Below are 57,671 nucleotides of genomic sequence, written 5' to 3'. Positions count from 1 at the left end.
GCCCGACCTGCCAATGGATGAATATGAATCAGAATACAAGCCTGTTTTCGAAAAGTATGGCCTGCACCTGGTGTTTCTTGTGACACCTGAAACCAGTGAGGAACGCATTCGCAAAATAGATAGTGTGAGCAAAGGATTTATATATGCGGTGTCTTCTTCTTCTACAACAGGTACGGATAAAAATATGGGACATCAGCAGGCTTATTTCGAAAGACTGGAATCCCTGAAGCTGAAGAATCCTGTGTTGATCGGGTTTGGTATTAAAGATAAAGCTACCTTTGATGCGGCTACCGCTCACAGCAATGGAGGCGTGATTGGCACAGCCTTTATCCGCGCCCTCGAGCAGGCAACTAACCTGGATTCAGCAATACAGCAGTTTATTGCTGGCGTAAAATAGACAAGAATAGTATATGAAGACGGTTATCATAAAATATAATGCCGGTAACATCCGTTCTGTGCTGTTTGCACTGGACAGACTGGGTGTGGAAGGTGTAGTTACAGACAATCCGGAAGAGATTAAAGCGGCAGATAAAGTGATCTTTCCCGGTGTGGGAGAAGCCAGTTCTGCCATGCGTTATCTGCAGGAGAGAAAACTGGATCAGCTGATCACAGGTTTAAAACAACCAGTGCTGGGTATTTGCCTTGGTATGCAGCTGATGTGTAAGCACTCTGAAGAGAATGATACCAATTGCCTTGGTATTTTTGATGTGGAAGTAAAACGTTTTCAGTCGCCGGTAGACAACCTGTTGAAAATACCGCAGATAGGCTGGAACAACATAACAGGATTGTATTGTACTATGTTCGAGCATGTACCGGAAAACTCCTACATGTACTTTGTACACAGTTATTATGCGGCTTTGAGCCCATATACAGTGGCTACCACCAACTATGTCATTAACTACAGTGCTGCATTACAGAAAGATAATTTCTATGCAGTGCAGTTCCACCCGGAAAAGTCAGCCGGGGAAGGGCAGAAGATCCTGGAGAATTTCCTGAAGTTATAAAATACTATGCAGCCAGTACAGATAAGAAGGATCAATCCGGAAGATACATTACAGCTTCGCAGGGATGTGTTATACCCGGACGCCACATTAGAGGCAATGCGTGTAGATCATGATGAAGACGGTTTACACTTTGGCCTGTTTGAGGATACAAGGTTAAGAGGGATCGTATCATTGTTCGTGCAGAAGGATCTGGCACAGTTCCGCAAACTGGCTGTCCATCCCGACTGCCAGGGCAAAGGATATGGTAGTTTGCTGATGCAGCATGTTGAAGACTTCTGCAGGAAAGAACATATTCCCACTTTATGGTGCAATGCCCGTAATACTGCTGAGGGATTTTATACGAAGCGCGGTTATGAGTTCTGGGGAGATCATTTCACAAAAGATAATATTGTTTTCTGCAAGATGAAATTGCAACTTGATAAGGCAACAGGAAGTGGGTTTACCATTATTCCTGCGATCGACATTATAGATGGTAAATGTGTGCGTCTCACGCAGGGTGATTACGGGCAGAAGAAAGTATACAATGAGCATCCGCTGGAAGTAGCCAAGGCTTTTGAAAGTATTGGCGTACGCCGTTTACACCTGGTAGACCTGGATGGCGCTAAAAAAGGCGCTGTAGTGAACTGGAAAGTACTGGAAGCTATCGCTGGTAAAACGAACCTTGTAATAGATTTCGGTGGAGGTATTAAAACAGAAGATGATCTGCGCATTGTATATGAAAACGGGGCTGCACTGGCAACGATTGGCAGTATAGCGGTGAAAGATCCTGCATTGTTTGCTGCTTGGGTGAAGAAGTATGGTGCAGAAAAGATCTTCCTGGGAGCAGATGTAAAAGAAGAAAAGATCGCTGTGGGCGGATGGCTGGAAACAACAGAACTGTCTGTGTTTGATTTCCTCGAAGAGAATGTGAAACAGGGCGTGAAACATATTTTCTGTACAGACATTGCGAAGGATGGACTTTTACAGGGCCCTTCCATTGCTTTGTATGAAAAGATCCTGCGACGCTTTTCGCAGATCGATTTTGTGGCCAGTGGTGGCGTGAGCACAATGGCAGATGTACATGCGCTGGCAGAAGCAGGTTGTAGTGGTGTGATTGTAGGAAAAGCAATTTATGAGGAAAGGATCAGCATGCAGGAACTGAGTGAATTCCTGAAATTGAATCCCTGATCCCAATCTTAATTCCAAATTTTTTTATCATGTTAACGAAACGTATCATTCCCTGTCTCGATATCAAAGATGGCCGCACAGTAAAGGGTGTGAACTTTGAAAATATACGCGATGCCGGCGATCCTATTGAACTGGGCGCTTTATATGCAGCGCAGGGAGCGGATGAACTGGTGTTCCTGGATATTACCGCCACCAATGAGCGCAGGAAGACTTTGTCTGAACTGGTAACGCGCATTGCGAAACATGTGAATATCCCGTTCACTGTGGGCGGTGGCATTTCTTCCGTAGAAGATGTGAATGTATTATTGCAATCAGGTGCAGACAAAATATCCGTTAATACTTCCGCCTTTAAACGTCCGGAGCTGGTAGATGAACTGGCCCGTGAGTTTGGCAGTCAATGTGTGGTACTGGCTATTGATACGCGCTTTGAAGATGGCGACTGGTATGTATACCTGAATGGTGGCCGGGTGAAAACGGAGGTGAAGGCATATGACTGGGCAAAGGAAGCTGTAGGCCGTGGCGCCGGAGAGATCCTGCTGACCTCTATGAACAATGACGGCACGAAACAGGGATTTGCACTGGACATCACCGGGAAATTGTCCCAGAACCTGAATGTACCCGTGATCGCCTCTGGAGGAGCAGGTACGATGGATCATTTTATGGATGTGTTTGAAACCGCCCAGGCAGATGCTGCACTGGCCGCCAGCATTTTCCACTATAAGGAAATTGAGATCCCGGCATTAAAAACATACCTGTACCAGAGAGGCTTAAATATCAGGTTCTGAGAAAACTACTAATTTTGCCAGCTGGACGGTATATCTTACTTTAAAATGTGACTACTGCATGTATAATAACAAACAGATAAATTTTGACAAATGTGCGGATGGTCTGGTGCCTGCCATTGTACAGGATTCAGCAACCCTGAAAGTGCTGATGCTGGGGTATATGAACCAGGACGCACTGGACAAGACCTTGCAGGAAGGTAAAGTGACTTTTTTCAGCCGTTCCAGGCAGCGCTTGTGGACCAAAGGTGAGGAAAGCGGTAATTTCCTGACGCTCCAGGAAATCAGGGTGGATTGTGATAGCGATACTTTATTGATCAAGGCCATCCCTACCGGCGTGGTATGTCATACCGGGGCAGACACCTGCTGGGAGGAAGAAAATGTCAGCAATGACTTCCTGTCAAAACTGGAGAGCATCATTACTGACAGGAAAAACAATCCTTCAGAGAATTCTTATACTTCTAAGCTATTTTCAAAAGGAATTAACAAAATTGCCCAGAAAGTAGGGGAAGAGGCGGTGGAAGTCGTTATAGAAGCTAAAGACGATAATGAGGAGCTGTTCCTGAACGAATCAGCGGACCTGCTTTTCCATTATCTCGTGCTGCTCAGTGCGAAAGGATACCGGTTGTCCGACGTATTGTCCGTTCTGAAGAAAAGGCACGATAAATAGCAGTTATTTTTTATATTAGTGGGAATGAAACAATTTGTTACAGGCACCCTCGCGGTGCTTTTCTCGTGTGCAGCCTTTGCCCAACAGGAGGTCTCCGGTACATTGACCGGAGCAGACGGCAAAAAAGTCTATCTGTATTCAGATGAAGATAATAATCCGAAGGATTCAGTATCCCTGAAGGGAGATAAGTTCTCGTTTAAAGTACCTGAAGCAAAAAGTCTGTCTATATATGCGGTCGTGCTGGAGGGTGTACAGAATCCTTTGCTGTTTGTAACAGGCAAGGAACCAGTACATTATGCCCTGAATGCGCAGACTTTTCCTGTGGCTACAGCTGTGAAGGGAAATGAAGAGAACAAAGCGATGCAGGCGTATCAGAAGACGTTTCTGGCCCTGATAGAACGTGCACAGGTCCTGAATGTAGAGGCATCAAAAATTGCCGGAGATGATGAGGCGGCGAAGAATGCTTTCCGCGCCAAGGCATCTCTCTTCAACCAGGATGTGGTGAATGCAGGAAGGGACTTTATAAAAGGCCATCCAAAGCAACTGGCCAGTTTGTGGATATTAGTCAATGAGTTACGTAACCGTCTGGAGCCAGATGAATTTGAGAGCATCTTCAATTCACTGGGGCAGTCGCTGAAAGAAACGAAATATGGATTGGCGGCCACCAAATACCTGCGTAGCGTGAAGGGAGAGACTGAAGGTGGGGGAGTAGCCAGTGATTTTACCCAGGATGATATCAATGGTAAACCGGTGAAGTTATCTTCTTTCCGCGGCAAATATGTACTGGTTGATTTCTGGGCCAGCTGGTGTGGTCCCTGCCGGGCAGAAAATCCGAACGTTGTAAAGGCTTTTGAGCGCTTTAAAGACAAGAATTTCACTATCCTGGGTGTATCCCTGGATCAGGATAAAGATCGCTGGATCGGGGCTGTAAAGAAAGATAATCTGCAATGGACGCAGGTATCTGATCTGAAGGGATGGGGTAATGAAGTCGCGCAATTATATGGTGTAAATGCCATTCCGGCCAACTTCCTGATAGACCCTAATGGGAATATCATTGCCCGTAACCTGCGTGGCAGGGCATTGGAAGCCAAACTGGAACAAATATTAAAATAATGAACTTACCGGCCTCGTACTTACACGAGGCCGCTTTTTTTATATTCTTTTCCTTCGCCGTTTATCACAAACAGGTTGATTTTCCTGCCGGGATATGTGAATTTCGTTAGTCTTAAATAATCTAAATCAATGAAGTCCGTAATGATGGCCGTGGCGCTTCTTGCGCCTATGGTCCTGTTGGCGCAGGAAAAATGGAAGGGTGAACAATCATTTACGATACAGGGAACTGTCACAGCTTTACAGAAACCAGCAAAGGTGTATCTGAATATCAGGCGTTGTGGTGATAACAAACTGGATAGCACGGAGGTAAAAGATGGTAAATTCTCTTTTTCCGGCATGCTGGCAGAGGCGACGCTTGCCAATCTGCTACTCAAAGTGCAGGAACCGCCTGTCCAGAAAGACAACCAGGAGACACCTGAAGTAAAAATGAACGACGTGCTTACCTTGTTCCTCGACAAGGGAGATATTAAGATCACCACTGAAGACTCTATCAGTAAAGCTACCGTAGAAGGATCTGTCGCAAACGATGATTATCTCCGTCTGAACGGACAATTGAAAGATGTGGATGGGCGTCTGGAGGAACTGGAACGTCAGTACCGCCAGTTGTATATGGCGGAAGATGAGGATGGCATGAAAAAGCTGGAACCCCAGTTTGACGAGCTGGCGGCGCTGCAGAAGCAGATTATGAGGGATTTTCTGAAGAATAACTGCAACTCACCTATAGCGCTGTATGTATTGAATAAATACGCCGATTATGAGATCAACCTGGCTGAAATTGAACCCATGTTCAACAAGCTGGGAAAATATATCCGTAATACGCCTGGTGGAAAAGAGTTTGCGGCAGGCCTGGAAGCTGCCAAGAAAACCGCAGTGGGGCAGCCTGCTTTAGATTTTGCGCAGCCGGATGTTGAAGGGAAAAATGTGAACCTGGCTTCCTATAAAGGAAAATATCTGCTGATAGGTTTCTGGGCCAGCTGGTGTGGTCCCTGCCGGGCAGAAAACCCGAATATGCTGAAAGCCTACAGCCGGTTCAGGGATAAAGGGTTTGACGTACTTTCTGTCTCCCTGGATGACAAACGGGAAAAATGGGTAGCAGCCATACAGGCTGACAATCTGCAGTGGACGCAGGTTTCCGATCTGAAAGGCTGGAAAAATGAAGTGGCAGAAAAATATGGCATCAGGGCTATTCCCCAGAACCTGTTGATAGATCCCAAGGGAAATATCATTGCCAAAAACCTGCGCGGCGATGCACTGGAGAAGAAACTGGAAGAGGTTTTCAGCGTAGAAGTTGCCGGAAAATAAGGAGGAGAGAGGATATTGTCGCTCTGGATAGAGCTTTAAAAGTAAGTACAAATCAAGTATAGAGAAGGAAAACATCTGTGAAAAGCAGGTGTTTTCCTTTTTTTATTTGGTAGTTTACGAAAAGTTCGTAGATTTACGAAACAATCGTAGGCGATTGTATTTAAACCATAATGAACATGGAAAAGCTGACACAGCAGGAGGAAATAGCAATGCTGGCCATTTGGAAAACGGGGCCGGGGTTTGTGAAAGACTTTTTAGAAGCGCATACCGCTCCTCAGCCACCGTATACAACACTGGCGTCTACTATTAAGAACCTGGAGAAAAAAGGGTATCTCAGCAGTGAGAAGATGGGGAATGTATACAGGTATACTCCCCTGATAGCGGAAAATGAATACAAGCAAAGGTTTATGAATGGTTTTGTAAAGGATTATTTCGAAGATTCCTACAAGGCCCTGGTCACTTTTTTCGCCAAGGAAAAAAAGATCACTCCGGAAGAACTAAAGGAAATCGTCAAGATGATTGAGAAAAACTGATCGTTATGCTTATTTACCTGCTCAAAGCCAATGTGGCGCTTGTTTTGTTTTACCTGGCCTACTATTTTGGATTAAGGCGGCTCACCTTTTATACGCTTAACCGCTTTTTCCTGCTGGGAGGTATTGTTTGTGCGGCCATTTGTCCATTGATAGACCCTTCATTATTCATACGACAGCATCAACCGCTGAATGCTGTGGCAGAGACATATATACCGGATCTGGCGGCTTTACAAACACGTCAGTCAGTACCCTTTATTAATGTGTTCCTGGAGTACATTTTCTGGGCAGGAGTAGCAGTGATGAGCATTCGTTTAGTGATACAGCTGCTATCTCTGTGGAAGCTGCACCGGCATACTACAACTACATTGTCGCCGGAAGCGCAGCGACTGAGAATAACAGAAAAGCGTGTGAATCCTTTTTCATTCATGCGTAATATTTATATCAATCCTTCCCTGCATAGTCCGGATGAATTTACTTCCATCATCCGGCATGAACAGGTGCACGTGCGTCAGTGGCATACACTGGATGTATTACTGGGAGAGCTGAACAAGATCTTCTACTGGTTCAATCCGGGCGCCTGGTTGATGAGCATTGCCATCCGTGAGAACCTTGAGTTCATCACAGACAGGAGCATATTGCGCCAGGGAATGGATGCAAAAGCTTATCAATACAGTCTGATAAAAGTAAGTGGGATCCCATATGCGACGGCCATCGCAAACAATTTCAATTTCTCACATTTAAAACAAAGGATCATGATGATGAATAAAAAGAGATCATCCCGCTATCATTTGCTGCGTTATGTCGTGCTGGGCGCCATTATGGGGGTTGCGGTATTGTCACTGAACTTTACAAAAGCAATTGCCAGAACTGAGAAAGTAGCAAAAAACATTGCTGCTATTACTTTCTCTAAAGACACGACAAAACCAACAGTGGCGCCTGTGGCACCTGTGCCTCCACCTCCGCCACCACCTCCGCCGGCACCTGTAAAAGGGAAAAAAATGCCACCACCACCTCCGCCTGTACCGGCAGTTCCTGCAGGTACTGCTGTCCCTGCGGCCCCTCCGGTTCCTGCTGTACCGGCAGTTCCTGGCGTGCCAGCTGCTCCCGATGAGCATATTGTTGAACCTGCGAAACAGGGAATTACCTTGAGAAGCCAGATGACTGCACCCCCGTTATATTTTGTAGACGGCGTAAATATGGGCCATCAGGCACCTGCAGATCTGAGACCTGAAGAGATAGAATCAATTTCCGTTTTTAAAGGGGAACATGCCGTACAATACGGTGAAGATGGTAAAAATGGGGTGATATTTATTTATACGAAAGGGTATAATGGTGACACAAAGGTAAAAACCGTCAATACCAGTTTTGATTATAAAACCACTGGTGCTGCACCAACCGTTGCTACGACAACATCAACTCACAGCGGTCAACAGTCTGTAGTGAAGGTAAACACCAATACCAACACGCACGCCAACACTATTACTAAGGTCAATGCCAACGTAAACACCACAGCAACAAACACCAACGCGCCTACTAAAGCTGTAGTTGATACGAAAGTAAATACGGCTACAAAAGTAAATGCCGACATGAAGGTTGATGTAGACACTGCTGACAGTAAATCTGAAAATAAGTAAGCAACAATTTTATTGCTGCACAGAACCAGAAGGGGGCTGACCACAAAGTTGGCCCCTTTTTATTAACAGCAGTGCGAACGTTTATTTGTTCTTCACACATCTGAAACCAAGATTTTCCAGTCCTGATTCCGGTGATGTTTTCATTCTTGCTGTGACCCTATAGCCGGAACAATATTCATCCGTACACATAAAGGAACCGCCTCTGATCGTATGTTTAGGCATGGTGGGATCGTCAGGATCGTAGCCGCTGGCAGGACCTTTCGGATTGTTATTATTATCTGCCTGCTGGTAATAGCGGCTGTCATACCAGTCGGCACACCATTCCCATACATTGCCTGACATATCGTATAAACCATAACCATTGGGCGCAAAACTTTTTACCGGAGCGAGGCCGGTATAACCGTCCCGTTGTGTATTCTGGTAGGGGAAATGCCCGTTCCAGGTATTGGCTTTGATCTTTCCTTCCGTCAGCGCTTCTGAACCCCAGGGATAAGGCTGATCTTTCAAACCTCCGCGGGCGGCGTATTCCCATTCCGCTTCCGTAGGCAGGCGTTTCCCTGCCCATTTTGCATAGGCCTGTGCATCATCCCATGAGATGTGTACTACCGGCAGGTGTTCTTTGCCATCAATGTTAGTGTTTGGTCCGCCGGGATGCTGCCAGCTGGCGCCCAATACAAAAGACCACCATTGAGATACGTCATCCAGCGGTATGGCGTGGGAGGGAGGGGTGAATACCAGGGATCCTGGTTGTAACATACTGCTATCCGGCTCAGGAGATCCCGGCGGTAGTTGCTGCATCAATTCTTCTTTACTGATAGGTTTCTCAGCTGTAGTAATATATCCTGTCGCCTTTACGAAGGCGGTAAATTCTGCATTGGTCACTTCATGTTCATCCATCCAGAAACTGTCCACCGTTACTGTATGACGGGGCTGTTCATCCTTGCGGGCTTCTGCATCGTCAGCACCCATTGTAAACGTGCCACCAGGAACGAGTACCATATGGTTCAGCGTGTCACTTATCGTGATTTGATCTGTGGTGCTGTCCGCGGAGGCTTGCTGATGGCGGTTGCCCTGGCAGGCGTATAACAACAGGCTAGTAATCAATGCCCATGCGGTAGTGTATTTACTAAACATTTGCCTAAGATCGTCATTTTGTATGTTAAATTTCAGGCCTCTTAACAATTAAATAATCAGCTATACAAATAAACTATTGTAAACTGCATCCTTGTTTTAGCTATGGAACTATTTACCGCGCCTTTCAGCCGTCAGGATTTTGGAGAGCACTTCTTGTGGGGAGTGGCCATTTCGGCTTTTCAGAATGAAGGAGCCTGTGATGTTGATGGTAAGGGCAGGTCTATCTGGGATGAATTTACCGCCAAAAAAGGCAAGATCAAGGATGGCTCCCATGCACAGATAGCCAACGACTTCTATAACCGCTACCGGGAGGATATCCGGTTGGCGAAACAACTGGGATTTGATGTATTCCGCTTTTCCATTTCCTGGCCACGTATACTGCCGCAGGGTACAGGAGCCGTTAATCCCGCAGGTATCGCTTTTTATCATCGTGTAATAGACGCCTGCCTGGAAGAGGGAATAACACCCTACATTACACTTTATCACTGGGACCTGCCACATGCCCTGGAATTGAAAGGAGGCTGGTGTCACCGTGGAGTGATCTTTGCATTCGAGGAATATGTGCGGATATGCATGCAGGCATATGGCGACAAAGTAAAGAACTGGGTGGTGATGAATGAGCCATTTGGTTTTACTTCACTGGGATATATGCTGGGAGTACATGCACCCGGAAAATTCGGCTTGTCCTATTTCCTGCCTGCTGTTCATCATGTATTACTGGCACAGGCTGCCGGAGCAAAGGTGATCAGGGAAGCCGTAAAAGGAGCCAATATAGGGACTACATTGTCCTGCTCTTATATTTACCCGTATTCACAGCAGGAGGCCGATATACAGGCTGCAAAGAAGGCTGACGCATTGTTTAACCGCCTGTTCCTCGAGCCGGTGCTTGGAATGGGATATCCGGTGGATGATTTTCCCCTGTTGCGTCGTATTGAAAGGCGGTATGCCCTCTGGCGTGACTGGGATCAGTTATCATTCGATTTTGATTTTATCGGTGTGCAGAACTACTTTCCGCTGGTGATACGCAGAAATGCTTTTATGCCGGTAGTAGGTATTTCGGAAGTCAAGCCTAAAGCCCGCCGCGTACCGACAACAGGTCTGGGGTGGGAGATCAGTGGTGAAGGATTATATGCCATCCTGAAGCAGTTTGCTGCCTACGAAGGTGTTAAGAAGCTGATAGTAACCGAAAGCGGGGCTTCCTTTACGGATGTTATGAACGAAGGGAAAATAGATGATAAGGAGCGTGTCAGCTATTTTGAAGAATACCTGTTGGGCGTATTAAAAGCGAAGCGGGAGGGCATACCTGTAGAAGGGTATTTTGCATGGACACTTACTGATAATTTTGAATGGGCTGAAGGATACAGGGCCCGCTTCGGGTTGGTACATGTGGATCCTGAAACACAACGCAGAACGATAAAAAGGTCAGGATATTGGTTCCGGGAGTTGTTGCATAAGGAACTGGTATCCGGGAAAAAGACATGAAAAAAGCCCATAGCATATGCTATGGGCTTTAACTATTTCGTTATCCGTCAGCTCAGATCAATCGTATGTTCTGCGCAGGAACCAGATATCTCTCAATGAGAAGTGGAACACGCCGTTCACGTAAGTCTCTTTGATAAGTCCGCCGCTGGTAGTACCGCGCTGACCTACTTCAACACCTATATAATAACGGAGCATATTGGATTTAGCCGGGATGGAGATGCCGGCGGTACCTGCCACATCCTTGATCTGGTTATTATTGACGATCAGGTATGATTTATAATAAGAGAAACCTGCCTGTACTACAATACCTTCTGCCTGTTGAGTGCCATACTTACGTTTGAACGCATATTCGAGACCGGTAGAGTAGCGCTCAGAATTGGTAAGCCTGTATTTGGCGTTTACGATGCGGCTGTCGGTCCACATTTGTTTGCGCATGTCGGCTACCCATGTTACGCTACCGTTGGTGAGTGAAATACCACCACCAAACTGCTCAGGTAATGTATATTTTTCCTTTGCCAGATCGTCTTCGAAGAGCGTGGTTTCTGACGCGTTCTGTACGATCAGCTTTTTCTCGTAGCTTAATTTTGTTTTGAAACGGTATGTAGCACCGAGGCCCAGCATCCAGTTCTTACCTATCATACCGGAATACAGGATACCGGTATTGAAATTGGTATTAAATGCGTAACGCTGGATCTTGGTAGATACAGTATCTCCGCCAATGTTCTCTGTTACGTTGTTGGGACCGAACAGGAAGTTGGTGGATACACCGATGGAGAAGTTTTTTGTCAGTCTTACCCCATTGGAGATATACGCTTTATAAACGCCACCAGTACCTTCTGTCGTGGTAGTCTGGGGAGATGTGTCTATAAATGTGGTAGAGATCAGTTTATAGTCAACGTTGCTGAACTGTCCGAAGCCGGCGCTCATACCCCATCTGTTGTTCACCTTGAAACCCATTGCCAGTCGTTTGATGTTTACATCACCCGCCCGGCTGTTCAGACTACCAGCATCTTTGTAACCAATGGTCTGTGCACGCAGGGATACGTCAAACATGAAATTCTGACGTGGTATGGCGGAATAGGAGGCCGGGTTCAGTTCATTGAGATAGAAATCTGAACGGCGGCCGATACCGGTACTGCCGAGACCAAAGTTGCGGGTGTAATCATGCTCCTCCTGGTCGCCGATGGCGTAGGCAGAATAGAGTGAATTGATACCGTGTTGTGCCATAGCCTTTGCGCCCAGTAAAAGCATCAGGCCGCATAAGCCGGTCGTATATTGTAATCGCTTCATGTAGTCAATTCTTGATTGCATTATTTATACCGCAGGTAATAAATCTGAACTGTAATCCTGCTTTTCGTATTCCTGTTGTCGCCCAGGATGGCACGGTCAAATGTACCAAGACCAGCCGATCTCGGAGGCAGCAATGCCAGTCCTCTTCGCGAATTATCAGTACTGTTTAATTGTGCAATGCAATAATTGGTAATATCGTAAGTATAGGCGGTTGTCTGATTATAGATAGGATCAAGTACGAGGTTACCATATTGTACGCCGCCAGTGGTCGGTGAAACAAGTGTATCCTCTATAACATTGCCATCTTTGATAACGCCAAGTACCATTCTGTTAGGAAGAGTGTATGGATATTTGTAGGTCGCTTTTTCCGGTCTTACGGTGAGCGTAGCCCGCATAATCTTTGAAAACTTGCTCAGCTGGTTGAACGTGTGCAGATAAGGGAAGTCGATACGACCGATGATGTTCGTCAGCGGTTGCACAAACAGCCTGTTGTCTGCTTCAGTAGAAGGCAGCAACTTCTTGCTCGGACTCAATGTGGCCAGCGGAGAGCCTGAAGGGCGTTGCACATCAACATGATTGAACTGTACAGATGTATTATAAACAGGGAAGTCAATGTATGCCTGTACAATCTCACCCGGAGTAGTGTGATAGAAAAGGCGCAGGTTCAGGGAATCGTCTGCCCTGAAAGAGTTGATCACCTGGCTGTTGGCGCCTGGCTTCAGTGCAAGGCCTTTAAAGTATTTGTTGAACTGGAGCTGATTGGTAATGGTTTGCGAGTTTTTATCGCAGAGCGCAAAGAACTCTTTTCCCAATACGTCATCCAGTCTTATTTTAAATACGGAGTCACGGTGAGGACGTATCTTCATTTGCCTGCTACCCAGTGGGGTAGGATCTGTGGCGAATGAGGCACGACTATACATGAAAGTGCTGTTTCCGAGCCTTTTGATCTCCTCCTGCACACGGTATACTTCCAGGTGCTGGGTCAGGGTAGTATCACCATAAAAGTCTGTTTTAGGATGCACCAATAATATAAGGGAGTCAAAAATAGCCCTGTCAGGAACAGCAGTACCGCTAAAGGCTTTTAGTTGCCAGTATGAAGTAGTTGAAATTTTTCCGAAGAACGGATCGTCGGCAGTACCACAGAGGGCTACGCCAAGATTTGATGTAGGAACAGAATCCAGGTACGCCGTGCTCATGCTCATGGTAATGGTATCTGTTACCAGAAATTCCGTACCATTCTCATCTGTGATATTATCATATACAAAACCCTCCTTATCACAGGCGGCGGCGCCAGTGATCAATAATGCACAAACCAGGTATTTACAGGCCACTTTGGCGCGGATACTTTTATTCATGGAGCGCAATTTTAGACAGGAACCCAACTTCACGCTGATTTAATATGCGAACAGGCTCTTTTTATCGACGAATAACCTTCGGCACTCTTTGTGCTACTGCTGGGGTAGCAAGGTGCTGTACATGGTAAAAAACCAGTTGGCAGATAAAAAGACCTGATTTGTCTGTCAAAAGTCCCCAAACATCTATTTCGTGATTGAGCTTAAATAAGTGCGGATAATTTTGGCAGCTATTAAAAAAGTAAAAATAACTTATGCGCTATTTAAAAGTATGTTTTCTGGGACTGGCAGTACTTACATTGGCCTCCTGTTCATCAAGCGACGACACGACTAAGCTGGGTAACTGGGTAAGAAGGGCAGATTACCAGGGAGACGCCAGAAGGGAAGCAGTGAGCTTTGTGATCGGTGATACAGCGTATGTAGGAACTGGCACCAGTGGTGTTGATGGTGGTACCTGGTTAAGTTCTTTTTATAAATATGATCCGGTAAAGGATAACTGGACCATAATAGCGACTATGGCGGATAAAAATGATCCTACCAGAGATCTTTCCCGTACCGGTGCCGCAGCTTTCGCCGCAGCTGGTAAAGGTTATGTAACAACCGGTAGCGATTCCGACCTGAAAACACTGAAAGACACCTGGGCATACGATCCTGCTACCAACAGCTGGGAGAGCAGAGCTGATTTTCCTGGCACTGGCCGCTACTACGCAGTAGGTTTCGGTTTAAAAGGTATGGGTTATGTAGGTACCGGCTATGATGGCGGTAACAACATGAGCGATTTCTATAAATATAACCCTTCCAGCAACACCTGGTCACCAGCTAACTCTCTGAAAGATAAAAGAAGACAGGCTGTTGCTTTCGTGATTGGCGATAGCGCATACGTGGTAACCGGTTCCGGTGCAGGTACAACTCCTACCCGTATGTATTCATATGATGCTGACCACGACCAGTGGAATGAGAAAGCTAAGATCGAAAACGCTACAGATGATTCTTTCGATGATGACTATTCTTCCATCGCCCGTTATGGTGCTGTGGCATTTGTGATCAATAACAAAGGTTATCTGACTACCGGTTCAAGCGCTACTACCTGGGAGTATGATCCAATCAACGACCGTTGGACTGAAAAGACTGCTTTCGATGGTGCAAGCCGTACTTCAGCAGTAGGCTTTACTGTTAAAGGAAAAGGTTTCGTAGGTACTGGTTATTCTTCCAGCACTTACCTGGATGATCTGTTCGAATTCTTCCCAGATCAGGAAAATGATACTAATGACTAATTACAAGTCTATTCTTATTGTGAGTATGCCGGTACTGGCAGCCACGCTGTTCTTTACAGCCTGTCAGCAGCCGTCAAAACAAACAGAAAGAACTGAACATATTGAAGAGGCGCCAGCTACCGCAATGCACGACAGCATTGCGGTAGTTACGTTTCAACCCGAAGGGGGAGGATGGGGCTTCAAGATCAATAAAGGGTCTCACAATTACATTGAACAACCTTTCATACCCGTGATTATGGGCAGAACGCCTTTTAAAACAGAGGCCGATGCCAGGAAAGTGGGTGAACTCCTAGCCGCCAAGCTTAGGAAAAATCCCGGAGGACTACCGGACCTAACCAGGCAGGAACTACTTGACATGAAAATAGCCGGTGTAGAGTAGCACTAAAAGCTCCCCGGTAGATATATTGTAACTTATATTAATATTGGCCATAGTACTGTATTTGGCCATAGAGACTTTTTGTTCCCCGGAAATTTTAACATTCCTTTTACTACGCTTAACAAATTTTAACAGCCTCTTTACGGGAATTGAGTGTAAGTTTATCGCGCTTTTGGGCTACATGATAAATTTAAAACAACTCTATAGGAACCGGTTATTCAATATAGGACTACATATTGTGGTTTGGACCTGTTTCCTGTTTTTTCCTTTTTTTATCTACCGGATCAAGATCCAGCATCCCTGGTTCTTCGCCCGGGAAATAGTTGATAACCTCTTCCTCATAGGATTGTTTTATCTCAATTTTTATGTACTGATCCCCCGGTTTTTCACATTAAAGAAAATAGTCTACTATCTGTCTTTTGTTGTATTGACCCTGGTCTTCATCATTATGCAACAGGCAGTTACAGAGTATGTTTTCTGGAAAACGTTCGCCTCGCAGGAAACGGTGATAGCGCCAGACAGGGATAGGGATGCGGGTTTTGCTCCGCCACCTCCCTTTATGCGGTACCATTTACTGGAGGGCCGGCTGCATGCAAAGGCGAGATACCAGGAACGGATAACTCCGGTATATGCAGGTGCTACGCTGAATGACTCGATCAGGAAAAGAGAATTTATCAATGCCCGAAGTGAACTGTCTTTCCTCGACTATATCCTTTTCCCGGAAATATTGCGGAAGTCGGTTTTTGCAGCATTGCTCATGCTTTTTATGAGCGGCTTTATCAAGATCGCACAGGAATGGTTTAAGAGTGAACAGCAAAGGGAGGCGCTGAAAGTGGAGAATCTGAACGCAGAATTAAAATTTTTAAAGTCTCAGATTAATCCTCACTTCCTTTTCAACTGTCTAAACACTATCTATTCCCTGGCGCATAAACATTCCGCGCAGACAGAACACGCCATCGTCAAGCTGTCTACGATCATGCGGTACATGATTTATGACTCTAACGAAGACAAAGTGCAGCTGCAACAGGAGCTGCAATACCTGGAGGATTATATTGATATTCAACGTTTGAGATTACCGGACGATATAGTAGTGGATTATGCGGTGCAGGGAAATCCGGTAGGATTGAAAATAGAGCCCATGTTGCTGGTGCCATTTGTTGAGAATGCCTTTAAACATGGGATCAGTTATGCCGAACCGTCTTTCATTGCCATTGCCCTGGCTATCGAAAGAAACCAGGTGAGGCTGGTAGTAGAAAACAGTCGCTTCAGAAAGCGTGTGGCCGAGAAAGGGGGAATAGGCCTGCAGAATGTGCGTAAACGGTTGGAACTATTGTATACCGGAGACCATGATCTGGAAATCACAGAATCAGAAAACCAATTTATTGTTGATTTAAAAATCGTGTTGAAAAATGATCAGGTGCATAGCGGTGGATGATGAACCACTGGCATTGGAAATAATTACTGACTTCGCCAGGAAAGTTCCTTTCCTGCAGCTGGTCGGCACATTTGAGAATGCAACGGAGGCGCTACGTTTTTTACAGGAAGAGCGGGTGGATCTGCTGTTCCTCGATATTAAGATGCCGGATATTACCGGTATTCAGTTGATGAAATCCCTGAAGTATCCGCCGATGGTGATCTTTACCACTGCATATGGAGAGTATGCGCTGGAAGGATTCGATCTTGAAGTGGTGGATTACCTGTTGAAACCCGTGCCCTTTGAGCGTTTTCTCAGAGCCGCTACCAAGGCCCTGGAACTGAGAAGTATGTCTCAGCAGAAGAACGGGGACAGCAACAACGGGCATGTTAATGACTACATCTTTATCAAGACAGAATACAAGATCATTAAGATCAACCTGGAAGATATTTTATTCATCGAAGCACTGAAAGATTATACGAAAATTTATACACCATTTCAGCCAGTACTTACACTGCGCAGTCTCAAATCATTTGAAACACGTTTACCTGCAGATAAATTCATCAGGGTGCATCGCTCTTATGTTGTGTCGCTGAATAAGATCAATTCTGTAGAGAAAAATACCGTGATGATCGCCAACCAGTCTATTCCTATCAGTGATGGCTATAGGGAGAAGTTCTATGATGTGATCAACCGGAACAGTTAATCAGTCTGCAATATCAATAGCATAAAAAAGAAACGGTAAAGAGCCATCTGCTTTTTACCGTTTTCTTTTTATTAACTATTGGAGTATGATTGTTTAGACAATCTCTTTCAGTCTTGTGATCACTTCATCTATTTCTTCTTTCGTATTGTCTTTAGCGAAAGAGAAGCGTACGGCGATCCTGTTGGGATCACTGTTGATGGCGCGGATAACGTGAGAGCCTGCATCAGCGCCGGAAGTACAGGCACTGCCGCCGGATGCACAGATACCGTTGATGTCCAGGTTGAAAAGGAGCATTTCACTCTTCTCCGTTTTAGGGAAAGACACATTCAATACTGTGTACAGACTGCGACCATAGAGATCGCCATTATGGCTCACACCGGGTATATGTTGTTTCAGCTGATCCATCATATACATGCGCAGATCATTGATGTACTTACTGTGTTCTTCCATGTGCTCAGTAGCCAGTTCCAGCGCTTTGGCGAAACCAACAATACCATATACATTCTCAGTACCGGCACGCATATTACGTTCCTGTGCACCGCCATGAATGAACGGCGTGATCTTTACATTTTCATTGATGTAAAGAATACCTACACCTTTAGGGCCATGGAACTTGTGACCAGAGCCATTGATGAAATGCACAGGCGTATTACGCAGGTCAAAAGCGTAATGTCCTACTGTCTGTACAGTGTCAGAATGGAAGATAGCGTCAAATTCCTTGCAGAGGTTACCCACTGCGTGAAGATCCAGCAGGTTGCCGATTTCGTTGTTGGCATGCATCAGGCTTACCAGGCAGCGTTCAGGAGAATTGGCCAGCAGCTCACGCAGGTGCGCCATATCCACATGACCATCGGGCTGCAGCCTTACATTACTCAGCCTGATCTTGTCTTTTGAATGGGCATGCTCCACGGAGTGGAGGGTAGCATGGTGCTCAATTTCAGAAGAAATGATATGCCTGCAACCCAGGTTGTGGATAGCTGCGTTTACCGCGGTATTGGTACTTTCAGTACCGCCTGAGGTAAAAAAGATCTCTCCCGGATGTGCGTTCAGGATCTTTGCAACGGATTTACGTGCGTTTTCGATGGCCAGCCTTGTTTCACGGCCATACGAATAGATGGAAGAAGGATTTCCAAACTTTTCTGTCAGGTAAGGCAGCATCACATCCAGCACGTCTTTATCCAGCGCCGTGGTGGCTGCATTATCAAAATAAATTCGTTTCAAGGTGGTGGTGGTTTTTGATAAAAAAATGCCGTTGGCGGACACAAATGTCTGATTTTTTTAGAAAATACAATACAAAAAGCAACCGGCGGATACAAATACATGCATCCGCCGGTTAAAATATTCTAAGTTATTGAAGATTAGTGCATAAACTCACGGATGTCCTGCATGATGCGTTTGGCGATGTTATCTGCCGTCGTCTCATTCTGGCTTTCCGCGTAAATACGGATAATAGGCTCTGTATTGGAAGTGCGTAAGTGTACCCAATCCCTGTCGAACTCTATTTTCAGACCGTCTTCTACGTTAATAGGCTGATTCCTGTACTTACCTTTGATCTTATCAAAGATGGTGGCTACATCCACACCCTTATCCAGTTCTATCTTGTTTTTGGAAATAAAGTAGTCAGGATAGCTGTTGCGCAGGGCTTTGAGGTTCTTTTTGCTCTGTGCCACATGGCTCAGGAAGAGACCAATACCGATCAGCGCATCGCGGCCATAGTGCAGGTCTGGTACAATGATACCGCCATTACCTTCACCACCTATCACGGCATTCACTTCCTTCATTTTGCGCACCACATTCACTTCTCCTACTGCGGAAGGATGGTATTCACCTCCGTTTTTCAGGGTCACATCTTTCAGCGCCTGTGTGGAAGAAAGGTTGGAAACGGTGTTCCCTTTGCGGCTTTTCAATATATAATCAGCTACTGCTACCAGGGTATATTCTTCACCGAACATACTGCCATCTTCACATACGAAGCAGAGGCGGTCTACATCAGGATCTACGGCAATACCAAGGTCAGCGCTGGACTTATTTACTTCATTGCTTAACGCAGTAAGGTTTTCTGGTAAAGGCTCGGGATTGTGGCTGAAACGGCCATTTACTTCATCGAACAGCACAGTTACTTCTTCTACTCCTAGTGCTTTCAGCAGGGCGGGAATGAAGATAGCGCCTGTAGAGTTGACAGCGTCTACCACTACCTTGAAGTTGCGGGCTTTAATAGCGGCAACATCTACCAGCGGATAGTTTACCACCATGTCAATGTGTTTCTGCAGGTAGCTGTCGTCTTTCTGGTAGGTGCCCAGTTTGCTGACATCAGCAAAAGAGAAATCTTCGCGTGCGGCGAGATCGAGTACTATGGCTCCGTCTTCGCCAGATATAAATTCGCCTTCACTGTTCAGCAGTTTCAGAGCGTTCCATTCTCTGGGGTTGTGGCTCGCTGTGAGAATGATACCACCAGCTGCCTGTTCTGCCTTTACAGCCACTTCAACCGTAGGAGTGGTAGAAAGGTCAAGATCCACAACATCCAGGCCCAATCCGTTCAGGGTAGCAACTACGAGCTGTTTCACCATTTCACCTGAAATGCGACCGTCCCGCCCTATTACTACTTTTTTATTATCGGATTGTTTAATGAGCCATGTGCCGAATGCAGCTGTGAACTTTACAACATCGAGAGGAGATAGCCCTTCTCCTGGTTTGCCCCCGATAGTTCCGCGAATGCCAGAAATCGATTTGATCAGTGCCACGAATTTCAATTTTTAAAGGAAGGGCAAATATAAAATTACAATCAGCAATAGACAAATGAATTAAATATGTAGGGCTCCTTTCTATTTAAATATTAATTTATACAGATGCGTTATAGTTTTAATGTGGGCTATTTATATAGGGGTTAGGAAACTTTGCCCCGTTTTTCATTAATGCCACAGTTTAGCATACTTTTGCATGTCAAATTAATCAACAGCTACGTTTACATGAAATATTTATGGAAGAGTATACCCCGGTATATTCGATATGTGATTATCCAGGCCTTATTCCTATATCTCTTCATGGTCGTTTTTCGTCTGGTTTTCTTTCTGTTTTTCTTTAAGACCACCGTTACAGACAGCGGGGCTATCCTGAAGGCATGGACACTGGGCCTGCGTTTCGATATGCGTCTTGCCCTGATCCTGTCCGTTCCCTTATTGCTGCTTGCTTTTATTTTCAGAAATAACTTCTTTACAAAACCGGCCATCAGAAAGCCGGTTTTTGTGTATCTCTTCCTGGTGTACCTGGTACTGACATTTGCGTATGTGTTCGACCTGGGTCATTATGCTTACCTGGGCTTACGCATGGATCCTACCATTACCCGCTTTCTGGCTTCAGGAGAACGGGCAGACAATGCCAGGATGTTATGGCAGAGCTACCCGGTGGTGCGTACATTGGTGGGGATCGGTCTGTTCCTGTTCCTGATCACTTACCAGTTCATCCGTACTTATGGGCGACTGGCAAAGGAACCTGCTGTGAAGCTCAGTAACTGGAAATACAGCGGTTGGTTGTTCTCCATGGTGATCCTCTTTGCCGCCGGTATTTATGCGAGTATCGCCTACTTTCCCTTGCGCTGGAGCCAGGCCATGTTCACCAGGGATAACGGGGTGACTAGTCTTGCCCTGAATCCCGTGCTGTATTATGTTTCCAACATGTCTGGCAAAACGGATACCTACGATATAAAAAAGACGAGGGCGCTTTATCCCGTAATAGCGCAGTACCTGGGTGTACAGCAACCAGATGCGGAGAAACTGAACTTCGTACGGGATATTCCCGGTTCCGACAGGAAGAAAATGAACGTGGTACTGGTGATGCTGGAATCGACCGGAGCGGCTATCACCAGTATGTACAACAACCCGATGCAGCCTACGCCTAATATGAAAAGGCTGGCCGACAGCGGGATCCTTTTCCGCAACTTCTACGTGCCTGCTGTCAGTACCGCCAGAACGGTGTACGGTGTGACCGTGGGATTGCCCGACGTCAGTCTGACCAAAACAGCTTCCCGGCATCCGAAGATGATTGATCAGCGGGTGGTACTCGACCAGTTCAAGGGATACGAGAAATATTACATGCTGGGAGGAAATACTAACTGGGCCAATATCAGGGCGGTATTTACGAATAATGTGGACGGCATTAAGATCTATGAAGAAGGTTATTACAAGGCGCCTAAAGCGGACGTATGGGGCGTATCTGACTACGACCTGATTACCGAGTCTGACGAAATATTCAGGGATGCAGCTAAAAGGCAACAGCCTTTTGTGGCTTTCCTGCAGCTGGCAGACAATCATCCTCCCTATACGACTACAAACGGAGCCGGTGATTTTAAGAAATTGACAGAGAAAGATATTGATAAAGAGCAGTTTAAGAAATCGGGATTTGTGTCTATGGATCAGTTTAATGCTATCCGTTATGAGGATTATAACGTAGCGCACCTGATTGATCTGGCGAAAAAGGGAGGGTACCTGGATAATACCATCTTTATCATGTTTGGGGACCATAACTGTACCCTGAATCCTTATCATTTTATGCCTACCCCGGAGTATGAGCTGGTCAGCGGATCAGTGCATGCCACCTGCTTTATTTATGCCCCGGCCCTGATTAAGCCCCAGGTGATCAATTATGCGGTCAGCCTGGTGGATATTTACCCGACAATGGCCAAACTGGTAGGCATACCGGCTAAAAACTATACGCTGGGACAGGATATGCTGGATTCCACACGGACCAGCAGGTATGCTTTCGCCAGCTATGCCAAGAACCTCCAGGGCTATATCTCCATGATTGGGGAGCGTTATATGTATGAGATCAATACGAAGACCGACGCGGCTTACCTGTACGATATGCAGGGGGATCCGCTGAAAAATGTAAGCGCGCAATATCCGGATACAGCGAAAGCATTAGATAATTTAACGCGGGCATTTTACGAAAGCACCCGATATTTGATGTTTAATAATAAAAAATAGAGCTTTGGGGCGTTCATCTGATCATGGAAGTTTTTAATGAATTAGCAGTGGAAATTCAAAAACAATGGTTTAAAGATTGGTTCAATTCTCCTTATTATCACCTGTTGTACAATAACAGGGATAATGCAGAAGCAGCAACTTTTATAGACAAGCTGTTAAACTATCTGCATCCGACTGCTAATGCCACCATGCTGGACGTAGCCTGTGGTACCGGTCGTCATTCCAGTTACCTGGCATCAAAGGGGTATACTGTCACGGGTATCGACCTTTCTATCCGCAGCATCAACATTGCGAAAAAGCTGGAAAATGACCATCTCAGCTTTTACCAGCATGATATGCGCCTGCCCTTCAGAGTGAACTATTTTGATTTTGTATTTAACTTTTTTACCAGCTTTGGTTATTTTGATACGGAAAGGGAGAACGAGAATGCCCTGCGTACTATGCGGAATGCCCTGAAACCGGGAGGATGCCTGGTGCTGGACTACCTGAACAGTCCTTATGTGAAGTCGAACCTGGTGCCCTTTGAGGTGAAAGAGAAAGGAGAGGTGGTGTTCGATATTGCCCGTGAGGTGAATGATGGAAAATTCCAGAAGCAGATCAACATCCTGGACCGTTCCCGCTTATACCGGACCACATTTACCGAGAATGTAAGCGCCTTTAGCCTCCATGATTTTGAGGAAATGTTCGCCCACCAGGGTTTACAAATAACAGATATATTTGGAGACTATCATTTCAATAGTTACGATGAACAGCATTCGCCAAGACTGATCATCGTTGCGACAAAACATTAGCCATGCTGGAAAGATTGCTTAGACTGGATTACAAACTCTTTTTCTATATCAATAATGTGTGGCGGAATTCCGTGCTGGATGCTATCATACCCTGGTTAAGGGAGCCATATATATGGGCGCCGTTGTACCTTTTCCTGCTGTTGTTTGTGACGATCAACTATGGTTGGAGAGGTTTCTGGTGGATCGTCTTTTTCCTTGTTACTTTTGGACTGGCTGACCAGTCCAGCTTATATATCAAAGAGGCTGTAGGGCGGATAAGGCCATGCCGGGACCCGCTGATGCAGCATTTTGTGAGGGTATTGGTAGTATATTGCCCGGGCAGTGGGAGCTTTACCTCTTCCCATGCAACCAATCATTTTGCACTGGGCACTTTTTGTTTCCTCACTTTCAGGCATATTTCAAAATTATATGCCTCTCTGTTTTTTGTCTGGGCGCTGCTGATCTGTTATGCACAGGTATATGTCGGTGTTCACTACCCGCTGGATGTGATCGGAGGCGGTGTACTGGGTATCATCATAGGCACCCTGAGTGCCGGATTCTTTCAGCGGCGTATCAGACTGGAACCTGAATTAACAACATGAACTGGATCTTTCTTTTAATTATTTTACTGGCCACCTTAGGCGGCGGTTTAATTCCCATGATGGTAAGGAGGGTAACCCCCAACTTCCCGATTTACATGCTGGCATTTACCGGCGCCTGCCTGTTTGGCGTCACTATCATGCACCTCTTGCCTGAAGTGTATCATGAACTGGGGCATCAGGCCGGCATCTATATCGTACTGGGTTTTTTTCTGCAGGTAGCCCTGCAGGCATTGTCGCACGGAACAGAGCATGGTCATACCCATGTTCCGACAGATGGCCACCATCATGTACAGATCTTTCCCCTGTTGCTGGGATTGTCGATCCATGCTTTTATGGAAGGTATTCCACTGGGTTTCCAGTTTAAGGATCCCGCGGCCCTGGCTTCCCTGGTGATAGGTGTAGCTGCCCATAAGCTGCCGGAGGCGTTTACCCTGATCACCGTCATGATGCATGCCCATCAACGTGGAGCAAAGCTATGGCGCATCCTGATCATTTTTTCGCTGGTAACGCCTGTTGCAGCGCTGCTGGCATCTGTACTGGGGCAGCATTCTACCTATATTTCCAATATTACCGCTTACATCGTGGCCCTGGTGATAGGAGCATTTTTGCATATTTCTACCACCATTTTTTACGAAAGCGGTACCAAACACCATGAATTGAGCTATCGTAAAGTGATCGCCATAGCGGCAGGGCTGCTTTTAGCATTTCTTACCTTAATATTTGAATAATTCTTTATTTTTAGCCTTTTAAACATGGAAGTCGTCGTCATTATCCTCATCCTTATTTTACTAAATGGCTTATTCTCAATGTCTGAGGTCGCCATGGAATATGCACGTAAAGCAAGGCTGGAATATCTGGCCAATAAAGGGGATGAAAAGGCAAAAGCTGCGCTGAAACTGGCCAGCAATCCGGACAGGTTTATTTCCACTGTCCAGGTAGGCATCACACTTATCAGTATCTTAATAGGTATATTATCAGGTATCAGCCTCAAACCACGCCTGGTTGAATACATTTCCGGTTATCCACAATTAAGTCCTTATAGCGAGGGTATTGCCATTACCGTTATTGTGGTAGTGGTCACTTATTTTACGCTGGTAATAGGCGAGCTGGTGCCTAAACGCCTGGGTATCCTCCGCCCCGAAGCTATCGCCAGGCAAACGGCAGCTCCGATGACATGGGTGTCGATGATCACCTATCCGTTCATCTGGCTGCTGACTATCTTCACCAATATGGTGATGAATATTTTCAACCTGAAACCATCTGCTGATAACAATGTCACGGAAGAAGAGATTAAGGCGCTGATCAGCGAAGGTACTACCACAGGTGCAATAGAGGAGACCGAGCAGGAGATTATTGAAAGGGTGTTTCACCTGGGAGACCGTAACATTACCTCCCTCATGACACACCGCACAGATATCGTATACCTGGACATTCATGATCCGAAAGCGGTTATCCGCAGTAAGATCCTGGACAGCCCGCACTCGGTATACCCGGTATGTGATGACGTGATTGACAACATCCAGGGTATTATCACCATTAAGGACCTTTATACCGCAGCAGCCGATACAGGTCATGACCTGGCCCGTATCATGAAAAAGCCGCTGTTCGTACCAGAAAATAACTCCGCTTACCAGGTACTGGAAAAATTCAAGGAAACACAAAGCCACGCTGCATTTATAGTAGATGAATATGGTACTTTCCTGGGAATGATCACCCTGAATGATATACTGGAAGCCATTGTAGGAGACATGCCGGAAACCGGTCAGGACGATGACTATGAAATTGTGCGCCGGGATGATGGTTCCTACCTGGTAGATGGGCAGATCCCTTTCTATGATTTCCTCGCCAGATTTGACAAGGAAGACTGGATGGCGGAATTTGAACAGGAATTTGATACAATGGCAGGGTTTATCCTGCACCACCAGGAACATATCCCCAAGATCGGGGAAAAATTTGAGTGGAGGGGCTTCACCTTTGAAATCGTGGATATGGACGCTCACCGTATAGATAAAGTGTTGGTGGAAGCGCCTGCAGATGCCGTAGAAGAAGGCTGATATGACTTAAGGGGACGGACTGGTCTGATTACGAATTGTAAATGGCAGATACGTATGACTATCATACCGATAAATTGCGTAGTTCTCCATTTGTGATTCGTAATTGTTTTTTGCTAATTTTGAGCACTTTTTTACATAATCAAATAATTTAATTTAAATAATGGTTGTTTTAGGGAGTAAGGTGCTTTCACTGGACGAAGTGTACCGCGTGTTATTTAACGGGGAGGAGTTGAGTTTGGATGAAACGGCTTTGCAGCAGGTAACGCACAACTTTGAGTTTTTAAAGCAATTTGCCGCCAAGAAGCTCATCTATGGTATCAACACTGGTTTCGGCCCGATGGCGCAATATCGTATCAGCGAGAGCGATACCCATCAGTTACAGTACAATCTTATCCGCAGCCATAGCTCAGGAGCCGGCAAGTATATGCCGCCCCTGTTAACAAAAGGCCTCATGATAGCACGCCTCAGCAGCTTCATGCAGGCGCATTCCGGTGTACACCCTGAAGTGGTGATCCTGCTCCGGGACCTGATCAATAAGAACGTTTATCCTTGCATATATGAGCACGGTGGCGTAGGCGCCAGCGGCGACCTCGTACAGCTGGCCCATCTGGCGCTGGTACTGATCGGTGAGGGAGAAGTAGTGTACGAAGGTGCATTGCGTCCTACAGCAGAAGTATATGCCCAGCTAGGTATCAAACCTATGGGAGTACATATTCGTGAAGGACTGGCTGTGATCAATGGTACTTCAGCTATGACCGGTATCGGTCTGGTGAATATCATCGAAGCCAAGAAACTGCTGGGTTGGAGCTGCATCCTGTCGGCCATGATCAACGAAGTAGTAGAGGCGTTTGATGACCACCTTTCCAAAGAACTGAATGCTGTGAAGCTTCATGAGGGACAGAATAAGGTAGCGGCTGCCATGCGCGACATCCTGAAAGATAGTAAGATGATCAGGCACCGTCCTGACCATTTCTATAAAGAACTGGAAGAAGAGATCTTTAAGGATAAAGTACAGGAGTATTACTCCCTGCGTTGTGTGCCACAGGTATTAGGACCTATTTACGATACACTGGCAGCAGCTGAGAAGATCGTTGTACAGGAACTGAATTCCGTGAGCGACAACCCGGTAGTGGATCATCACCAGGAGAATGTGTTCCACGGTGGTAACTTCCATGGAGACTATATCTCCCTGGAAATGGATAAGGTGAAGATCGCGATCACCAAGTTGTCTATGTTGTCTGAAAGACAATTGAACTACCTGATGAACGAAAAGCTGAACCATAAGTTCCCGCCGTTCATGAACCTGGGTAAACTGGGGCTGAACTTCGGTATGCAGGGTATCCAGTTTACCGCTACATCTACAGTGGCAGAGAACCAGACTTTGTCCTTCCCGATGTATGTGCATAGCATTCCCAACAATAACGACAACCAGGATATTGTAAGCATGGGATGTAATGCAGCATTGATGACCAACCGTGTTATCGAAAATACATACGAGGTACTGGCGATCCAGGTAATGACGATGTTACAGGCGGTTGATTACCTGAACTGTCACGCGAAACTGTCATCCTTCTCACACCGCATATACAGTGAAGTAAGGGCAATTTTTCCTAAATTTATTGAAGACAGTCCTAAGTATAAAGACGCTAAAAAGATCAAGGAATACCTGTTACAGCATGATCCTGAAATAGCATGGTAACCTCTAAAACAAATAACGGATGAAATGTGCTTTAATAACAGGTGGCTCCAGGGGTATAGGTAGGGCAATATGCGTGAAGATGGCCGAGTTGGGGTACTATGTAATTATCAATTATAAAGGCAACGAAGCCGCAGCCAATGAAACACTGGAAGCGGTAAGAGCTAAGGGAAGTGATGGGGAACTGCTGCAGTTTAATGTAGGCAATAATGAGGAAGTACAGGCTGTATTAGGCAGCTGGGTAGAGAATAATAAGGAGAAACAGATCCAGGTATTGGTGAATAACGCCGGTATCCGTGAAGATAACCTGTTGTTCTGGATGAACAGCGACCAATGGAAGAATGTGCTGAATATCAGCCTGGATGGTTTTTTCAACGTTACCAAACAGGTGTTGAACAATATGCTGATGAAACGTTACGGACGCATCATCAATATTGTATCCCTATCCGGTATTAAAGGCCTTCCGGGCCAGACAAATTACTCTGCTGCCAAGGCAGGGGTAATTGGCGCCACAAAAGCGCTGGCGCAGGAAGTAGCCAAACGTGGGGTAACTGTTAACGCGGTAGCTCCCGGCTTTATTAAAACGGATATGACGGCTGAGCTAAACGAGAAAGAACTGGCTGCGCAGGTACCTATGAACCGTTTTGGTACACCTGAAGAAGTAGCAGAAGCTGTCGCATTTTTTGCATCTTCAGCATCCTCTTACATCACAGGAGAGGTGTTGTCGATTAACGGAGGATTATACACATGATGATAACCAGGAATGAAGGGCCAGCGTCGATAAGCTGATCTTACATTCCGGGGCCAAATTGATTTATATGAACAGAGTGGTGATCACAGGATTGGGAGTTTATTCCTGTATAGGTAAGAACCTGGAGGAGGTACGTGATTCTTTATATAAAGGAAAGTCGGGTATTATTCTGGACCCGGCCAGGAAGGCTTTCGGATACCGTTCCGGTTTGACCGGGTATGTAGATCGTCCCGACCTGAAAGGAGTGCTTGACCGCCGTGCCCGCATGATGATGCCGGAGCAGGCGGAATTTGCTTTTATGAGCACCCGTGAGGCACTGGAGCAGGCAAAAATAGATCCGGATTATATCGAAAAGACGGAAGTAGGATTGTTGTTCGGTAACGACAGCTCTTCCAAGCCTGTGATAGAAGCAACGGACATTATGCGGGAAAAAAAGGATACCATGCTGGTAGGTTCCGGTTCTGTATTCCAGACCATGAACTCTACCGTGAATATGAACCTCGCCACTATCTTCAAGCTGAGGGGAATTAACTTCAGCGTGAGTGCAGCCTGTGCGAGCGGTTCTCATGCCATTGGCCTGGGATATATGTTCATCCGCAATGGTATGCAGGATTGTGTGGTATGTGGCGGTGCCCAGGAGATCAATATCTACTCCATGGGTAACTTCGATGCCATCGCAGCATTCTCTGTAAGAGAAAATGACCCTGAGAAAGCCAGTCGCCCGTTTGACCGTGACCGTGATGGCCTGGTTCCCAGCGGTGGTGCAGCTACCGTGATCCTGGAAAGCCTGGAATCGGCACAGCGCAGGGGAGCAAACATCCTGGGAGAAGTGATCGGTTATGGATTCTCTTCCAATGGCGCACATATTTCTAATCCGACAATAGACGGACCCGTGCGTTCCCTGCAGATCGCTTTGCAGGATGCAGGACTACAGCCGAAAGATATTGAGTATATCAATGCGCACGCCACCAGTACACCGGCAGGAGATGCGAGTGAAGCAGCAGCCATCGACCAGGTATTTGGCGGATCAAGACCATATGTCAGCTCTACCAAGTCAATGACAGGGCATGAATGCTGGATGGCAGGAGCAAGCGAAATTGTTTATTCCATGCTGATGATGCAGAACGGTTTTATTGCGCCGAATATTAACCTGGAGAACCCCGACGGAGCTGCCGCCAGATTAAATATCAATAACACTACCATTAGTAAAGATTTTAATATATTTTTGTCTAATTCCTTTGGCTTTGGGGGAACCAATTCTTCCCTGATAGTCAGAAAATGGACAAAGTAAATAGTTAACTGTCAACACTTTATTGCCGTAAAAGAGGCAATATTTAATATCTGCCCGGATATTTATACCTTTGAGGGACTAAAAACAGATGCAAGGAAGGTTGATTAGCTAAACTATCATTTGAGGTAAATTTATAAGGTACATAGGCCCGGATTAACAGCCAATCTAAGCGAACATTTTAATCTGATAATCACGTATATAGCTCAACCTATATCCTAGAGTTACACTGATATGGACAAACAAGAAATCATACAAATCACGAATGCATTCCTGGTAGAGGAATTTGAAGCGGATGGAAGCAAAATAACGCCTGATGCCAACCTGAAGTCTACCCTCGATCTGGATAGCCTGGACTACATTGACCTGGTAGTAGTAATTGAAAATAATTTCGGATTTAAGGTAAATCCTGAAGATTTTCAGGGAATAGCCACTTTCCAGAATTTTTACGACTACGTGGCTGATCGTATCAAACAAAAAGAACTGGTATAATGCCTTCCTGGGAGGGGAAATCCAAGGGAAATAAGCTGGGGTACAGTATTTTTATCGGGACATTGCGTTATGGGGGCGTACTGCCTGCTTATGTATTACTAAGGTTTGTTGCCGCATATTATTTTCTGTTCTCCTACAGCTCTTCACGCCCCATTTTTCAATATTTTCATACCAGGGTAGGATATGGCTGGTGGCGGTCATTGATCGGCGTATACCGGAATTATTATGTATTCGGTCAGGTGCTGATCGACAAGGTCGTCGTAATGTCCGGCGTCAGGAACAAGTTCACCTTCGAATTTGAGGGGGAGCATTACCTGCGGGAAATTACCGCTGCCGGTAAAGGAGGTATCATGCTCAGTGCTCACCTGGGTAACTGGGAAGTGGCCGGACACCTGTTCCAGCGCCTGGAAACGCGTATCAATATTGTCATGTTTGATGGCGAGCATGAGCGGATCAAGCAATATTTGTCATCTGTGACGGGTGAACGTAATGTGAATATTATTGTTATTAAGGATGATTTGTCGCACATTTACGCTATTAATGAAGCGCTGAGCAATCAGGAGCTGGTGTGTATGCATGCAGACAGGTTCCTGGAAGGCAATAAAACGGTAACCGCATCCTTTATGGGTGCAGATGCACGCTTCCCGGCAGGACCTTTCCTGCTGGCAGCTACATTCAGGGTGCCCGTATCGCTTGTATTTGCTTTTAAGGAAACCAGCAGCCATTATCACTTATATGCAACTCAGCCAAGGGAATACCATGGCCGCCGCAGGCAGGGCGTAGAAACTGCCGTTCAGGATTTTGTTCAGGAACTGGAGGGAATGGTCAAGAAATACCCTGAACAATGGTTTAACTATTACGATTTTTGGGAAATACCGGAAGATAAATAAGCAGATTTTTATGTTCATCCACACCGACAACGTTACAGCATATATACCGCAACGCACACCAATAGTAATGATCAGCGGCATATTGGAAGTAAAGGATAATATTACCCGCACCGGCCTGCAGATCGCAGCCGATAACCTTTTTGTGGAAGATGGCGTGCTGAAATCACCCGGACTACTGGAGAACATGGCGCAAACTGCCGCCGCCCGCGTTGGATATGTAGCCCTGCAGGAAAATACCCCTGTTCCTATCGGCTTCATTGGCGCGGTAAAAGATTTTGAAGTGTTTGAGTTTCCTCCCGCAGGTTCCTTTATTGAAACCACCACGGAGATACAGAGTCAGGTTTTCAACGCTACCATGGTAGCTGCCAGAGTGACTCTGAATGGAAAGGTAATGGCGCAATGTGAATTAAAAATTTTCATAAACCCATAAATCCATTTGTAATGACCACCTTAAAAAAATGCCTGCTGGCAAGTTTTGCTTTAGTATTCGTGTGCCTGTCTGCCGGAAATAGCCAGGCACAGACCCTGAAAGAATTTTTCAGCAATGAATCCACTCCATTGACTTATCTCGGCGTTGATTTTTCTGCCACTAAAATAGAGGGAGAAACAGCAACTGCCGCGGAGATTGTCAGCAAGTTTGAGCCGATCAATAACGTGATCGTTACAGAAGTCAAAAAATACGACGTTGCCGGCGCCTTCAAAAGGACCAATGTAAGCAACTTCCTGGAGGCTGTCCAGAAGCTCAATGCAGAAGTGAATCCCGCTACTATCAAAGCTAATGGTGTGGCTGACCTGGAAAAAGGTCTGACTCCTGCAGATATTGACAAACATGTGAAGAAGTATGATCTCCATGGTCAGAAAGGTATCGGCCTGGTATTTATCATGGATGGCATGAGTAAGACTAACAAGGAAGCTTACGTATACGCTACACTGATAGACCTCTCCAGCAAAAAAGTACTGCTGACAGAACGTTTTACCGGTAAAGCGCAGGGCTTTGGTTTCCGTAACTACTGGGCTTATACCATCTACAAAGTGCTGAATTCCATCGATAATGGAAAATATAAAGAGTGGAAAAGCAAATCTGCAGCCACTGCCGAAACAAGGGTAGCCGGTGTAAAAAGCCAGGCCAGCCTGCTGTAATTAATCCGGAAAAATAAGATGATGAGTCCTGTATTGACCGAGAGTGCGAATATACTTGTGAAGTTCAATGAAGCCGATCCGCTGGGAATAGTATGGCACGGACATTATATTCGCTATTTTGAAGATGGGAGGGAGGCTTTCGGTGAAAAATACGGACTGCGTTATCTCGATATTTATAAAGAAGGTTATACCGTACCTGTTGTGAACGTACAATGCAATTATAAGCGTTCACTGAGATACGGAGACCGTGTAGTTGTGGAAACCACTTATGTGAATACAGCTGCTGCAAAGATCAGGTTCGAATACAAACTCTACAACTTTGCTACCGGCGAGCTGGTAGCTGACGGAAGTTCCCTCCAGGTTTTCCTGGACGTGCCTACATCTGCTTTGCAACTGACCATCCCGCCGTTTTTTGAAAAATGGAAAACGCAGTACGGACAGATCATTGCTCCTAATAATGTGAAAAGATGAAAAGTGTGTATGTAGTGGCCGATAATATCCTGTCGCCACTAGGTAGAACAACAGAAGAAAACTTTGTAAATGTAAGGAATGGCCTGGGCGGCATCCGGCTGCATGACGACCTGTCTCTGTCGACAGCGCCGTTCTATGCGGCTATGATGGCTCCTGATCAGCTGGAGAAAAGCTGGAATGAGGAAAGCCTGGAACAGTATACAAAGTTTGAACAGCTGTTGATATTATCCGTGCAGAATGCACTGGACAGAACGTCCATTGACATTACGGATGGCCGTACCGCTTTCATCGTATCCACCACAAAAGGGAACATTGAACTGCTGGAGCAGCAGGAAGATCCTGCCAATGCTCCTCTGCAGGAAATGGAATTGTCCCACACTGCGAAAAAAGTAGCAAAGTATTTTCAGTATACAGAAGATCCTATAGTAGTCAGCAACGCCTGCATTTCAGGGTTGCTGGCTATTTTAACTGCCAGAAGGCTGATCCTGTCCGGCCGTTATGACCATGCAGTGGTGACTGGGGCAGATGTGGTGACCAGGTTTGTATTATCTGGTTTCCAGTCTTTCCAGGCCGTCAGCAATGAGCCATGCCGGCCTTTCGATGCCGACCGTAAAGGAGTGACATTGGGAGAAGGAGCCGCTACTGTGATACTGACCAGCAATGAAGCATACATTACGCCTTCTTCCATCCGTGTAGGAGCAGGAGCGGTGAGTAATGATGCCAATCACATTTCCGGGCCTTCCCGCACAGGCGCAGAGCTGAGTATAGCGATGCAGAAAGCGATGAAGGGTTCAGGACTGACACCGGCCGATATCGGTTTTGTTTCTGCTCATGGTACCGCAACGCTGTACAATGATGAAATGGAATCCAAAGCGCTGCACCTCGCAGGATTGCTGGAGGTGCCTGTAAACAGCCTGAAAGGGTATTACGGGCATACCCTGGGTGCTGCGGGATTGATAGAAGCGGTGATAGGCATGCATGCGCTGCAGCAGCAACTGGTCATTCCCACACTGGGATTCCAGTCGCTCGGCGTACCTCACCCGGTAAATGTGAGCAACCAGCTAAGCAGCAGACCAATGCAGCATTTCCTGAAAACAGTATCCGGTTTTGGCGGTTGTAATGCAGCCATGATATTTTCGAAATAACTAATCTTAATTCAGAATGGAGTTTTTTACTAAAGAAACGAAAACAGCACTACAGGCGCAGGAAGCAGCATTGAGACTGGCTTTTGCACCGATAGCATTTCAGGCAACCCGTGCCCTGCGTGATATGGGCATCCTGCAGGCTATCAGTGACGCAGGACAAAAGGGACTGACCATTGAAGAAGTATTGGAAAAAGTATCGTTGTCCCGTTATGCTGTGCGCGTATTGCTGGAAGCGGGTCTCGGTATTGAACTGCTTATCGTGAACGATAAGCGATACATTCTGACAAAGACAGGTTATTTTATTCTGCACGATAAACTGACCCGCATTAATATGGACTTCTCCCAGGACATCTGCTACCGCGGTATGGACCACCTGCAGGAGAGTTTAAGGGAAGGCCGTCCTGCCGGATTAAAGGAGCTGGGCCCCTGGGAAACGATCTATCCCGGACTACCATTGCTGCCACCAGAAATAGGCAAGAGCTGGTTTGATTTTGATCATTATTACTCGGATCTGGCATTTCCACAGGCATTGCCGATCGTATTTGAAAATAAACCCCGGACCCTGCTGGACATTGGCGGTAATACCGGGAAATGGACACTGGCCGTAACTGCATATGATGCAGATGTGAAAGTGACCATGTTTGACCTGCCAGGAGAGATCGCTATTGCACAACAGCGCACGAAGGAAGCTGGCGTGGCAGACCGTGTGTCTTTCCATGAAGCTAACATCCTGGATGAAAGCCTGCCTTTCCCTTCCGGATTTGACGCTATCTGGATGAGCCAGTTCCTGGATTGCTTCTCAGAAGAGCAGATCGTTTCCATCCTGAAACGTTGTCGTGAGGCACTGACAGAGAACGGTACCATCTTCATCCTGGAACCATTCTGGAACAGACAGCCGTTTAAATCGGCCGCTTTCTGTCTCCAGCAGACATCATTGTATTTTACCGCTATGGCAAATGGCAACAGCCAGATGTATCATACGGACGATTTCTTTAAATGTATTGAAGACGCGGGACTACAGATAGTTGAAGAAAATAACCAGATGGGACTTAGCTACACACTGTTAAAATGTAAAAGAAAGTAGTCTCCATAACACCACTCCATAAAACATATCCATGACAACAGAAAAGGTAGACGTATTAGTCATCGGTGCGGGCCCTTCGGGTACAGTGGCTGCATCTATCATCCATCAGGCAGGTTATTCTGTGAAAATAGTGGAGAAGCTGAAATTCCCCCGTTTTGTGATCGGGGAAAGCCTCCTGCCACGCAGTATGGAAGCCCTGGAAGAAGCCGGTTTTATTGAAGCTATTAAGGCAAAAGGCTTCCAGCAGAAGTATGGCGCCAAGTTCGTAAAAGGTGACCGCGTGTGCGACTTTACCTTTAAAGAACAATACACGCCGGGGTGGAACTGGACCTGGCAGGTAACCAGGGCCGATTTCGACAAGACGCTGGCAGATACTGTAGAGGCGATGGGGGTACCTGTTTCCTATGAAACAACAGTAACAGACATCCGCTTCAATGGCTCTGATTCTGTGACCACCGTTGAAGATATAAATGGCAATAAAAGTGAGATAGCTGCCCGTTTCATCGTGGATGGCAGTGGATATGGCAGGGTGATCCCCCGCCTGTTTAACCTGGAGAAAAATTCTAACCTGCAACCACGTAAGGCTTTGTTTGCCCACACGGTAGACGCACGCCGTTCTATGGCAGATGAGCCTAACCGTATTACCGCAGTAGTACATAAACCAGGTACCTGGATCTGGATCATTCCTTTCTCCACCGGCGTAACCTCTGTAGGTTTTGTAAGCGATCCTGCGTTTTTTGATGCGTTTCCTGGTACACCAGAGGAGCAATACCGGGCTATGCTGGAAGCAGAACCTTATACAAGGGAGCGTTTCCGCGATGTGGAACTGGTATTCGAGCCGCGGATACTGCAATCATGGTCTGCCACTACAGATAAATTCTATGGAGAAGGATTCGTACTGACAGGCAACGTGACAGAATTTCTGGACCCTATTTTCTCTTCTGGCGTAACTTTGGCCTGCGTTTCTGCGCAGACTGCAGCTAAACTGGTGATCCGCAAGCTGAAAGGTGAAGCGGTTGACTGGGAAAAGGAATACATGGAGCCAACTATGCAGGGTGTGAATACTTTCCGCTCTTATGTGATGGCCTGGTATGAAGGTACCCTGGACAAGATCTTCTTCTCCGAGAATCCGCTTCCGGAGGTAAAGAATCAGATCTGTTCGGTACTCGCGGGATATGTATGGGACCTTAGCAATCCTTTTGTGCAAAATCATGATACAGCACTGAAGCGTTTGGCGCGCACTATTGAATTAACACAAATAATAAAACAGGATCAATAGCTTGTACAACGGCGAGGCATATATAACGGGAACCTGTGTGGTCCGGAACAACCGGATATACAGGGATGGGGTGTTGTTACTGGAAACACCGCAGGAGCAGGAGTTAACAGACTTTCTGCGCGCGGGATATGACCAGGTTTCCGGTCAGTATCCTAAGTTCCATAAAATGGACCCGCTGAGTAAGCTTGGGTGGCTGGCAGCAGAAGTGTTGCTAAAGGATGCTCCGCTGAACAGCTATCCGCCCGAAAGTGTAGGCCTGATACTGGCAAATAAAAGCGCCAGTCTCGACACCGACCTGCGATACTTTGATACGGTGAAAGATATTGCCAGTCCGGCTCTGTTTGTATACACACTATCCAATATCGTAATGGGCGAGATCAGTATCCGTCATGGTTTCAAAGGAGAGAATGCCTTTTTTACCGCTGATGCATTTGACCCGGGATTCATGGCAGGATATATCAGCCAGCTGTTCCTGGAGAATGCTGTTTCCGCCTGTCTTTGCGGATGGGTGGAAGTGATGGGGCCTGTGTATGAGGTGATCATGTACAAGGTAGAGCGCAGCGGCGGGGAATTGGTGTTCAACGCAGACAATCTGCAGAAAGCAGGAAGTATTTAAACTTAATTTACAGTAATAATTATCATGGAAAAATTGATGGCGGCGCTGAAAGCCCAGATAGTAGAGCAGTTGAACCTGCAGGAAGTAAAGCCTGAAGATATCGGGGATGATCAGCCCTTATTCAAGGATGGATTGGGTCTGGACTCTATCGATGCATTGGAAATAATTGTGCTGCTGCAGCAGCATTACGGCATCCGTATTGCAAATCCTGAGCAGGGGCCGGAAATATTCCATTCTGTGCGTACCATCGCTGAATTTATTACCGCGCATCAAACCGCTAAATAATGCATAGTGATGTATGGATTGCCGGAGGTGGCGTCATTTGCGGCATAGGGAACAACCTGTCTGAATGCCTGACAGCATTCGAGCGTATGGAGCCCGGTATGGCCCATATGGAGTATCTGCACTCCGTGCACCGCCATACATTTCCGGTAGTGGAAGTAAAGGCATCCAACGCCACCCTGGCTGGTTGGACAGGCATGTCTGAAAAGATCAGCCGTACCGCCCTGCTGAGCCGTGTGGCTGCACAGGAAGCCTGGAACAGTACCGGACTTGGAGATATCAGCCAGTACCGCGTAGGTTTTGTTTCTGCAAATACAGTGGGCGGTATGGACAAGACGGAAGACTTCTTTGCAGATTATCTGCAGGATCCTTCAAAAGGTCATCTGAGCCAGGTGGTACATCATGAATGTGGCGCTATTACTGAGCTGGTGGCCGATGCAATGGGCATCCGTCATCATATGTCAACGATCAGTACGGCCTGTTCCTCCAGTGCCAATGCATTGATGTATGGAGCAAGGCTGATTAAGAATAACATGGTGGATGTGGTGATAGCCGGCGGTACCGACGCGCTGACCCGCTTTACACTGAATGGTTTTAATACACTGATGATACTCGATCCTGCGGCCTGTCGCCCCTTTGATGATACCCGTACCGGGTTGAATCTGGGAGAAGGAGCAGGATATGTAGTACTGATCAGTGATGCACTGGCAGCAGAACTGCCTGCCAGTCATCAGCCCTGGTGCCGGTTGAGCGGTTATGCCAATGCCAACGATGCTTACCATCAGACCGCTTCTTCTCCGGATGGCACAGGCAATTTCCTGGCTATGCAAAGTGCCCTGGAAATGAGTGGTATCAAGCCGGAAGATATCGATTATATCAACCTGCATGGTACCGGTACCCAGAATAATGACTCGGCAGAAGGTTCGGCCATTGCCCGCCTTTTTGCACCGCATTATCCTCCGGTAAGCAGTACAAAATCCTTTACCGGGCATACATTGGGCGCCAGTGGAGGTATCGAAGCCGTTTTTTCTGCCTGGGCAGTGAAAGAAGGAGTGATCTATCCTAACGCGAATTTCAGTAAGCAGATGAAAGAGCTGCCTTTTTCACCTGTTACAAAATTTTCTGCCGGGCGCCAGCTGCAGCATGTGATGTCAAACTCTTTTGGATTTGGCGGTAACTGTTCCAGCCTGGTATTTTCAAAAAATGCGCAATCATAAAATATGTACATCTATATACAAGGAACAGGTTGTGTGTCGCCGCAGGAAACTGCGGCAGGCAGTGCATTCCCGGCTGCAGTGTTACCCTGGGAAGGGCCACGCCTGAAAGCATGGGAACCTGATTACAAACAATGGATAGATGTGAAGCTGATACGCCGCATGAGTCGTGTGATCAAGATGGGCGTGGCTGCAGCAAAGCTTAGCCTGCAGGAAGCAGGTGTGGAGATCCCAGATGCGATCATTACAGGAACCGCCTATGGCTGCCTGGATGATACAGGAGTATTCCTCTCAAAAATGATCAATCAGCAGGAAGAGATGTTAACGCCTACAGCGTTCATCCAGTCCACTCACAATACCGTAGCAGGACAGATCGCACTGATGCTGGGCTGTCATGCGTACAACAATACTTTTGTGCACAAAGCCTTCTCTTTCGAGAGCGCTTTGCTGGACAGCATCATGATACTGAGAGAAGGACGTTCTTCCAGCATCCTCGCAGGTGCGATGGACGAACTGACTAATCATAGTTTCAATATCCTCTCCCGTTTCGATCTGTATAAGAAAGAGCCGGTGACCCACGAACAGTTGCTGAAAAGCAATACGCATGGAACGGTAGCAGGAGAGGGAGCAGCCTGTTTTGTGCTGGGAACTGAAAAAGGGCCCAATACAAAGGCTAAACTGACAGGACTGACCACTTTATACAAACCAGCAGGAAAGGCCGAAATTTCGGCTGATATCGCTGCTTTCCTGGCCGCACATCATTGCAGTCAGGAGGAAGTGAGCCTGGTGATTACCGGCCGTAACGGAGATGCCAGCGGAGACGAATGGTATGAATATGTAGAGAATACCTTGTTTGCCGGTAAACCGGTGGCAGGGTTTAAGCATCTCTGCGGAGAATACCCTACTGCTGCTTCTTTCGGTATGTGGATCGGCAACAGGATACTGGCGGAACAGCAGGTACCTGCTGCGGCTATGTTCAAAGGAGAAGCACCGGATCAGATCAAAAAGATCCTGATCTATAATCATCATAAACAAACGCATCATTCACTGATCCTGCTGACGGCATGCTGACACACCGCATTGCAAATATCGGCCTGTTTCTGTTGCTGGCAGCCGCGCTGCTGGTACATAACCTATGGCTGACATTGCCCTGGTGGGTTTTTCTGCTACTGTTGCAACCTTATATAGCGGCGCTGGTATGGGGAGCCTGCAATATCGGATCGAACTTTTACATACCCGTGGTATGTGCTGCCGATACAAAGGAGAAAGTGATCGCTATTACGTTTGATGATGGTCCTTTGCTGCAGCATACACCGGAGATCCTGGACATCCTGCAAAAGGAACAGGCGCCTGCGGCGTTCTTTTGCATTGGCAACAGGATAGGGGGGAATGAGTCTCTACTGCGTCGTATAGATGCCGACGGACACGTGATCGGGAACCATAGTTTCTCTCATCATTTCTGGTTCGATATGTTCGGCTCAGATAAAATGCTGGCCGAATTAAAACAGATGGATGATGCGGTAGAAAGTGTGACAGGTAAAAGGCCCAGGCTTTTCCGTCCGCCATATGGGGTTACAAATCCAAACCTCGCTAAGGCGATCAGGAAAGGAGCCTATACACCCATCGGTTGGAATATCCGCTCGCTGGACACCGTCGCGAAAGATAAAGAGGAGCTGCTGGAAAGGATCAGACAGCGTATCAAACCGGGGGCAGTGTTACTGCTGCACGACTCAATGGAAGTAACAGTACAGGCATTGCCATCACTGATACAACATCTGAAGCTGGAAGGATACCGTATTGAAAGAATAGACAAATTATTAAACATACCCGCTTATGCGTAGATGGCTTTTGATATTGGGTTGTATAGTAGGTGCCTTACAGACGATGGCGCAACAGCCGGGCTTTAAGCCGGTAGCAGATGCAGCTGCCTTCAAACAGCAGTTTGCAAAAGCATCCCAGGCTACACAATCCATTCAGTGCGATTTTGTACAGGAGAAGAACCTGAGCATGTTATCAGATAAGATCACTTCTAAGGGGAAGTTCTGGTTCAGGAAGGAGAATAAGGTGCGTATGGAATATATGCAGCCTTCCTATTATCTCCTGGTGATGAATGGCAAAGATATTAAGACGAAGGACGGACAGAAAGAGAACCGCGTATCCACCAAAGGCAATAAACTGTTTGAACAGATCAACAAGATCACGGTAGATTGTGTGCAGGGAAATGTGGTGAACAATACTGACTTCAATACCCGCATCCTGGAGAATGGACAGTTTTATCTGCTGGAAATGACACCGGTGAATAAATCACTGGCACAGTATTTCAAATCCATTCACCTGCTGGTAGACAAGAAAGATTATTCTGTGTCTAAGATCCAGATGTACGAAGCTGGTGGCGATGATACCAGTATCAGCTTTTTGCACAAACAACTGAACGTAAATATTCCAGATGCGGTCTTTGCTGTTAAATAGTTTACTGCTGATGGGACTTTTGTCCGGTTGTAGTTCAGCATATAAAAATCTGCAGCAAGCCAATGGTGATGTGAACTGTATTACTAAGTTCCGTCCACAGTTTGCCAATACATTGTACAGCACACAGGTGGATATACTGAAGCATCATCTGAGTGGCCTGCTTTTCTTCAAGCAGATGCCGGACAGCAGTTTACGGGTAGTCTTTGCTAATGAGATGGGCTTTAAGTTCTTTGATTTTGAATTTACCAGGGATGGTGGTTTTGTAAAGCATTACATGCTGCCAAAGATGGATAAAAAAGCAGTGGTGAAAACACTGCGTAGTGATTTTGAGCTGGTGCTGCTGCGACCTGATCTGAGTAAGGCGCATGTGATGCAGGACAGTGCTTATCATTACACCGTGGTGCCTACGGCAAAAGGCAATAACTATTACATCACTGATACTGCCTGCGAGCAGCTGGAACGGATTGAGAAATCTTCCAAACGCAAGCCGGTAGTAAAGGTATGGATGAAGAATTATGAAGCCGGGGTACCGGATACAATAGCTATCCGCCATCAGGGCTTTACTTTTAATATATCATTACAACGCGTACAGAAATAATGTTAGCAGGAAAACTATACACACTTGAGCAGGAGCAGTCTGCCGGTGAAACCGCAACTTACCAGGTTTTGTGGAATGCAGCACATCCTGTATTTGAAGGGCATTTCCCTGGCCGCCCTGTTGTGCCGGGCGTTTGTATGATGCAGACTATCCAGGAGCTGCTGGAAAGACTGCTGCAAAAGAAGGTGTTGCTGAAAAAATCGTCCCAGATGAAGTTCCTGAACATGATCGATCCTACCGCCAATCCGCAGGTAGAGATAGGTGTTCAGTATAAACTACAGGATGGAGAGATAAAAGTGACAGCCTCCCTGAAACATGAGGCGCTCACTTTTATGAAATTCCAGGGAACATTTGTAGATGCAGAATGACGGATACTACAACATATCATGATCAGTTCACTGCCCGGAAGGCGGCAGTGCTGGTGCCAACCTACAACAATGCCAAAACGCTGGAGGGGGTATTAAGAGATGTGCTCTCTTATACGACTCATGTCATTGTAGTAAATGATGGCAGCACCGATAATACGGCTGCTATACTCGATGCTTTCCCGGAGATACAACGTGTGGAATATATATCCAACAAGGGTAAAGGAATTGCGCTGCGTCGCGGTTTCCGCTTTGCTATTGAACAGGGATACGATTATGTCATCACAATGGATGCCGACGGACAGCATTTTGCATCCGACCTGCCTGTATTGTTAGAGAAACTGGAAACAGAACGGAACGCGATCATCATTGGTGCGCGTAACCTGCAACAGGAAAACATGCCTGGCAAGAACACCTTTGCCAACAAGTTCTCCAATTTCTGGTTTTATGTGGAAACAGGATTGAAAGGACCGGATACGCAATCCGGATACCGTCTGTATCCTGTTCATGCCATGCGCAAAATGCGTTTCTGGTGTACAAAGTATGAATTCGAAATAGAAGTGCTGGTGCGCAGTGCCTGGAAAGGGCTTAAAATTGACTGGGCGCCTATTAAGGTATACTATCCTCCTGCGGAGGAAAGAGTGTCGCATTTCCGTCCTTTCAGGGATTTCTCCCGCATCAGTGTGTTGAATACTGTGTTGGTGCTGATTACCTTCCTGTACATCAAGCCGCGCGATTTTATCCGCTTCCTGTTCAAAGCAGAAAGCTGGCGTATGATGTGGTATGATCATGTGCTGAACAAGGAAGAAACCAATGCACTTAAGGCCGCTTCTGTTGGTCTGGGTGTATTTATGGGCATTGTGCCTATCTGGGGGTTCCAGATGGTGACTGCCCTGGCATTGGCTGTATTACTCAGGCTGAATAAAGCATTGGTGTTTATGTCCTGCCATGTCAGTCTGCCGCCAATGATCCCCTTTGTGATCTTTGCGAGTTTTGCAACGGGAAAGATATGGGTAAAGGATGGTAGTATCCTGCCTCCGCTTACCAGCAATCTTACACTCGACATGATCAAACAGAATTTGTTTCAATATTTGACTGGGGCTGTCACACTGGCGATAATAGCAGGTGTGGTGGCATTTTTGCTCGTTTATATACTGCTGGCGATCTTTCGTAAAGATCCTGTGAAACAGGCTGGTTAGTATACAGTATGAATTGATATGGGTAAGTTATTTGTAAGCATATATAATTTCTTCCACCGGCATAAGGCCTGGCTATGGATCTGTACCATTGTCTGTTTCGCCCTGGCCGCTTATTTCGCATCACGTATTAAGCTGGAGGAAGATATTACCCGTATCCTGCCGCAGGACAAAAAGCTCGACAAGTTACAGCAGGTGTTCAATGATTCCCGGTTTGCCGACAAACTGGTGATCACCATCTCTCAGAAAGATACTACACAGGCGCCTCAGCCGGATAGCCTGACCGCTTTTGCGCAGGCGTTGACTGCCCGTGTGAATGAGCGCTATGCGCCCTATATCAAACAGTTCCAGGCACAGGTGGAAGAGGCTGCCGTGCTGGATCTGATGCAGGTGATACAGCAACACCTGCCCGTATTCCTCGAAGAAAAAGACTATCAGAAGATTGACTCGCTGATCATGCCTGACAGGCTGCAGCAGACCCTGGAAGATAACTATCATACACTGATCTCGCCTGCCGGACTGGTAGTGAAGAAAGTGATTGCAGCAGACCCTGTGGGCATGTCCTGGCTGGGTATAAAAAAGCTGCAACACCTGCAGTACGACGAACAGTTTGAACTGTACGATGGTTTTGTGATGAGTAAGAACCAGCGGCATTTGTTATTGTTCATCACACCTGCAAATCCTGCCAATGCTACCGGGAAGAATGCCGCATTGCTGAAAGGGTTACAGGCAGAGATAGATACGCTGCAGGCAAATACATCTGTTACTGAAGCCTCCTTTTTCGGCGCAGCAGCTGTATCCGCAGGCAATGCCACGCAGCTCAGACAGGATACCTTGCTGACACAGGGGATCGTGGTAGTACTGCTGGTAGTGTTGATCGCGCTATTCTTTAAAAAGAAACGCGCACCTTTACTGGTCATGTTGCCAGTAGTTTTTGGTGCATTGTTCTCACTGGCAGTGATCGCTGTTGTACAGCAAAGCATTTCTGTGATCGCTTTGGGTGCGGGCGCTGTGGTGCTGGGGATTGCAGTGAACTATTCATTGCATGTCTTTAACCACTATCGTCATCTGCCGGATATCCGTGAAGTGATCCGTGATCTGGCTACACCTATGACTGTCGGCAGTTTTACAACCGTAGGCGGTTTCGCTTGTCTGCAGTTCGTAGAATCCCCCATCTTACAGGACGTTGGCCTCTTTGCAGCATTAAGCCTGATAGGAGCTGCATTGTTCTCGCTGATCTTCTTACCTCACTGGATTGTGTTGGGTAAACAACCAGCGCATCCGCCTGTACAGCATTACAACTGGCTGGACAAGCTTGCCGCTTACAAACCTGAAAAGAATAAATACCTGGTAGGTGCTATCATACTGTTGACCGTCATCTTCTTCTTTACCGCAGGTAAGGTGGAATTTGAAAGTGATATGATGCGCATGAACTTCATGCGCCCTGAACTGAAAGCAGCAGAGGCGAAGTTCAACCAGGTGAATGCCTATACCGCACAATCCATCTACCTGGTTACTGATGGCGCCAACCTGGAAACTGCATTGCAGCACAGTGAGCGCTTATTGCCGCTGATACATCAGTTACAGGAAAAAGGAATTATAAAGAAGTATGCAGGCGTGAATGTATTACTGATGTCCAATAAGGAACAACAGCAAAGGATACAACGCTGGAATGCTTACTGGACGCCTGAGAAGAAGCAACAGTTGGTGAGTTATCTGCAGAAACACGGACCGGCAGTTGGTTATAAAGCAGCGGCCTTTGAACCGTTTGCACAGTGGTTACAGCAAGACTTTACACCTGTCCCGGAAAGCGATCTGCAGGCATTACGCTCAGGTAACCTGGGCGACTTCATCACAGAAAAGAAAGACCGTGTATCACTGGTTACCCTGCTGAAAGTAGACCCTGCACAGAAAGCCGCAGTATATAAAGCGCTGGGCGAACAGGAACATACTACAGTACTGGATAAACAATATGTAGCTAACCGCCTGGCAGAAGTGATCCGTAATGAGTTTAACAGCATTGCGTGGATGACATCCTTACTCGTGTTCTTTGCTTTACTGATCTCATACGGTCGTATTGAGTTGGCGCTGATCACCTTTATTCCCATGCTTATCAGCTGGATATGGATACTGGGTATCATGGGGCTGTTTGGGATCAAATTCAATATCGTTAACATCATCCTGAGCTCGTTCATCTTTGGTCTGGGAGATGATTACAGCATCTTCACGATGGATGGCCTGCTACAGCAGTATAAATCCGGCAGGGAAGACAACCTGTCCTCTTTCCGTACCTCTATCTTCCTTTCCGCTATTACCACCGTCTTAGGATTGGGAGTGATGATCTTTGCACAGCATCCTTCACTGCGATCTATTGCATTGATCTCTATCATTGGTATCGGCTGTGTGGTGATAACCTCACAGGTTATGATCCCGTTCCTTTTTAACTGGCTGATCACGAACCGTACCCGTAAAGGCAGAGCGCCATGGACTTTACACGGATGGGCGAAATCAGTTTTTGCCTTTGCTTACTTTACTTCAGGATGTTTAGTGCTGACTGTAATAGGATGGGTACTGGTGAAGTTCAATCCGTTTAAGAAAAAAATAAAAGCCAAATTCTTATATCATCGCATCTTATCTGCATATACGAAGTCTGTGATTTATATCATGGGGAATGTGAAGAAGAAGATCATCAATCCGGAAAGAGAGAAGATGGATAAGCCTGCGGTGATCATCAGTAATCATCAGTCCTTCCTGGATATCCTGGTATCTACCATGCTGAATCCGAAGGTGATTTTGTTGACCAGTGAATGGGTATGGAACTCTCCTGTATTCGGTGCCGTCGTAAGAATGGGGGACTATTATCCTGTGGCAGAAGGAGCAGAAGGAAGTATTGAAAAGTTGAGAAAGAAAGTGGAAGAAGGATACTCTATCGTGGTGTATCCGGAAGGCACCCGTTCTCCGGATGCATCCATAAAACGTTTCCATAAGGGCGCTTTCTATATTGCAGAGCAAATGGGACTGGATATACTGCCGATCGTATTGCATGGTACGGCGTATACCATGAGTAAGAATGATTTCCTGCTGAAAGATGGCTCCATTACCGTAAAATACCTGCCAAGGATCAAAGCTGGCGACACTTCATGGGGAGACAATTATACCGCACGTACAAAACAGATCAGCCGTTATTTCAAGGCAGAATACGAAAAGCTGCGTGAAGAAATAGAGGTACCGGCTTATTTCAGAGAACAACTGATCTACAACTATATTTACAAAGGGCCAGTACTGGAATGGTACATGCGCATTAAAACAAAGCTGGAAGGAAACTATGCATTGTTCGATCAGCTCTTACCTAAAAGGGGACGTATTCTGGATATCGGCTGCGGGTATGGCTTTATGAGCTACATGCTACACTGGCTGTCTAAAGAACGCGAAGTAAAAGGGATAGACTATGACGAAGACAAGATCATTACAGCACAGCATTGTTACCTGCGTAATGAGCAGGTGAGCTTTGAACACGCAGATGTAACCAACTATGCATTCGGACAATACGACGCCTATGTGATCAGTGATGTGTTACACTATCTGCAGCCGGATGAACAGGAGAAAGTACTTTCAGCCTGTATCAGTCAGCTGCCGGCTGATGGTGTGATTATCGTGCGTGATGGAGATAGTGATCTCAAGGAAAGGCACGAAGGGACCAAGCTGACAGAACTGTTTTCTACTAAGTTGCTCGGATTTAATAAGACGAAAGACAAACCGCTGTCGTTCTTTTCATCTTCCCGCATCCGGGAGATTGTTACTGCCAACGGCGCGGTAATGGAGCAGATAGACAATACAAAGTATACCTCCAACGTGATTTTCATTATTAAAAAGTTATCCCCTGTACATGCAGTATGATGTGATCATAATAGGTAGCGGACTAGGAAGCCTCGTCTGTGGCGCCATTCTCAGCAAGAATGGATACAAAGTCTGCATCTATGAAAAAAACCGCCAGATAGGCGGTTGCCTACAAACGTTTTCCCGGGACAAAGCAATTATTGATTCAGGTGTACATTATATCGGCGGACTAGCTGAAGGTCAGAACCTGAACCAGGTATTCCGTTACCTGGGTATCATGGATAAAATGAAGCTGCGGCAATTGGATATGGACGGATTTGATCATATCCATTTTGGCAACGAGCAGAAAGTTTACAAGCTGGCCCAGGGCTATGACAATTTTACAAAGCAACTGCTGAAGGACTTTCCCGATGAGAAAGATGCCCTGCATGCCTACTGTGAGAAAATGCAGGAAGTGTGCGGTAAATTCCCTCTGTTCAACCTGAGGATGGGCGACTATCGTGAGAAGGAAGGCGTAATGGGACTCGATACATATGGGTTCATAAGCAGTATCACGAAGAATGAACGGCTGCAGCATGTCCTGGCAGGCAACAACCTGTTGTATGCAGGCGAGCAGGGTAAAACGCCTTTTTACGTGCATGCACTGGTACAGCATAGTTATATAGAAAGCTCCTGGAAATGTGTGGACGGCGGTTCCCAGATCTCCCGTGCCTTGAACAAAGTGATCAAAGAACATGGAGGCACTATTATCCGGAATACAGAGGTAGTGCGCATCGTTGAATTTGATGGAAAGGTAGATCATATCGTCCTGGCGAATGGAGAGCAGGTGACTGCAAGGCACTTTGTATCTGGTCTCCATCCTGCAAAGACGATGGAGATGACAGAAAGTGTAAGCCTGCGGCAGGCTTACAAAGCAAGGATCTGTACCCTGGAGAATACACCAGGTACATTTATGCTGAACGTGGTATTGAAGCCTGGTACTTTTCCTTATCGGAACTACAACTACTACCATCATGATAGCGACAACGCCTGGGATGGTGTGAATTATACGTCGGATAACTGGCCGAATACCTATGCACTGTTTGTATCCGCAGGCACAGGAAAGGAGCAATTTGCCGACAACCTGTCTATCATGACTTACATGCGTTATGAAGATGTGGCCCGCTGGCACAATACCTTTAACACCGATTCGCATCCGGATGAGCGGTGTGCTGAGTACCAGGAGTTCAAGAAAGAGAAATCAGAGAAGTTGCTGGATGCCGTGGAGAAACAGTATCCCGGTCTCCGCAACTGTATACATGCATATTATTCTTCCACACCGTTGACATACAGGGACTATCTGGCCATGCCGGAAGGTAGTATGTATGGTATTGCGAAAGATGCCTCAGATCCATTAAAGACAATGATCTCGGCAGCCACCAGGTTACCCAATTTGTATCTTACCGGGCAAAACCTGAACTTGCATGGAATTTTGGGGGTAACGATGACGGCAGTGGTTACCAGTTCGGTACTGCTGGGCATGGAAAAGCTCATAAACGATATTAACGCAGCATAAATCTAATTGAGAGATGGCATTGAATAAGGGAAAGAAACGTAACGGATGGCGTAGACTAGGCAGGGCGCTGTTGTATGTAACGGGCACGATTGTATTGCTACTGATCATATTGGTGATTTATGTGGTGAGCGTATCGCATATAGACCCGCCTGCAATAGCCAACAAACAATCCCTTCAATGGCAGCGTAAGGCATTGGATAGTACCAGCTACACACTGGGCAACAGCTGGTTCCGCAAAAGCGAGAGTGGCTTGTATGAAATGTATGTGGAAGGCAAACCCTTTGAAAGGGGTGTAGTAGAAGGTAAACTGTCGGCAGAATTGATACAGCGGCAGGAAGATCATTTTACTGATCAGATCAAAAAGATGATCCCTTCACAATCCTACCTGAAATTCCTCCGCTACTTCGTAGGTTTCTTTAACCGGAATCTTGCAGACAATATTGCAGAAGAGAACAAAGAGGAGATCTATGGGATCTCTTTTTCTGCATCTGATAAATATGATTTCATCGGTACCAATTATGAGCGTATCCTGAACTACCATGCCGCACACGATATCGGGCATGCCCTGCAAAATATGGCGCTTGTAGCCTGTACCTCCTTTGGTACCTGGAATGGCGCCTCTGCCGACAGTAGCTTGATCATAGGCCGCAACTTCGATTTTTATGTAGGAGATAAATTCGCAGAAGATAAAATAGTAGCGTTCTATCATCCTGAAAAGGGTTACCGTTTTATGACGGTCACCTGGGGTGGCTTTACAGGCGTAGCATCCGGCATGAATGAGAAAGGACTGACAGTAACTATCAATGCAGATAAAAGTGATATCCCTACCGGTTCTGCCACACCAGTATCGCTGGTAGCAAGAGAAGTACTGCAGTATGCGAAGAACATTGATGAAGCCTGGGCCATTGCCAGCAAGCATAAAATGTTCGTATCAGAATCTTTCCTGGTAGGTTCTGCAGAAGATAACCGTGCGGCGATCATAGAAAAGACGCCTGAGAAGATGGATATGTACGATCCGAAAGATCAGTTCATCACCTGTACCAATCACTTCCAGGGAGCCACATTAGGCAAGGAAGATAAGAATATCAAACAACGGGATGAAACAGCTTCCGGTTATCGTTTCAACCGCCTGTCGGAGTTATTGCAGCAGCACGGTCCGAATACAGTGCAGAAAACAGTCGATATCCTGCGCGACCGCTATGGCCTGCATGGAGAGAATATCGGGATGGGAAATGAAAGAGCGATCAACCAGTTAATTGCACACCACGCCGTAGTATTTGAACCTAAGAAGAAGATGGTATGGGTATCTACAGCCCCCTGGCAGCTGGGTAAATTCGTAGCCTACAACCTGGACTCCGTGTTTAATATGAAAGGACTGCAATACGATCATGAGATCTACGACAGCTCACAAACCATTGCAGCAGATCCTTTCCTGCAAACGCAGGATTATAAATCTTTCGTAGCTTTCAGGGCTATGAAGGCTGATATTATGGATGGAAAGGAAGTAGACGTAAAACAACTCATCAGCCTTAATCCGGAATACTATCATGCTTATGTGCTGGCAGGAGATTATGAGTTTAAGCGTAAGCAGTATAAGGCTGCGGAAGGTTATTATAAAACGGCATTGACCAAAGTCATAGCAACGAAAGCAGAAGAAGATCATATCCGTAAGCAATTGGAGAAATGCGCTAAAAGTAATTAACATGATATACGGGATCGGTACTGATATCATCGAAGTAGACCGCGTTGCGGTCAAGATGGAAAGAGGAAATGGATTCCGGGATATGATATTTACACCGCATGAAATCGCTTGTTGTGATGCGCAGGTAAATCCTGAACAGCACTATGCCGCCCGCTTTGCAGCAAAAGAGGCCTTCCTGAAAGCAATGGGCACAGGCTGGGGGCATGGAAAGATCAACTTCAACGAAATCGAGATCAGGAACGACGAAACAGGAAAGCCTTCATTACAGCTGACCGGTAATGCCATATCCTGCTATAGTGAATTGCAGATTAAACAGATACTGGTTTCCTTATCACACATAAAAGCAACTGCTATTGCCATGGTGGTAATAGAGATCTGAAAAACTGAGTACCATGTACATACCCAACATAGAACTGCAGCCAAAAGCAGCTATCAGGCAATTTCAGGAAAAAGAGGTACTTCACCTGCTGGGCTACCTGCGTGAGTTTTCACCTTTTTACCGGCAATGGTTTGTGGACCATGGTATACAACCTTCTACCGTTAAATCATTGAACGATCTGTGGCTGATCCCACCTGTTACCAAGGAACATCTGCAGGAGCAGAACTGGGACTTTTTATGTGTGGATAAAAGCAAGATCGCTGAATATACAACTACCTCCGGCACCCTCGGCCGCCCTGTCATCATTGCGTTGACACAGAAAGACCAGGAGCGTCTCAGCTACAATGAATACATTTCCTTCTGCTGTGCAGACGGTACTGAAAATGATATTTACCAGCTGATGCTGACACTGGACCGTCAGTTTATGGCAGGTATGGCCTATTACAATGGCATCCGCAAGCTGGGCGCAGGTGTGCTGCGTGTGGGACCAGGCGTACCGTCCCTGCAATGGGAGAATATTCAGCGCATAAAGCCGACCACTATTGTGGCAGTGCCTTCCTTTATCGTGAAGCTGATCGCCTTTGCTAAAGAACATAATATCGATATCAACGACTCTTCCGTAAAGAGTGCTGTATGTATCGGAGAAAATATCCGGAACGTAGACTTCTCCCTGAATGTATTGGGAAAGAAGATCACGGAGCAATGGAATATCAAGCTGTATTCCACCTATGCTTCTACAGAAATGCAGACGGCATTTACCGAATGTAAGGCAGGGCATGGAGGTCATCATCATCCGGAACTGCTGTACATAGAGCTGCTGGACGATAACAACCAACCTGTTGGTCCCGGTGAAGATGGAGAAGTGACCATTACCACCCTGGGAGTGGAAGGCATGCCGTTGTTGCGTTATAAAACCGGGGATATCTGCCGTTATTATGATGAGCCCTGTTCCTGTGGCAGGCATACCATGCGTTTGTCGCCCGTAATAGGCAGACGGAAGCAGATGATCAAATACAAAGGCACTACTTTATATCCACCTGCACTTTTTGATCTGCTGAATGATATGGAGGAAGTACGGGAATTTGTGGTGGAAGTATTCTCCAATGAAATAGGCACTGACGATATATTGCTGCATCTATGGCCGGTAGCGGAAAGCGAGGACATCGACCGTAAGATCCGTTCCTACCTGCAGGCGAAACTGAGGGTGATTCCCCAGGTGCGCTATGTTTCCCAGGCAGACATCATGAAGATGCAGTTCCCGGAAGGCAGCAGGAAGCCTATCAAATTCATTGACAGGCGATAGCAGAATCAGAAGGAAAAGTCGGCATCCGCCTTTGGATTATCCAGTTTGGTGCTTTGGCGTATTTCGTTCTGGATGACGTGGATCATATTGATCTGGTTGGGATGCTCGTCGTACAGGATATTATTCCTGACATGGGCCTTTTTGAAGGCAGGCACCTTTTCGGCAGCCAGAAAGCACCAGGCGGCCTCTTCTTCGATTTTATAGCCAAGATATTGCAGGCGTACGGCTTTACCGTCGGTAGTCACAAACAGGTGTTTCGCCAGGTAGCCGGCTATCAGGCTGTCGGTAACAGCCCTGTTGGCAGGATGTACGATATCCAGGGGCGCTTTATACTGCTTTTTAATGGCATTTTCCAGGTCATCGGCAAAGATGCGGCAACTTACCTGCAACTCACTTTTGGACTTATTGTGCGCTATTTCTGTGACACTTACGTAGAAAGGATGTAATACCGTCAATGCCGTAGCCAACCATTTAAATAATAATACCCCCACTTGCCTAAAAATTTTTAAATTTTAATGATGACCTTTGTATAATTACTGAAACTGGCAACAAATATAGGGTAATGAACGAGTTTGTGATGTACTTTCAGATGGGATGGCAGCATATTGTAGATTGGGAGGGGATGGATCATATATTATTTATTGCTGCATTATGTGCTGTTTACCTGCTGGAAGACTGGAGAAAAGTACTGGTGCTGGTGACAGCTTTTACAATAGGACACTCCATAACATTAGCATTGAGCGTAACGAACGTAGTGTTTATCAAAAGCAGCGTAATAGAATTCCTTATACCGGTGACGATAGCCATCACAGCTTTTTCAAATGTAATAAGGAAGCAAACTGTTCCGGGTAAATTACAGATCAACTACTTCTTCGCAGGATTCTTTGGATTGATCCATGGAATGGGCTTTTCCGGTTATCTGAAAAGCTTACTGGGAACACAGACAAACATTGTTCGTCCCCTGCTGGCCTTTAATCTCGGATTGGAATTTGGCCAGATCCTGATTGTTACAGGCGTGCTTTTACTGGCGGCTATCGTCGTAAACATCCGTCGCGTGAAACGCAGGGACTGGAATCTGTTCCTTTCATCCGCCATTTTTGGCGTTGCTTTTATGATGGCCGCTGAGCGGTATCAGGAACTAATGGTTAAGTAAGCAGTAACAACCAAGCTGCTGACCTTTGTAATATAGACTTGTTTATGAGAAAGAAATCCTTCAAACTGGCACTGGCCCTATGCTTTATGACGGCATTAGCGCAGGCGCAGAATCCAGGCTCTAATCATGGTAACCGCTTTGAGCAGCTGGGTACTATGCTGACAGATCCTAATGAATACCGCTCTGCTTCCGGGGCGCCCGGACCAAAATACTGGCAGCAACGGGCAGACTACGACATTTCCGCTACGCTGGACGATGAGCAGCAGAAGCTCACAGGTGCGGAAACTGTTACCTACTACAACAACTCACCTGATCCGCTTACCTACATCTGGCTGCAGCTGGATGAAAATGAGCATGACCTGAAAAGCGACAACAATAGCTTTGACGGCAGCACCATGTCTGAGAAGATGAGTATGCGTACGGTGAACGGCATACTGGGTAATCCGGGCAGTAAGAAATTTGGTGTAAACATCGTGAAGCTGACCGACGAAAGCGGCAAGGCTTTACCTTACACCATCAACCAGACCATGCTGCGTATTGATCTGCCACAAACCCTGCAGCCGGGCCAGAAGCTCCGCTTCAAGGTAGAGTGGTGGTACAACATCTCTGACCGTATGGTACAGGGTGGCCGTGGTGGTTACGAATATTTTCCTGACGACAAGAACTACCTCTATACAATCACCCAGTGGTACCCACGCCTGGCAGTATACTCTGACTTCCAGGGATGGCAGAACAAGCAGTTCACCGGTCGTGGTGAATTTGCATTGACCTTCGGTAACTTCAAGGTGAGCATGAACGTACCTGCTGATCACGTAGTAGGTGCTACCGGTGAATGTCAGAACTATAAGGATGTACTGACATCTGCACAGTTCCAACGCTGGCAGCAGGCACAGTCCGCAAAACAACCGGTGGAAGTAGTAACGCTGGACGAAGCTAACAAAGCGCTGGCAGGACATGCTACTGGTCGTAAAACATGGGTGTATGAAGCACAGAACGTACGCGACTTCGCACTGGTATCTTCACGCCGCCTGGTATGGGATGCGATGGCAACCAATGTGGAAGGCAAGAAAGTAATGGCGATGTCTTACTACGGTCCGGAAGCTTATCCGCTGTACAACCGTTATTCTACCAAAGTTGTAGCGCATACTGTAAAAACATATTCTAAACACACTATTCCTTACCCTTATCCGGTAGCTATCTCTGTAGAAGCTGCAAACGGTATGGAGTATCCGATGATCTGCTTTAACTATGGTCGCGCAGAGAAAGACGGTACTTACTCTGAGACTACCAAAAATGGTATGATCGGTGTGATCATTCACGAAGTAGGACACAACTTCTTCCCGATGATCGTGAACTCTGACGAGCGTCAGTGGACATGGATGGATGAAGGTCTGAATACCTTCTGCCAGTTCCTCACAGAACAGGAGTGGGACAACAACTTCCCTTCCGGCCGCGGACCAGCTTACAAGATCACTGATTACATGAAGATGCCGAAAGATCAGCTGGAACCTATCATGGTGAATTCTGAGAACATTGTGCAGTTTGGACCAAATGCTTACGCAAAACCTGCTACAGCGCTGAACATCCTGCGCGAAACGGTAATGGGCAGAGAGCTGTTTGATTTCGCTTTCCGTGAATATGCACGCAGATGGGCATTCAAACATCCAACACCTGCTGATTTCTTCCGCACTATGGAAGATGCTTCTGCGGTAGACCTGGATTGGTTCTGGCGTGGCTGGTTCTATGGTATAGAGCCTGTTGACATCTCCCTGGATAGCGTGAAATGGTTCCGCCTGGATACAAAAGATCCGCAGACCAGCAAAGCGGAAGCAAAAGCGAAATACGACCATGCTGCTGACCATATTTCCCGTGCACGTAACAAGGCTGAGGGTATGAAGTTCGCAGTAGATCAGGATACAAGCCTGCAGGACTTCTATGTGAAATGGAATCGTTTTGAGGTAACACCGGAAGATAAGTCCGCATACGAAACTTTCTCTGCCGGACTCACTCCTGAAGAAAAGCGTCTGTATGAAAGCAAGAAGAACTTCTATGAATTATCTTTCTCTAACGTAGGTGGCCTGGTAATGCCATTGATCATTGAATGGACATATGCAGATGGTACGAAGGAAACTGACCGTATCTCCGCATACATCTGGCGTAAGAATGAAAACCATGTATCCAAGGTTTTCGCGAAGGATAAAGAAGTGGTAGGTATTAAACTGGACCCTCAGCGTGAAACTGCTGATATTGATGAGTCCAACAATAGCTGGCCTCGTGTTGTAGCGCCTTCCCGTTTTGAATTGTTCCGTCAGTCACAGACTGTACGTGGTGCATCTACTGGTGGCAATCCAATGCAGAAAGCGAGGAAATAGTAATTACAGATAACATCCGTATAAAAAGAGGCTGCATCAAGTATTGAGCAGCCTCTTTTCATTCGGGTACCTGATGAGATCTGGTAGTCATTTAAGTGATTCTCAGGATCTTCGTTTATTGTTAGTACATCCTCATTTTCTTTTTATTTCTTTCCGGGTTTTTCCTTGTCCGGAGTTCCCTTTTTTGGCGTTCTTCCAGCCTCTTTCAGGGCGCGGTGTATGATCCACTCCAGCTGACCGTTGATGCTCCTGAACTCATCCGCAGCCCATTTTTCTAATGCATCGTAAGTTTGGCTATCAACCCTTAGTACGAATGATTTCTTATCCGCCATACCCCTTGTTTACTGATTATTGATGTAGTGTGCCGGTGTTGACAACAGGCGATACTTTCGATTCTCCGCATAGTACTACCAGCAGGTTTGATACCATGGCTGCTTTACGTTCTTCGTCGAGCACCACTATATCTTTCTGTGATAACCTGTCCAGCGCCAGTTCCACCATGCCTACAGCACCTTCCACGATCTTGGTACGGGCCGCGACTATAGCAGTTGCCTGCTGGCGTTGTAACATGGCACCTGCAATTTCAGGAGCATAAGCCAGGTGACTGATGCGCGCTTCCAGTACAGTGATACCGGCAGGTCCGAGACGTTCATTCAATTCTTTTTCCAGCATCTCATTTACTTTGTCTCCACCATCGCGCAGGGTGATGTCCTGCTCTGCGCCCTCGTCTTCCATCCTGTCATAAGGGTAACTTACTGCCAGGTGACGTACGGCCGCTTCACTCTGTACGTTTACATACTGCAGATAGTTGTCTACTTCGAAAGATGCTTTGTAAGTATCACTCACTCTCCACACAATCACAGCGGCAATTTCGATAGGGTTACCCAGTTTGTCGTTCACCTTTAACTGCTGTCCGTTGTGGTTATGTGCCCTTAAAGACAGGTGTACTGTTTTGTACAGCGGGTTCACCCACATCAGTCCATTTTCCTTAACGGTGCCGATGTATTTACCAAAGAAGGTAAGTACGCGGGAGTGATTGGGGTTCACGATCAGTATGCCTTTTACGAGGAATATAAAGGCAATGAAAAATAGTACCGCCAGGAAGAAAAAGCCGGCGTTACCGGTCAGTCCCAGCTGAACGAAAAAGAAGATGGATAAGGGGAGGCTGATCAGGGCCATAACAATAGCGAGGTAGCCCGATACGGGCTTGACGATCTTTTCCATAAGTAATGTTGTTTTGATATCATTATGATATCAAAAGTAATCAAAGTAAATCACATTCAGCCAAATAATTTGCAGGCATAACTGAAACAGATTATTTTAAAGTAAAATTCTCTGATTATGAAGTATATAATGCTAACGCTGTTCATATTGAGCAGTTTTTTGATTACGAAGGCCGCCAGCGTGGATACAATTGCCATTTTCAGTAATGCTATGCACAAGAATATCAAGTGTGTAGTAGTGACCCCCGACAGTTATAAGGATAAAGAGCAGCATTATCCTGTGGTATATATACTTCACGGTTATAGCGGGAACTATGCGGATTATGTGAAGAAAATCCCGGCAATTGTTGCCATGGCAGATGTTTACCAGGAGATCCTGGTGTTTCCTGACGGTGGTTTCAGCAGCTGGTATCTCGACAGTCCTGTGGATAGCGCCATGCGTTTTGAAACATATGTAGGTAAAGAGATCCCTTCCTGGATAGATCAGCATTACCGCACAAAAGCAGAGCGTAAATACCGCGCTATTACCGGTTTAAGTATGGGCGGACATGGCGCTCTGTACCTGGCCATCCGTCATCAGGAAACTTTTGGCGCAGCGGGTAGTATGAGTGGGGGAGTGGATTTCCGACCTTTCCCTAATAACTGGGATATCGCTATGAGACTGGGTACTTATAAAGATCATGCTGACAACTGGGATAAAAATGTGGTGGTGAACCAATTGTCTGGTTTGAAGAATGATTCACTGGCATTGATCATCGACTGTGGAGTGAAGGATTTCTTCATAGATGTTAATCGTCAGTTACATCAGCATTTACTGGAACAAGGGATTAATCATGATTATATCGAGCGTCCCGGAGAGCATAACTGGGAATACTGGAGTAATTCGATCATGTATCAGCTGTTTTATTTTAACAGGTATTTTGGGAAGTAGGGGAGTTTTCCCTTTGGGAATGTAATCACCTGTAAAGTCAATTCTGCACTTCCACAATGGAACTGTAAAGTTTTTTTTATGCTTTATGTTCGATTGAGATTCGGTAGAGGTAGCGTGGAGGTAGCCTCATCCTCCCTTAATCTTCCCTTTCTGAAGGGAGGATTAAGGGAGGATGAGGCCATCTCAAAGCCGAACATCTAAGGAATCAACACCCTGATTCCGGTATGCCGAGATTGTATTGATTCAGGATTGGCTTTACATATTTGATTGTACTTTTTTACCGTCTTGATTGTCTTGTCCTGGTATAGGTTTACAGTTTTGATGAGATAATCCGTTTGAATTTTACAATATTAAAAGATAATCCTAAAAAGGTTGTTTTGTTTAGATTTTAGTCCTGGATCAGGTTGACAGTATCAGCTGTTAATCCTGATCCAGGACTATCTTTTCTCTTCGTTCGCCATCTCCTTACTAATTCCCCTTGTTTTGTATGTGCCTGATTTGGAGTTAGGTAGTCGCAGCTTGCATGAGGCCTTTGTTCATTGTAGATGCGGATAGACGCTGTTACTATAGCCGCCGCGGTTTCATAGTTTTTAAATAACCGG

Annotated in this window: 56 protein-coding genes (1 of these 56 running past the window's edge); 47 read left to right on the top strand and 9 right to left on the bottom strand. The window is 46.3% G+C overall.

All coding sequences use genetic code 11. From position 1 onward, the window contains the following. The 9 genes from trpA to BLR32_RS33150 form a co-directional block, all read left to right on the top strand. Positions 1-397, top strand: partial view of a tryptophan synthase subunit alpha gene (trpA, locus tag BLR32_RS33190; RefSeq protein WP_089838927.1) — the 3' portion only. Its footprint begins 374 nt before the window's first position; only the last 397 of its 771 coding nucleotides appear in the window; its start codon lies off the left edge, out of view; its stop codon occupies positions 395-397. A gap of 13 nt (positions 398-410) precedes the next feature. Beyond that, a complete protein-coding gene (gene hisH, locus BLR32_RS33185; protein ID WP_089838925.1) occupies positions 411-1,004 on the top strand; it encodes an imidazole glycerol phosphate synthase subunit HisH in 594 nt (197 codons plus the stop codon). A gap of 6 nt (positions 1,005-1,010) precedes the next feature. After that, positions 1,011-2,171: a 1-(5-phosphoribosyl)-5-[(5-phosphoribosylamino)methylideneamino]imidazole-4-carboxamide isomerase gene (gene hisA, locus BLR32_RS33180; protein ID WP_089838922.1), complete on the top strand. Its 1,161-nt coding sequence runs from the start codon at positions 1,011-1,013 to the stop codon at positions 2,169-2,171. 29 nt (positions 2,172-2,200) lie between these two features. Continuing rightward, positions 2,201-2,956, top strand: a complete 756-nt coding sequence (gene hisF, locus BLR32_RS33175; protein WP_089838920.1) for an imidazole glycerol phosphate synthase subunit HisF — start codon at positions 2,201-2,203, stop codon at positions 2,954-2,956. 58 nt (positions 2,957-3,014) lie between these two features. After that, entirely contained in the window at positions 3,015-3,623 is a 609-nt protein-coding gene (gene hisIE / locus BLR32_RS33170; protein ID WP_089838918.1) for a bifunctional phosphoribosyl-AMP cyclohydrolase/phosphoribosyl-ATP diphosphatase HisIE, read from the top strand. A gap of 24 nt (positions 3,624-3,647) precedes the next feature. Next, entirely contained in the window at positions 3,648-4,736 is a 1,089-nt protein-coding gene (locus tag BLR32_RS33165; RefSeq protein ID WP_089838916.1) for a TlpA disulfide reductase family protein, read from the top strand. Between the two features lie 129 nt (positions 4,737-4,865). Beyond that, positions 4,866-6,038, top strand: coding sequence for a TlpA disulfide reductase family protein (locus BLR32_RS33160; RefSeq protein WP_089838914.1), 1,173 nt, complete (start codon positions 4,866-4,868; stop codon positions 6,036-6,038). Between the two features lie 176 nt (positions 6,039-6,214). Next, positions 6,215-6,571, top strand: coding sequence for a BlaI/MecI/CopY family transcriptional regulator (locus tag BLR32_RS33155; protein ID WP_089838974.1), 357 nt, complete (start codon positions 6,215-6,217; stop codon positions 6,569-6,571). Between the two features lie 5 nt (positions 6,572-6,576). Beyond that, positions 6,577-8,205: a M56 family metallopeptidase gene (locus tag BLR32_RS33150; protein WP_089838912.1), complete on the top strand. Its 1,629-nt coding sequence runs from the start codon at positions 6,577-6,579 to the stop codon at positions 8,203-8,205. A gap of 81 nt (positions 8,206-8,286) precedes the next feature. Here BLR32_RS33150 and BLR32_RS33145 read toward each other — a convergent pair whose 3' ends face one another. Further along, positions 8,287-9,339 carry a formylglycine-generating enzyme family protein gene (locus tag BLR32_RS33145; protein WP_089838909.1) on the bottom strand — a complete coding sequence of 351 codons (1,053 nt, stop codon included), beginning with the start codon at positions 9,337-9,339 and terminating at the stop codon, positions 8,287-8,289. A gap of 102 nt (positions 9,340-9,441) precedes the next feature. Between BLR32_RS33145 and BLR32_RS33140 the strand changes: the two genes are divergently transcribed. Beyond that, positions 9,442-10,821: a GH1 family beta-glucosidase gene (locus BLR32_RS33140; RefSeq protein WP_089838907.1), complete on the top strand. Its 1,380-nt coding sequence runs from the start codon at positions 9,442-9,444 to the stop codon at positions 10,819-10,821. Between the two features lie 57 nt (positions 10,822-10,878). Here BLR32_RS33140 and BLR32_RS33135 read toward each other — a convergent pair whose 3' ends face one another. Continuing rightward, the gene (locus BLR32_RS33135; RefSeq protein ID WP_143011673.1) at positions 10,879-12,111 is read right to left on the bottom strand and encodes a BamG family beta-barrel-assembly machinery protein; all 1,233 of its coding nucleotides are present in this window, start codon (positions 12,109-12,111) and stop codon (positions 10,879-10,881) included. 20 nt (positions 12,112-12,131) lie between these two features. Further along, positions 12,132-13,466, bottom strand: a complete 1,335-nt coding sequence (locus tag BLR32_RS33130) for a DUF4270 family protein (RefSeq protein ID WP_089838902.1) — start codon at positions 13,464-13,466, stop codon at positions 12,132-12,134. Positions 13,467-13,717: 251 nt separating this feature from the next. On the opposite strand from BLR32_RS33130, the gene BLR32_RS33125 reads away from it, so the two are divergent. The 4 genes from BLR32_RS33125 (at position 13,718) to BLR32_RS33110 (ending at position 17,233) form a co-directional block, all read left to right on the top strand. Further along, positions 13,718-14,737, top strand: a complete 1,020-nt coding sequence (locus tag BLR32_RS33125) for a Kelch repeat-containing protein (RefSeq protein ID WP_089838900.1) — start codon at positions 13,718-13,720, stop codon at positions 14,735-14,737. After that, positions 14,730-15,116, top strand: a complete 387-nt coding sequence (locus tag BLR32_RS33120; RefSeq protein ID WP_176842521.1) for a DUF4907 domain-containing protein — start codon at positions 14,730-14,732, stop codon at positions 15,114-15,116. The genes BLR32_RS33125 and BLR32_RS33120 overlap by 8 nt, the downstream gene beginning before the upstream one ends. Before the next feature lie 178 nt (positions 15,117-15,294). Then, entirely contained in the window at positions 15,295-16,548 is a 1,254-nt protein-coding gene (locus tag BLR32_RS33115; protein ID WP_089838896.1) for a sensor histidine kinase, read from the top strand. Continuing rightward, entirely contained in the window at positions 16,523-17,233 is a 711-nt protein-coding gene (locus tag BLR32_RS33110) for a LytR/AlgR family response regulator transcription factor (protein ID WP_089838894.1), read from the top strand. The genes BLR32_RS33115 and BLR32_RS33110 overlap by 26 nt, the downstream gene beginning before the upstream one ends. Positions 17,234-17,326: 93 nt before the next feature. Here the strand turns inward: BLR32_RS33110 and BLR32_RS33105 are convergent, their stop codons facing one another. Both BLR32_RS33105 and glmM read right to left on the bottom strand, forming a co-directional pair. Next, complete coding sequence (locus tag BLR32_RS33105) at positions 17,327-18,454, bottom strand: cysteine desulfurase family protein (protein WP_089838972.1); 1,128 nt, start codon at positions 18,452-18,454, stop codon at positions 17,327-17,329. Between the two features lie 137 nt (positions 18,455-18,591). Next, on the bottom strand, positions 18,592-19,974 hold the full coding sequence (gene glmM / locus BLR32_RS33100; protein ID WP_089838970.1) for a phosphoglucosamine mutase: 1,383 nt from the start codon (positions 19,972-19,974) through the stop codon (positions 18,592-18,594). A 225-nt stretch (positions 19,975-20,199) separates the two neighbouring features. Between glmM and BLR32_RS33095 the strand changes: the two genes are divergently transcribed. From BLR32_RS33095 to BLR32_RS32950, 30 genes are all read left to right on the top strand, one after another. After that, entirely contained in the window at positions 20,200-22,212 is a 2,013-nt protein-coding gene (locus BLR32_RS33095) for an LTA synthase family protein (protein WP_176842520.1), read from the top strand. A gap of 47 nt (positions 22,213-22,259) precedes the next feature. Next, entirely contained in the window at positions 22,260-23,003 is a 744-nt protein-coding gene (locus BLR32_RS33090) for a class I SAM-dependent methyltransferase (RefSeq protein ID WP_245705588.1), read from the top strand. A gap of 2 nt (positions 23,004-23,005) precedes the next feature. After that, positions 23,006-23,584, top strand: a complete 579-nt coding sequence (locus BLR32_RS33085) for a phosphatase PAP2 family protein (RefSeq protein ID WP_089838888.1) — start codon at positions 23,006-23,008, stop codon at positions 23,582-23,584. Next, complete coding sequence (locus BLR32_RS33080) at positions 23,581-24,312, top strand: ZIP family metal transporter (protein ID WP_089838886.1); 732 nt, start codon at positions 23,581-23,583, stop codon at positions 24,310-24,312. The genes BLR32_RS33085 and BLR32_RS33080 overlap by 4 nt, the downstream gene beginning before the upstream one ends. Before the next feature lie 24 nt (positions 24,313-24,336). Beyond that, positions 24,337-25,638, top strand: a complete 1,302-nt coding sequence (locus BLR32_RS33075) for a hemolysin family protein (protein ID WP_089838884.1) — start codon at positions 24,337-24,339, stop codon at positions 25,636-25,638. A gap of 160 nt (positions 25,639-25,798) precedes the next feature. Continuing rightward, the gene (locus tag BLR32_RS33070) at positions 25,799-27,337 is read left to right on the top strand and encodes a flexirubin biosynthesis tyrosine ammonia-lyase FlxA (protein ID WP_089838882.1); all 1,539 of its coding nucleotides are present in this window, start codon (positions 25,799-25,801) and stop codon (positions 27,335-27,337) included. Between the two features lie 19 nt (positions 27,338-27,356). Next, complete coding sequence (fabG, locus tag BLR32_RS33065; RefSeq protein WP_089838880.1) at positions 27,357-28,085, top strand: flexirubin biosynthesis SDR family reductase FlxB; 729 nt, start codon at positions 27,357-27,359, stop codon at positions 28,083-28,085. A gap of 67 nt (positions 28,086-28,152) precedes the next feature. Further along, a complete protein-coding gene (locus tag BLR32_RS33060) occupies positions 28,153-29,376 on the top strand; it encodes a beta-ketoacyl-[acyl-carrier-protein] synthase family protein (protein WP_089838878.1) in 1,224 nt (407 codons plus the stop codon). A gap of 231 nt (positions 29,377-29,607) precedes the next feature. After that, on the top strand, positions 29,608-29,865 hold the full coding sequence (locus BLR32_RS33055; protein ID WP_089838876.1) for an acyl carrier protein: 258 nt from the start codon (positions 29,608-29,610) through the stop codon (positions 29,863-29,865). Beyond that, on the top strand, positions 29,865-30,755 hold the full coding sequence (locus BLR32_RS33050) for an LpxL/LpxP family acyltransferase (protein WP_089838874.1): 891 nt from the start codon (positions 29,865-29,867) through the stop codon (positions 30,753-30,755). The genes BLR32_RS33055 and BLR32_RS33050 overlap by 1 nt, the downstream gene beginning before the upstream one ends. Before the next feature lie 10 nt (positions 30,756-30,765). Continuing rightward, positions 30,766-31,185: a hotdog family protein gene (locus BLR32_RS33045; RefSeq protein WP_089838872.1), complete on the top strand. Its 420-nt coding sequence runs from the start codon at positions 30,766-30,768 to the stop codon at positions 31,183-31,185. A gap of 11 nt (positions 31,186-31,196) precedes the next feature. Beyond that, positions 31,197-31,895, top strand: coding sequence for a hypothetical protein (locus BLR32_RS33040; protein WP_089838870.1), 699 nt, complete (start codon positions 31,197-31,199; stop codon positions 31,893-31,895). 18 nt (positions 31,896-31,913) lie between these two features. Beyond that, positions 31,914-32,366, top strand: coding sequence for an acyl-CoA thioesterase (locus BLR32_RS33035; protein ID WP_245705586.1), 453 nt, complete (start codon positions 31,914-31,916; stop codon positions 32,364-32,366). Beyond that, positions 32,363-33,511 carry a beta-ketoacyl-[acyl-carrier-protein] synthase family protein gene (locus BLR32_RS33030; RefSeq protein WP_089838866.1) on the top strand — a complete coding sequence of 383 codons (1,149 nt, stop codon included), beginning with the start codon at positions 32,363-32,365 and terminating at the stop codon, positions 33,509-33,511. The genes BLR32_RS33035 and BLR32_RS33030 overlap by 4 nt, the downstream gene beginning before the upstream one ends. Positions 33,512-33,527: 16 nt before the next feature. Continuing rightward, positions 33,528-34,595, top strand: a complete 1,068-nt coding sequence (locus BLR32_RS33025; RefSeq protein ID WP_089838864.1) for a methyltransferase — start codon at positions 33,528-33,530, stop codon at positions 34,593-34,595. A gap of 31 nt (positions 34,596-34,626) precedes the next feature. Next, positions 34,627-35,874, top strand: a complete 1,248-nt coding sequence (locus tag BLR32_RS33020) for an NAD(P)/FAD-dependent oxidoreductase (RefSeq protein WP_089838863.1) — start codon at positions 34,627-34,629, stop codon at positions 35,872-35,874. A 37-nt stretch (positions 35,875-35,911) separates the two neighbouring features. Next, a complete protein-coding gene (locus BLR32_RS33015) occupies positions 35,912-36,490 on the top strand; it encodes a beta-ketoacyl-[acyl-carrier-protein] synthase family protein (RefSeq protein WP_143011672.1) in 579 nt (192 codons plus the stop codon). 24 nt (positions 36,491-36,514) lie between these two features. After that, positions 36,515-36,775: a phosphopantetheine-binding protein gene (locus BLR32_RS33010; protein WP_089838859.1), complete on the top strand. Its 261-nt coding sequence runs from the start codon at positions 36,515-36,517 to the stop codon at positions 36,773-36,775. Continuing rightward, positions 36,775-37,989: a beta-ketoacyl-[acyl-carrier-protein] synthase family protein gene (locus BLR32_RS33005; protein WP_089838858.1), complete on the top strand. Its 1,215-nt coding sequence runs from the start codon at positions 36,775-36,777 to the stop codon at positions 37,987-37,989. The genes BLR32_RS33010 and BLR32_RS33005 overlap by 1 nt, the downstream gene beginning before the upstream one ends. Before the next feature lie 3 nt (positions 37,990-37,992). After that, positions 37,993-39,057 carry a beta-ketoacyl synthase N-terminal-like domain-containing protein gene (locus tag BLR32_RS33000; protein WP_089838855.1) on the top strand — a complete coding sequence of 355 codons (1,065 nt, stop codon included), beginning with the start codon at positions 37,993-37,995 and terminating at the stop codon, positions 39,055-39,057. Beyond that, entirely contained in the window at positions 39,051-39,827 is a 777-nt protein-coding gene (locus BLR32_RS32995) for a polysaccharide deacetylase family protein (protein ID WP_089838853.1), read from the top strand. Before BLR32_RS33000 ends, BLR32_RS32995 begins: the two co-directional genes overlap by 7 nt. Continuing rightward, the gene (locus BLR32_RS32990; protein ID WP_089838851.1) at positions 39,820-40,455 is read left to right on the top strand and encodes a flexirubin biosynthesis/transport protein LolA2; all 636 of its coding nucleotides are present in this window, start codon (positions 39,820-39,822) and stop codon (positions 40,453-40,455) included. Before BLR32_RS32995 ends, BLR32_RS32990 begins: the two co-directional genes overlap by 8 nt. Positions 40,456-40,465: 10 nt before the next feature. Continuing rightward, positions 40,466-41,053, top strand: a complete 588-nt coding sequence (locus BLR32_RS32985) for a flexirubin biosynthesis protein LolB2 (protein WP_245705585.1) — start codon at positions 40,466-40,468, stop codon at positions 41,051-41,053. Beyond that, the gene (locus BLR32_RS32980) at positions 41,053-41,421 is read left to right on the top strand and encodes an ApeI family dehydratase (protein ID WP_089838846.1); all 369 of its coding nucleotides are present in this window, start codon (positions 41,053-41,055) and stop codon (positions 41,419-41,421) included. Before BLR32_RS32985 ends, BLR32_RS32980 begins: the two co-directional genes overlap by 1 nt. Further along, entirely contained in the window at positions 41,418-42,617 is a 1,200-nt protein-coding gene (locus BLR32_RS32975; protein ID WP_089838844.1) for a DUF2062 domain-containing protein, read from the top strand. The genes BLR32_RS32980 and BLR32_RS32975 overlap by 4 nt, the downstream gene beginning before the upstream one ends. Before the next feature lie 18 nt (positions 42,618-42,635). Then, on the top strand, positions 42,636-46,511 hold the full coding sequence (locus tag BLR32_RS32970) for a 1-acyl-sn-glycerol-3-phosphate acyltransferase (protein ID WP_089838842.1): 3,876 nt from the start codon (positions 42,636-42,638) through the stop codon (positions 46,509-46,511). Next, positions 46,501-48,006, top strand: a complete 1,506-nt coding sequence (locus BLR32_RS32965) for a phytoene desaturase family protein (RefSeq protein WP_089838840.1) — start codon at positions 46,501-46,503, stop codon at positions 48,004-48,006. The genes BLR32_RS32970 and BLR32_RS32965 overlap by 11 nt, the downstream gene beginning before the upstream one ends. Positions 48,007-48,019: 13 nt before the next feature. Then, the gene (locus BLR32_RS32960) at positions 48,020-49,708 is read left to right on the top strand and encodes a C45 family peptidase (RefSeq protein WP_089838837.1); all 1,689 of its coding nucleotides are present in this window, start codon (positions 48,020-48,022) and stop codon (positions 49,706-49,708) included. 1 nt (position 49,709) lies between these two features. Continuing rightward, entirely contained in the window at positions 49,710-50,087 is a 378-nt protein-coding gene (gene acpS / locus BLR32_RS32955) for a holo-ACP synthase (protein ID WP_089838835.1), read from the top strand. Positions 50,088-50,100: 13 nt separating this feature from the next. Further along, a complete protein-coding gene (locus BLR32_RS32950) occupies positions 50,101-51,390 on the top strand; it encodes a flexirubin biosynthesis putative acyl-CoA ligase FlxY (protein ID WP_089838833.1) in 1,290 nt (429 codons plus the stop codon). Positions 51,391-51,395: 5 nt separating this feature from the next. On the opposite strand, the gene BLR32_RS32945 is transcribed toward BLR32_RS32950, so the two are convergent. Beyond that, the gene (locus BLR32_RS32945) at positions 51,396-51,881 is read right to left on the bottom strand and encodes a DUF6702 family protein (RefSeq protein WP_089838831.1); all 486 of its coding nucleotides are present in this window, start codon (positions 51,879-51,881) and stop codon (positions 51,396-51,398) included. Positions 51,882-51,952: 71 nt separating this feature from the next. Between BLR32_RS32945 and BLR32_RS32940 the strand changes: the two genes are divergently transcribed. Both BLR32_RS32940 and BLR32_RS32935 read left to right on the top strand, forming a co-directional pair. Then, complete coding sequence (locus tag BLR32_RS32940) at positions 51,953-52,543, top strand: HupE/UreJ family protein (RefSeq protein ID WP_176842519.1); 591 nt, start codon at positions 51,953-51,955, stop codon at positions 52,541-52,543. Positions 52,544-52,587: 44 nt separating this feature from the next. After that, positions 52,588-54,915, top strand: coding sequence for a M1 family metallopeptidase (locus tag BLR32_RS32935; protein WP_089838829.1), 2,328 nt, complete (start codon positions 52,588-52,590; stop codon positions 54,913-54,915). A 143-nt stretch (positions 54,916-55,058) separates the two neighbouring features. On the opposite strand, the gene BLR32_RS32930 is transcribed toward BLR32_RS32935, so the two are convergent. Together BLR32_RS32930 and BLR32_RS32925 are read right to left on the bottom strand one after the other, a co-directional pair. Then, positions 55,059-55,247, bottom strand: coding sequence for a type II toxin-antitoxin system antitoxin (locus BLR32_RS32930; protein WP_089838828.1), 189 nt, complete (start codon positions 55,245-55,247; stop codon positions 55,059-55,061). A gap of 16 nt (positions 55,248-55,263) precedes the next feature. Then, complete coding sequence (locus BLR32_RS32925; protein ID WP_089838825.1) at positions 55,264-56,139, bottom strand: SPFH domain-containing protein; 876 nt, start codon at positions 56,137-56,139, stop codon at positions 55,264-55,266. A 117-nt stretch (positions 56,140-56,256) separates the two neighbouring features. On the opposite strand from BLR32_RS32925, the gene BLR32_RS32920 reads away from it, so the two are divergent. Next, the gene (locus BLR32_RS32920) at positions 56,257-57,069 is read left to right on the top strand and encodes an alpha/beta hydrolase (RefSeq protein ID WP_089838823.1); all 813 of its coding nucleotides are present in this window, start codon (positions 56,257-56,259) and stop codon (positions 57,067-57,069) included. A gap of 388 nt (positions 57,070-57,457) precedes the next feature. Here BLR32_RS32920 and BLR32_RS32915 read toward each other — a convergent pair. Then, on the bottom strand, positions 57,458-57,671 hold a 214-nt coding region (locus BLR32_RS32915; RefSeq protein WP_143011510.1), incomplete at its 5' end, for an integrase core domain-containing protein.

The sequence above is a fragment of the Chitinophaga filiformis genome (assembly GCF_900102545.1).
In the GTDB taxonomy this organism is placed as follows: Bacteria; Bacteroidota; Bacteroidia; order Chitinophagales; family Chitinophagaceae; genus Chitinophaga; species Chitinophaga filiformis.
Note: the sequence above shows the minus strand (reverse complement) of the source record. Positions and strands in the feature narration are given on the sequence as shown.

Excerpts from the sequence above, each read along its gene's own strand:
- BLR32_RS33045 (WP_089838872.1), top strand. The coding sequence starts at position 30,766 with ATGTTCATCCACACCGACAACGTTACAGCATATATACCGCAACGCACA.
- BLR32_RS33070 (WP_089838882.1), top strand. The coding sequence starts at position 25,799 with ATGGTTGTTTTAGGGAGTAAGGTGCTTTCACTGGACGAAGTGTACCGC.
- hisA (WP_089838922.1), top strand. The coding sequence starts at position 1,011 with ATGCAGCCAGTACAGATAAGAAGGATCAATCCGGAAGATACATTACAG.
- hisF (WP_089838920.1), top strand. The coding sequence starts at position 2,201 with ATGTTAACGAAACGTATCATTCCCTGTCTCGATATCAAAGATGGCCGC.
- BLR32_RS33005 (WP_089838858.1), top strand. The coding sequence starts at position 36,775 with ATGCATAGTGATGTATGGATTGCCGGAGGTGGCGTCATTTGCGGCATA.
- BLR32_RS33155 (WP_089838974.1), top strand. The coding sequence starts at position 6,215 with ATGGAAAAGCTGACACAGCAGGAGGAAATAGCAATGCTGGCCATTTGG.
- BLR32_RS32975 (WP_089838844.1), top strand. The coding sequence starts at position 41,418 with ATGACGGATACTACAACATATCATGATCAGTTCACTGCCCGGAAGGCG.
- BLR32_RS32995 (WP_089838853.1), top strand. The coding sequence starts at position 39,051 with ATGCTGACACACCGCATTGCAAATATCGGCCTGTTTCTGTTGCTGGCA.
- BLR32_RS33145 (WP_089838909.1), bottom strand. The coding sequence starts at position 9,339 with ATGTTTAGTAAATACACTACCGCATGGGCATTGATTACTAGCCTGTTG.
- BLR32_RS32960 (WP_089838837.1), top strand. The coding sequence starts at position 48,020 with ATGGCATTGAATAAGGGAAAGAAACGTAACGGATGGCGTAGACTAGGC.
- BLR32_RS32920 (WP_089838823.1), top strand. The coding sequence starts at position 56,257 with ATGAAGTATATAATGCTAACGCTGTTCATATTGAGCAGTTTTTTGATT.
- BLR32_RS33135 (WP_143011673.1), bottom strand. The coding sequence starts at position 12,111 with ATGAAGCGATTACAATATACGACCGGCTTATGCGGCCTGATGCTTTTA.
- BLR32_RS32935 (WP_089838829.1), top strand. The coding sequence starts at position 52,588 with ATGAGAAAGAAATCCTTCAAACTGGCACTGGCCCTATGCTTTATGACG.
- BLR32_RS33010 (WP_089838859.1), top strand. The coding sequence starts at position 36,515 with ATGGAAAAATTGATGGCGGCGCTGAAAGCCCAGATAGTAGAGCAGTTG.
- acpS (WP_089838835.1), top strand. The coding sequence starts at position 49,710 with ATGATATACGGGATCGGTACTGATATCATCGAAGTAGACCGCGTTGCG.
- BLR32_RS33140 (WP_089838907.1), top strand. The coding sequence starts at position 9,442 with ATGGAACTATTTACCGCGCCTTTCAGCCGTCAGGATTTTGGAGAGCAC.
- BLR32_RS33035 (WP_245705586.1), top strand. The coding sequence starts at position 31,914 with ATGATGAGTCCTGTATTGACCGAGAGTGCGAATATACTTGTGAAGTTC.
- BLR32_RS33110 (WP_089838894.1), top strand. The coding sequence starts at position 16,523 with ATGATCAGGTGCATAGCGGTGGATGATGAACCACTGGCATTGGAAATA.
- BLR32_RS33160 (WP_089838914.1), top strand. The coding sequence starts at position 4,866 with ATGAAGTCCGTAATGATGGCCGTGGCGCTTCTTGCGCCTATGGTCCTG.
- BLR32_RS33115 (WP_089838896.1), top strand. The coding sequence starts at position 15,295 with ATGATAAATTTAAAACAACTCTATAGGAACCGGTTATTCAATATAGGA.
- BLR32_RS33130 (WP_089838902.1), bottom strand. The coding sequence starts at position 13,466 with ATGAATAAAAGTATCCGCGCCAAAGTGGCCTGTAAATACCTGGTTTGT.
- BLR32_RS33125 (WP_089838900.1), top strand. The coding sequence starts at position 13,718 with ATGCGCTATTTAAAAGTATGTTTTCTGGGACTGGCAGTACTTACATTG.
- BLR32_RS33025 (WP_089838864.1), top strand. The coding sequence starts at position 33,528 with ATGGAGTTTTTTACTAAAGAAACGAAAACAGCACTACAGGCGCAGGAA.
- hisIE (WP_089838918.1), top strand. The coding sequence starts at position 3,015 with ATGTATAATAACAAACAGATAAATTTTGACAAATGTGCGGATGGTCTG.
- BLR32_RS33060 (WP_089838878.1), top strand. The coding sequence starts at position 28,153 with ATGAACAGAGTGGTGATCACAGGATTGGGAGTTTATTCCTGTATAGGT.
- BLR32_RS33095 (WP_176842520.1), top strand. The coding sequence starts at position 20,200 with ATGAAATATTTATGGAAGAGTATACCCCGGTATATTCGATATGTGATT.
- BLR32_RS32985 (WP_245705585.1), top strand. The coding sequence starts at position 40,466 with ATGGGACTTTTGTCCGGTTGTAGTTCAGCATATAAAAATCTGCAGCAA.
- BLR32_RS32980 (WP_089838846.1), top strand. The coding sequence starts at position 41,053 with ATGTTAGCAGGAAAACTATACACACTTGAGCAGGAGCAGTCTGCCGGT.
- BLR32_RS33020 (WP_089838863.1), top strand. The coding sequence starts at position 34,627 with ATGACAACAGAAAAGGTAGACGTATTAGTCATCGGTGCGGGCCCTTCG.
- BLR32_RS32950 (WP_089838833.1), top strand. The coding sequence starts at position 50,101 with ATGTACATACCCAACATAGAACTGCAGCCAAAAGCAGCTATCAGGCAA.
- BLR32_RS33150 (WP_089838912.1), top strand. The coding sequence starts at position 6,577 with ATGCTTATTTACCTGCTCAAAGCCAATGTGGCGCTTGTTTTGTTTTAC.
- BLR32_RS33050 (WP_089838874.1), top strand. The coding sequence starts at position 29,865 with ATGCCTTCCTGGGAGGGGAAATCCAAGGGAAATAAGCTGGGGTACAGT.
- BLR32_RS33055 (WP_089838876.1), top strand. The coding sequence starts at position 29,608 with ATGGACAAACAAGAAATCATACAAATCACGAATGCATTCCTGGTAGAG.
- BLR32_RS32940 (WP_176842519.1), top strand. The coding sequence starts at position 51,953 with ATGAACGAGTTTGTGATGTACTTTCAGATGGGATGGCAGCATATTGTA.
- hisH (WP_089838925.1), top strand. The coding sequence starts at position 411 with ATGAAGACGGTTATCATAAAATATAATGCCGGTAACATCCGTTCTGTG.
- BLR32_RS32925 (WP_089838825.1), bottom strand. The coding sequence starts at position 56,139 with ATGGAAAAGATCGTCAAGCCCGTATCGGGCTACCTCGCTATTGTTATG.
- BLR32_RS32965 (WP_089838840.1), top strand. The coding sequence starts at position 46,501 with ATGCAGTATGATGTGATCATAATAGGTAGCGGACTAGGAAGCCTCGTC.
- BLR32_RS33165 (WP_089838916.1), top strand. The coding sequence starts at position 3,648 with ATGAAACAATTTGTTACAGGCACCCTCGCGGTGCTTTTCTCGTGTGCA.
- BLR32_RS33075 (WP_089838884.1), top strand. The coding sequence starts at position 24,337 with ATGGAAGTCGTCGTCATTATCCTCATCCTTATTTTACTAAATGGCTTA.
- BLR32_RS33080 (WP_089838886.1), top strand. The coding sequence starts at position 23,581 with ATGAACTGGATCTTTCTTTTAATTATTTTACTGGCCACCTTAGGCGGC.
- BLR32_RS32970 (WP_089838842.1), top strand. The coding sequence starts at position 42,636 with ATGGGTAAGTTATTTGTAAGCATATATAATTTCTTCCACCGGCATAAG.
- fabG (WP_089838880.1), top strand. The coding sequence starts at position 27,357 with ATGAAATGTGCTTTAATAACAGGTGGCTCCAGGGGTATAGGTAGGGCA.
- BLR32_RS33030 (WP_089838866.1), top strand. The coding sequence starts at position 32,363 with ATGAAAAGTGTGTATGTAGTGGCCGATAATATCCTGTCGCCACTAGGT.
- BLR32_RS33120 (WP_176842521.1), top strand. The coding sequence starts at position 14,730 with ATGACTAATTACAAGTCTATTCTTATTGTGAGTATGCCGGTACTGGCA.
- BLR32_RS32990 (WP_089838851.1), top strand. The coding sequence starts at position 39,820 with ATGCGTAGATGGCTTTTGATATTGGGTTGTATAGTAGGTGCCTTACAG.
- BLR32_RS33085 (WP_089838888.1), top strand. The coding sequence starts at position 23,006 with ATGCTGGAAAGATTGCTTAGACTGGATTACAAACTCTTTTTCTATATC.
- BLR32_RS32930 (WP_089838828.1), bottom strand. The coding sequence starts at position 55,247 with ATGGCGGATAAGAAATCATTCGTACTAAGGGTTGATAGCCAAACTTAC.
- BLR32_RS33000 (WP_089838855.1), top strand. The coding sequence starts at position 37,993 with ATGTACATCTATATACAAGGAACAGGTTGTGTGTCGCCGCAGGAAACT.
- BLR32_RS33040 (WP_089838870.1), top strand. The coding sequence starts at position 31,197 with ATGACCACCTTAAAAAAATGCCTGCTGGCAAGTTTTGCTTTAGTATTC.